Genomic DNA, 57,671 nt, shown 5'->3' on the forward strand with positions numbered 1-57,671 from the left:
GCATGCGGACAATTGGCCCTCAATCTCCGAGGAGTTCACCGAGGCGACTCTGCAGGAACCGGGGAACCTGTGGTTCGAATGGTCGCGCAGCGTCAAGGACCCCAACACGTACGTTCTGATCGAAGCGTTCACCGACGAGGGAGCCTCCCCTCATGTCGAGTCCGAACACTTCAAGGCAATGCAGGAGGAGTTCCCCGCCTATCTGGCGTCGACTCCGCAGATCGTATCGGTCCAGGTGGAGTCCGACGGCTGGGGCCCCATGGGCGAGATCAGCGTCGAGTGACCGGCGGGTCGTGAGGGTCTGATCGATCGGTCGACCGGGCCCTCACGCCAGCGTCGTCGGTCCTACCCTGGAGTCCTCTGTTGTTGCGGCTCCCCCATGCAGTTGTGAGGTGGTTCAGTGTGATGCCCGTGAGCGCAACCGTCATCGGCCTGATGTCCGGCACGTCCCATGACGCGATCGACGCCGCCGCAGCCCAGATCCATCTCGAGGACGGTGCAGCCGGACCCACCCTCGTGCTCCGCCCCCTCGGCCTCGTCTCCGCACCCTACGAACCCGGCCTGCGCCGCGCCATCACCGCCGCCCTCCCGCCGAATCCCACCAGCATGGGCGCGGTGTGCGAACTCGACACCCGCATCGGCCAGGCGTTCGCCGACCTCGCCGCCCGCGCCGACACCGAGCTCTGCGACGGCCGCGCCGACCTCGCCGTCTCCCATGGCCAGACCCTCTTCCACTGGGTCGAGGACGGTCGGGTCCGCGGCACCCTGCAGCTCGGGCAGGCGGCATGGATCGCGGAGCGCACCGGCCTGACCACCGTCAGCGACCTGCGCTCGCGGGACGTCGCCGCCGGCGGCCAGGGCGCCCCACTCGTCTCGATCATCGACGTGCTCTGGCTGCACGGCCTGCAGGCCGGCGAGGCCGACGGGACCGCACCGGCCGGCAGCGCAGCCGCCGTGAACCTCGGCGGCATCGCCAACGCCACCGTGCTGCGCCCCGGCGCCGACCCCATCGCCTTCGACACCGGCCCCGCGAACGCCCTCCTCGACGCCGCCGTCCACGACCGCACCGGCGGCCGTCAGAGCGCCGACGTCGACGGTCTGCTCGCGCTCGCCGGCAGCACCCACCCGCGCCTGCTCGAAGCGCTGCTGGCCGACGGGTTCTACGAGCGGCCCGCCCCGAAGACCACAGGGAAGGAACTGTTCCACCCGGGCTACATCGCTGAGCGCGCCCGCGCCGCCGACCCGCCGGTCGACCTGGATGAGCTCAGCCTCGAGGACCTCGCCGCAACCCTGACGGAGCTGACCGGGCGCACCCTCGCCGGCGCGCTGACCAGCGCGAACACCACCGGTGCGCCGGGCCTGGTGGTGCTGTCCGGCGGCGGCACCCGGAACCCGGCGATCGTCGCCGCGATCCGCCGGCACCTTCCCGCATCGAACGTCCGCATCAGCGACGAGCTCGGGTTCGACTCCGCCGCGAAGGAAGCGCTCGCGTTCGCCGCGCTCGGCTTCTTCACCGTCCACGGCCTGCCCGGCGCCCTGCCGTCCTGCACCGGCGCCGGCCGCGCCGCCGTGCTCGGGTCCATCACCCCCGGTACGCGCGGCGCCCCGCCGCTGAGCGGGAGCCCATTCGGCGCCGCGAACCCGTCGGCCCGCATTCCCGCCCCCATCGCCCTCCGAATCGAGCAGCCATGACCCACCACAGCACAGTGCCCGGCGCGATCCGCGACGCCGTCGGCGACCCGAAGCGCCTCACCACCCGCCTCATCGACCGCGCCGCCCGCGCCGGCGACGCCTCCCACTACCTCCTCACCCCCAGCGCCGTCATCACCGCCGCCGACGCCCCCGAAGTGGGCCGGATCCTCGCGGCCGCCACCGCCAGCCGCACCCCGGTCACGATCCGCTCCGGCGGCACCAGCCTCTCCGGCCAGGCCTCCACCGACGGCATCCTCATCGACGTCCGTCAGCGCTTCCGCACCATCGACGTCCTCGACGGCGGCGAGCGGGTCCGCGCCGGCTCCGGCATGACGATCGCCCAGGTCAACAACCACCTGCGCCGCTACCACCGCCGCCTCGGCCCCGACCCGGCCAGCGAAGCCGCCGCCACCATCGGCGGTGTCATCGCCAACAACTCCAGCGGCATGGCCTGCGGCACCGAACAGAACACATACCGCACCCTCGAATCGATGCGGCTCGTGCTGCCCACCGGCACCCTGATCGACACCGCTGACCCGCACGCCGACCGCCGCCTGCGCGACCTGGAGCCCGACATCCATGACGGCCTGCTCCGCCTGCGCGAGCGGATCCGCTCGAACCCGGCGTCCGTCGCAGCGATCCGGGAGCGCTTCGCGCTGAAGAACACGATGGGCTACGGCATCAACGCCTTCCTCGACGCCGAGCACCCCATCGACATCCTCCGCCTGCTCATCATCGGCTCCGAAGGCACCCTCGGCTTCGTCGCCGACGCCACCTTCCGCACCGTCGGCGTGCCCCCGTTCGTCACCACCGGCCTCGGCGTGTTCCCCAGCCTCGACGCCGCCGCCCGCGCCCTGCCGGCGCTCGTCGACTCCGGCGCCGCCACCCTCGAACTGATGGACTCGACCTCGATCACCGTCGGCCAGGAGCTCGCGGATGCGCCGCCGGAGATCACCGGGTTCCGGCCCGACGGCGAAGCCGCCCTGCTCATCGAATACCGCGCCGAGACCGCCGCGGCCCTCGCCGAGCAGCAGTCCGTCGCGAGCCGCATCCTCGCCGGCGAGGAGCTGCGGGATCAGGTCCGGTTCAGTGAGGACCCCGTCGGCCGCGCGTCCGCGTGGGCGCTGAGGAAGGGGCTGTACGCCTCCGTCGCCGGTGCGCGCCCCACCGGCACCACCGCCCTCCTGGAGGACATCGTGGTGCCGCCCGCCTCCCTCGCGGACACCTGCGCTGACCTGCAGGACCTGTTCGCCGAGCACCGCTACGGCAGCAGCGTCATCTTCGGCCACGCGAAGGACGGCAACATCCACTTCATGCTCACCGACCGCTTCGAGGGCGATGACGCGCTCGGCCGCTACGACCGGTTCACCGAGTCCATGGTGGACCTCGTGCTGTCCCACGGCGGCAACCTCAAGGCCGAGCACGGCACCGGTCGCGCGATGGCGCCGTTCGTGCGCCGCCAGTACGGTGACGAGCTCTACGACGTCATGGTGCAGCTCAAGCGCCTCATCGACCCCGCCGGCATCATGAACCCCGGCGTCATCATCAGCGACGACGCCGACGCGCACATGGCGAACATCAAACTGAACCCGCCGGTGGAGGACGAAGTGGACCGCTGCGTGGAGTGCGGCTACTGCGAACCCGTCTGCCCCAGCCGGGACCTCACCCTCACACCGCGGCAGCGGATCGTGGTGCGCCGCGCCGCCGAAGCAGCGCTTGCCCGCGGTGACCTCGACACGGTGGCGGAGCTCAGCGCCGACTACGACTACGAGGGTGTGCAGACCTGCGCGGTGGACGGAATGTGCGCCGTCGCCTGCCCCCTCGGCATCGACACCGGGGCGCTCGTGAAGCGCCTGCGCCGCGAGAAGGCGAACCCGATCCACGCCGCCGCGTGGGCGGGGGCGGCCCGCGCCTGGGCGCCCGTCAGCCGCGGCGCCGCCCGTGCGCTGGACGCCGCCGGGGCACTGCCGCCGTCGGTCCCCGGGGGTCTCTCACGCGCCGGCCGCGCTGTCCTCGGGGCCGACCTGGTGCCCCGCTACACCCCGGACCTGCCCGGAGGCGGCGCCGCCCGCCACCTGCTCGGCCGCACCCTCGGCGCGAGCAACGGGGACCTCGTGGGCATCTACCTGCCGGCGTGCGTGTCCTCCATGTTCGGGCCGGCCGACGGATGCTGCAGCGACAGCAGCAGCTGCGGCGGCGGCTGCGGCGGCGGTGGCTGCAGTGACGGCGGCTGCAGTGGCGGCGAGCGGGACCGGCACGGCGTGGCCGGCGCCCTCGGCACGGTCCTGGAGCGGGCGGGGCTGCGAGTCGTCATCCCGGACGGCATCGACACGCTGTGCTGCTCCACCCCGTGGACGTCGAAGGGGTACGCGGCGGGCGTCGGTGCGATGCAGCGCCGGGTCAGCGGCGCCGTGCGGCGCGTGGTGCGCGAGCTCAGCGCTGCCGGCGCCCCTGCCGATCTGCCGATCATTTCCGACGCCTCCAGCTGCACCGAGGGCTACGCCTCCATGCTCGCCGACCAGGGATTCCGTGTGGAGGATGCGGTGGAGCTGGTGGCCCGCGAAGCACTGCCGCGCCTGCTGGGCAGCGGGGCCGACGGGACCGCCCCCACCGGTGCGGCGCTTCAGCCGCAGGTGGATGACATCGTCCTGCACCCCACCTGCTCCTCCACGCAGATGGGGCTGAACCCTGCGCTCATCAAGGTCGCCGAAGCCGTTGCGGACACGGTGACGGTGCCCGCGATGTGGTCGTGCTGCGGCTTCGCGGGCGACCGCGGCATGCTTCACCCGGAGCTCACGGACGCCGCCACCGCTGACGAGGCCGCCGAGGTGCGCCGAGGCGTCGACACCGCTGATGACCGCGACGCCGCAGAACCGCGGGGGAGCGGCACTGCACGCGGCAGCCGCGCGTTCGCGTCCTGCAACCGCACCTGCGAGATCGGCATGTCCCGCGCCACCGGCGAGGACTACCGCCACATCATCGAGCTGCTCGCCGACGCGGTCCGCGCCGGCTGATAGGCGGAACCCGTCGGCCCCTCAGGCCAGCGGTGACGCGGGCCCGCTGCAGGGGGAGATGGCGCTGCCGTGGTGGGCGGCCTGGTGGCAGAGGATGCCGGCGAATTCGCTGATCGCGGGGATCTTCATCGCGCCCGGGCGGTTCACGATGCCGATCGTGCGGGGCGGCACGCCGTCCACGGTCCGCACCACCACGTCGTGGTTCGGGGCGGACTCCAGTGAGACGTCGGACATCAGCGCGATGCCGGTGCCGTGCGCGATCAGACGCTGCACCACGGTGGAGTCGTCGGTGGAGTAGCGCACGCGAGGCGTGAAACCGGCGGCATCCGCAGCACACATCAGGTTCGCGCTGCAGCGCTCACAGCCGGCGATCCACTCGTCCTCCGCGAAGTCGGACAGCGACAGGTGCTCCTTCTGGGCCAGAGGGTGGTCCTTCGGCAGCACGAGCCGGACCTGGTCCTCCAGAATCGGGGTCCACTCCAGGCGGCCCTCGTCGTCGAGCTTCGTGTCGGGGTAGCGGAAGATCATCGCCACATCGATCGTGTTCGCCGCGATCCCCGCGATCGCCTCCGGCGGCTCCATCTCGTTGAAGCTGAGGGCGATGCCGGGGTGGCGCTCCGTCATCTCCGCCAGCGTGGGCGGCAGCAGCACCGCCGCGGCCGACGGGAACGTGGTGAAGCGGACCCGGCCCTTCTTCAGCGCCACGATGTCCTCCATCTCCGTGGTCGCCGCCTTCATCGTCTTCGCGATCTGGGCCGCGTGCACCGCCAGGCGCGTGCCCGCCTCGGTGGGGGTGACGCCGCCGGAGGAGCGCAGCAGCAGCTGCATGCCCGTCTCCTTCTCCAGCGCTGACAGGTGCTGGGAGACGGCGGGCTGGGTCCAGCCGAGTTCGCGCGCGGCGGCGCCGATGGAGTGGTTCTTCACAACGGTGTCGAAGATGAGCAGCCTGCGGGGATCCATGCCCGAAGCCTACTACCGGGCCCGTCGGCCGCTGAGGCCCCGCCGGGGCGCCGACGGATGCGGCTTTCCGCACACCTCGCCTTGCAAAAACCCCATTTACGCAACACCCAGGTTGCACAAACGTGTGACCTGTGGGCAGACTGATCCCGCGAACTGAGGTTCGCCTAACCAAACCACCACGACCGTGCTTTCCCAGCCGGCCCACAATCCCGGAGACCTCATGACCGACTTCCGCATCCGCGCCACCGCCTTCTCCCGCCGCTCCGTCCTGCGCACGGGCCTCGCCGGCGCAGCCGCCGCCGCTGTCACCGCCACCCTCGCCGCCTGCGGCAGCTCCTCCGCCGATTCCGGGAAATCCGACTCCGGGAAGTCCGGATCCGCCTCCGGCGGGACCGTCGAGGTCACCACCGCCCGCGGGAAGGCCACCGCCCCGAAGAACCCCGGCAAGGTCGCCGTGCTCGACATCAGCCTCGTGGACACCATGGTGGAGCTCGGCCTCACCGACAGCATCGTCGCCGTGCCGAAGAAGAACCTCCCGGAGCGCCTGAAGTCCCAGTTCTCCAGCGACAAGATCGTCGACACCGGCGCCCTGAAGGAACCGGACTTCGACTCCATCGCCCAGGCCGGCCCCGACCTCATCATGATCGCCGGCCGTTCCGCCGGCCTCTACGACCAGCTCACCCCCATTTCGAAGAACGTCCTCGACTTCACGGTCGACCCCAAGGACTTCCTGAAGAGCTTCACCACCATGACCGAACAGATCGGCGCGGTCTTCGGCAAGGAGAAGGAAGCGAAGAAGAAGATCGAGGAGATCGACGCTCGCGTCGAGGACATCAGGAAGAAGGCCGAGAAGCTCGACGGCACTACCGCCATCCTCATGGTCTCCGGCGGCAAGGTCAGCACCTACGCCCCCGGCTCCCGCTTCGGCGGCATCATCTACGACGCCCTCGGCTTCAAGCCGATGGTGGAGTCCACCAAGGACGCAGCCCACGGCGACACCATCTCCTTCGAGTTCATCGCCGAGAAGAACCCGGCCCGCGCATTCGTGGTGGACCGCGACGCCGCCATCGGCGACGAAGGCAAGGGAGCCAAGGCCGTCCTCGACAATGACGTGGTCAAGCGCGCCGACGCGTTCAAGAACGACTCCGTCGTGTACGTCGACTCCCACGCCTGGTACATCTCCAGCACCGGCATCGCCTCCCTCAACTCCATCCTGGATGACGCCGAGAAGGGCCTCGCAGCAGCCAAGTGACCGCCCGCGCCCTTCCCGTCGTCCCCCGGCGGGAGAGAACAGCGAACGCCGCCGCACTGATCGCCTGTGCGGCGGCTGTCGCCGTCCTCGCCGCCTGCTCCCTCGCCGTCGGCGTAGGACGCCTGTCCCTCTCCGACCCGGCCGCCTCCTGGGACCTGATCAGCCAGTCCCGCCTGCCGCGCACCGTCGCCCTCATCCTCGCCGGCGCCGCCATGGCGATCTGCGGCGTGGTCATGCAGATGCTGACCCGCAACCGCTTCGTGGAGCCCTCTACGGCCGGCACTACTGAATCCGCCGCATTCGGCCTGCTCATCGCCACCCTCGTGGCGCCCGGTCTGCCGATCTGGGCGAAGATGCTGTTCGGCACCGCCGCGGCGGTCGCGGGAACCGCCCTGTTCATCTCCATCCTGCGGGCGGTGCCGATGCGCAACGTCCTCATCGTCCCGCTGATCGGCCTCATGCTCGGCGGCATCATCTCCTCCGTCACCACCTTCATCGCCTACCAGGGCAACCTGTCCCAGGGCCTCGGCGCATGGATGAGCGCGGACCTCTCCGGGGTGGTCAAGGGCCGCTACGAGATGCTGTGGCTACTGGCGCTCGTGGTCATCGCCGTGTGGATCATGGCGGACCGCTTCACCGTCGCCGGCCTCGGCGAGGACTTCACCACGAACCTCGGCCTCAACCATCGCCGCGTCATGACGATCGGCCTCAGCCTGGTGGCCCTGGCCACCTCCGTTGTGGTGATCACCGTGGGCGCGATCCCGTTCCTCGGCCTGATCGTGCCGAACATCGTGGCCCTGTTCATCGGCGACAACATCCGCCGCGCCATCCCCTGGGTCGCGTTCCTCGGCTCCGGCATCGTGCTGGCCTGCGACATCGTCGGCCGCCTCGTCCGCTACCCCTACGAAGTGCCGCTCGGCGTGGTGATGGGCATCGCCGGGTCGCTGATCTTCCTCATCCTCCTGCTGAAGAGGAGCACCCCCGTTGACTGACTCCCGCTACGAGACCCGCTCCGCGGAGGTGGAGGGGCCGACGGATGCCGGCCTCGGATCCAGCCGCGCTCTGCGGCTCCCGTCGGCCCTGCGCAGCCTGCAGGCCCTCGGCCCGTGGGCCCGCATCGGCATCGCCGCCGCCCTAGCCGTCGTCCTGATCGGCGTGTTCCTGACCATCGACCTCGGCGGTGCGTGGCAGTACATCCTGCGCCGTCGGTCCATGACGGTGCTGACGATGGTGCTGGTGGGATCCGCGATCGGGATGGCGACCGTCGGCTTCCAGACCATCACCCACAACCGCATCCTCACCCCCTCCGTGATGGGCTTCGACGCCCTGTTCATGATGGTGGTGACGGTGACGATCGTGATGTTCGGCGCTGCCCGCATCCAGCAGGCGGAGGACTGGACAGTGTTCGCGATCCAAGCGGCCGTCATGATGATCGTCTCCACCGCTCTCTACGGGTGGCTGCTGATCGGGGCGAGGCGCGCCCTGCATGTGCTGCTGCTGGTCGGGATCATCCTCGGGGTGCTGCTGCGCTCCCTCATCAGCTTCATTCAGCGCCTGCTGGACCCCAACGAGTTCCAGGTGCTGGAGGACATGAGCTTCGCCAGCTTCAACCTCACCACCGTGCCCGCGCTCGCCACCGCCGCGGTGCTGCTCGGCATCGGGATCGCGGTGCTGCTGCGTCTGCACCGGGTGCTCGATGTGATGGCGCTGGGCCGCGACCTCGCCGTGGGCCTCGGCATCCCGTACCAGCGGATCCAGATGCTGGTGCTGATCGCGGTGACCCTGCTGGTGTCCGCGGCGACGGCGCTCGCGGGTCCCACCACGTTCTTCGGCCTGCTGGTCGCGCACATGGCGTACGCGACGGTCGCCTCCGAGAAGCACCGGCACACCCTGCCGATGGCGGCGGTGATGAGCGTGATCGCGCTCGTGGGCGGCCAGCTCATCCTCGAGCGCGTCCTCGGCTTCGCCACCGCCCTCAGCGTGGTGGTGGACTTCGCCGGCGGCCTGCTGTTCATCCTGCTGCTCATCCGCAAGAAAGGGCTGTGAGCCATGATCATCTGCGACGGCGTCACCAAGAGGTACGGCACCACCACCGTGGTGGACGATGTCCGCCTGCTGATCCAGACCGGCGGCCTCACCTCCATCATCGGCCCCAACGGCGCCGGCAAGTCCACCCTGCTGTCGATGATGGCGCGCCTGCTGACGATGGACGGCGGGCGCGTCAGCGTGGACGGCCTGGATGTTGCCGCGACGGATTCGGCGGTGCTGGCGCGGCGGCTCGCGATCCTGCGGCAGGACAACCACCTGGACATCCGCCTCACGGTGCGGGACCTGGTGGCGTTCGGCCGCTACCCCCACTCCAAGGGCCGCCCCACCATCGAGGACCGCGTGCACGTGGACCGCGCCCTGGACTACATGGACATGGGCCACCTGGCGGGCCGGTTCCTTGACGAGCTGTCCGGCGGTCAGCGGCAGCGGGCGTTCGTGGCGATGACGCTCGCCCAGGACACCGAGTACATCCTGCTCGACGAGCCGCTGAACAACCTCGACATGCCGCACGGCGTCGCGATGATGAGCGTGCTGCAGCGGGCGGCGAAGGAGCTCGGGAAGACCGTGGTGGTGGTCATCCACGACATCAACTTCGCCTCCGCCTATTCGGACCGCATCATCGCGATGCGGGAGGGCCGCGTGATCGAACAGGGGACGCCTGCCGAGATCGTGACGCCGCCGGTGATGCAGGAGGTGTACGGCCTCACCGTGGATGTGGTGGAGCACGGCGGTCACCCGTTCGCGCTGTACTTCCATGCGAGTGCCGTGCGCCCCACGGACGAGGCAGAAGCGGCGCCGAGCGGCCAAGAGACGGGTCGCGTGCGGTAAAGAAGGGGCCAATTCCTGGTCAGCTGTCGAGGCGGCCGACGGGACCGGAGCGGCCGGACCAGCTGAGACCGGCTCGGAGACCGTGCTGTGACCTTTGCGGTGTCCGAATTGGTCGACCAAGCGGTAGATGCGTCGTAGTGTTGGATGGTCTGCACTTGTGCAGTCGCTATTCTGACGGAGACGATCACATCTCGGAAACGACGGTACGCCAGTGACTATTGAAGACTTCTTCCGGCTTCTCCTGCGCAACGCACTGCTGATCAGTCTGCTCACGCTGCTCGGCCTCGCGGGTGGCTATGCCTTCTCGTACACCAAGCCCACGGTCTACGAGGCGACGGCGCTCGGCTACGTGACCGCCCGCGTAGAGAAGGACGCGAACGGGCAGGAGATCCCCATGGGGGGCAGCGTCCCCGCTGCCGGTGGGGACGCGGAGAAGTACGGAACCGCGCAGACCTATCTGCCGCTGTTCAACACCCCGACTGTCGGCCAGGCCGTCATCGACGATCTGGGCCTGCAGGGCACCAGCGCCCACGCGATCGCCTCGAACCTGACGGCATCGATCGACCCGAACGTTCCGATCATCACCGTGAAGGCGCGCGCATCGTCTCCGCAGCGCGCCCAGGAGATCGCGAATTCGTCCATCACCGCCGTGAACCGCGAGGGCGCGTTCCTGCTCACCGGTGACCGCGACTCCAAGGACGCGCCGATGACCCTCATCTCGTATGAGGCGGCGGACGTCCCGAGCGCCCCCGTTGCGCCGAACCGGATGAAGCACGCCGCGGCCGGTGCCGCCGCCGGCCTGGTGCTGGCGCTCGCGCTGTCCTGGCTGCGCAACCGCAACGACTCCCGCGTGCGCACCGTGGACGACATCAAGTCGAAGACCCCCGTCACGGCGCTCGGCGTGCTGCCGGACTCCCGCGACCTCACTCGTTCGAAGTCCGGGGAGCTGCCGGAGCCGAAGGAGTTCCACTCGAAGGAGGCGCTGCGCAAGCTGCGCACGAACCTCCGCTTCGCCAACGTGGACAACCCGCCGCGCTCCATCGTGGTGTCGTCGTCCGCGCCCGGTGAGGGCAAGTCGACCGTGGCGGCGAACCTGGCGCGCGTCATCGCCCGCTCCGGTGAGAAGGTCATCCTGATCGACGCCGACCTGCGCCGCCCCACGGTCGCGAAGGCGTTCCAGGTGGACGGCGCGGTTGGCCTGTCGCAGCTGATCGCCGGTTCCGCGGACCTCGAGGACGCGCTGCAGCCGTCGAGAGTGCGCGGCCTGTCCATCCTGCCGGCGGGCCAGATTCCGCCGAACCCGTCGGAGCTGCTGGGCTCCAACCGCATGGCGGACATCGTGTCGCGCCTGTCCGCGGACCACTTCGTGGTGATCGACGCCCCGCCGATCCTCGCCGTCACCGACGCTGTTCTGCTCAGCCGCCACACGGACGGCGCCCTGATCGTCGCGGTCCCGGGCCGCACCCGCGTGGAGGGGCTGAGCCGCTCCATCGAGTCGGTGCGCGCCGTCGGCGGCACCGTGCTCGGCGCGGTCATGAACCGTGCCTCCGGCAACCTCATCACCCGTCTCGCCTACGGTGACGCGGAGTACGGCTACTCGGCGTACGGCTACGCGGCGACCACGTACACGTACACGGAGGACCGCAAGGGCAACAAGGTGCGCCGCCGCAAGCGCAAGCTCGAGGAGGACCTCGAGGCGCCGGAGCACGGCATCGGTGAGGATGCGGAGATCCGCCCCGCCGGTGTGCCCGCGTCGGCCGCGATCGCTGCGGCGCCGGCAGCTGCCGCCAAGCCGGCTCCCGCGGCTGCGAGCCCCGCCCCTGCAGCCGAGCGCCCTGCGCCCGCAGCCGAGCGCCCTGCGCCCGCAGCCGAGCGCCCTGCGCCGTCGGCGCCCGCCGCAACCGCTGTTCGGCCGACGGATGCTGACGAACCGGCGACCGGACCCGTGCGCCGCTCCCGCCTCGGCCGTCGCGCCCGCTCCCTCGGAACGGACGAGCAGAACTGATGGGCTCCTCGCGGCGCAGCGTCGGCGTCATCATCCCCAGCTACGGACCGCTCGATGACGCGGCCCGCGTGCTGGCTGACCTCGCCGACACCGCCCCGGCAGCCCGGACCGCTCCAGCCGCCCCGCAGCGCATCCTCGTGATCGACGACGCCTTCCCCGGCGGCATCGACGCGAGCGTCCTGCCGGGCCGAGCCGAACTGATCCGCCGCGAGGAGAACGGCGGTTTCGGCGCCGCCGTCAACACGGGACTGCGCATCCTCGACGAGGACGGCATCGACCTCGCCCTCGTCCTCAACTCCGACCTGCAGCTCCCGCCGAACTTCCTCCCGGACCTGCTCGAGCACGCCGAACCGTGGCAGCCCGCCGTCATCGGCTGCCGGAACGAAACCGAGGACGGGCACAGCGGGTACGCCGCCCGGCACTTCCCGACCGTCGGCCACCAGGTGGTGGAATGGCTGCACCCCCTTGCCTCCCAGCGGCACCGACGGATCCTGCACACCGCCGTGGGCCACGACATGAACGCCGAAGCCGGCACCGGCATGATCCCCGTGGACTGGGTGAGCGGCGCCGTCATGCTGCTGCCCGTTGCCGAGGTGATGGCGGCCGGCGGCCTCGACGAGGACTTCTTCATGTACACCGAAGAAGTGGACCTGCAGAAGCGCCTCGCGGAGCGCGGCATCGCCCGTCTCCTGGACGCCGACCTCACCGTGGTGCACGCCGGCGGCGGCAGTTCGGGCGGGGAGGAGCGCCGACGGGGCTGGCTGACCAGCGCCCGCGACCTGTACGCCGCGCGCCACCTCAGCACCCGTCGGCTCCGCGCCGGCCTCACCGCCGCCAGCGTCATCAACCTCGGCTGGAACAGTGCCCGCCGCGCCGCCGGCCGGGACGTGCGACCGCTGGAGAACTTCCGCTTCGAAATGGGCCTGCTGCGCACCGCGCGGGCCTTCACCGCTGAGCGCACCCGCACCGGAAGGACCCGCTGACATGATCCGCAAGCGCCGAGCAGAGACGACCCCGCGCCGCGCTCGCCACACGGGGCTCGCACACCCCGAGTCCCTCAGCGACTGGCAGCAGTGGCAGGACTCCCAGCGCCGCCTCCAGATCGCGAAGGCCGCCGTCACCGGCCGGATCAGGAACCGCGGCCGCGCCCCCGAAGCGCCCGCTGCCCCGGCGCTCACCCTCACCGAACGCGCCGGCACCACGCCCGGCCGGGTCCTCATCGCCGTCGACTCCTCCTCGCCGACCGCGCGCGCCGCCTGCCTGTCCGTCCTTCCCTACCTCTCCACCGGCGTGACCGTCCTGCATCCAGACGGCCTCGACCTGCCCGAACTCACCGGCGCCGACTGGACGCGCCGCGAGCTGGACGCCCCCACCGACCCGGATGCGATCGCCGCGCAGCTCGCCGGCGAGGGCGTCACCGCGGTGCTGTCCATCGGGCACTACCTCGGCGCTGGTGCGATCGTCCACGAGGTCGCGCAGCGGGCCGGGGTGCCCGAGCACATCGTGCAGCACGGCGCCCTCACCCCGTTCGCGCCGCCGCTGCCGCGCGAAGCGCACCTGCACGCCTGGACCGACGCCGACGCTGACTTCTGGACCTCCTCCCGCAGCGACCTCACCGCCACCACGGTGGGCAGTCAGCATCTGTGGGAAGCCGCCCAGAACCCCCTCGCCGGTGATATCGACGAACGCCCCGTGTTCCTCGGTCAGCTGCACGGCGCCGAACTGCCGCGCACCGTGTCCGGCGGCGCCGCCGTCCGCTTCTGCCGCTCCACCGGCGCCCTCTACCGCCCGCACCCGCGGGAGGAGGATGCCCTGTCCCGCGCCCAGCACTGGACGATGAAGAAGGCCGGCATCGAGTTCGCGGACACCAGCGTGCCCCTGTCGCAGGTGCCGAACCAGGTCGTCGCCGTGTTCTCCACCGGCGTCCTCGAAGCGTCCGTGCGCGGCATCCCCGGCTGGGTGTACGCCGAGCGGCCGCCCATGTGGGTGGTGGAGTTCTGGCGCCGCTACGGCATGGCCACGTGGGGGTCCTCGGAGCCGACGGCGCCCCCCGCGCTCATCGACGCCGAACCCGCGACCCTGATCGCCCCTGCCCTCGGCGGTGCCGCGTGAGCATCCTCGCCGTCATCCCCGCCCGCGGCGGATCCAAGGGGATCCCCCGCAAGAACCTCCTCGAAGTGGGCGGCCAGCCCCTCATCGCGTGGACCATCGCTCAGGCCATCGGCGCCGGTGAGGACGTCCACGTGGTCGTCTCCACGGAGGACGCCGAGATCGCGGAGGTCGCCGCCTCCTACGGCGCTCACATCATCGACCGTCCCGCGGAGCTCGCCGTGGACACCGCCCCCACCGAACCGGTGATCCTGCACGCCATGGACCAGGTGGAGAAGGACGGCATGGAGCTGGAGGGCGTGATGCTGCTTCAGGCCACCAGCCCCGTGCGGCACCCGGACACGATCCGCCGCGCCATCGACCAGTTCCGCACCACCGGCGCGGACAGCCTCGTGGGCGTGACGCCCCAGTCGCCGTTCTTCTGGCACCCGCCGACGGGGCAGGACCCGTCGGCCCGCGCCGACTACGACTGGCGCAACCGGCCCCGCCGACAGGACCTCCAGCCGCAGGAGATGTTCTACTTCGAGAACGGCAGCCTGTACCTGACCGCGCCCCATATCTACCGTGACACCGGCAACCGCATCGGCGGCACGATCTCCCTCTTCATCCTCGACGAGGTCGAAGGCGTGGACATCGACACCATTGCCGACGTCGCAGCTGCCGAGCAGATGCTCGCCCGGATCGGATGGACACTCACATGATTCTCGACCGCTCAATCGCCCCCTACCTCGTAACCGACCAGGACTCGATCCTGGAGGCACTGGCCCGCATCTCGGAGAACCGCAGCCGGGTCGTGTTCGTCGCCGATGAGCACGGCGCGGTGCAGGGGTCCCTGACCGACGGGGACGTGCGCCGCTGGCTCGTCACCCAGACCACTCCGGACCTGCAGCAGCCGGCTCTGTCCATCGCCAACCGCGACTTCGTGCACGCCCGCTACGGCACCCCCGTCCCGCAGATCGAGGCGCTGCTGCGCCCGGGGGTGGACCGCATCCCCGTGCTGGACGCCGCCGGCCGCCTCGTGTCCGTCGGCTCCGCCGGCGACGACACCCTCACCATCGGATCGCGCACCATCGGCCCGGGCCGCCCCGCCCTGATCATCGGCGAGATCGGCAACAACCATCAGGGCGATGTGGAGCTCGCCAAGCGCCTCGTGGACGAATGCGTCCGCGCCGGTGTGGACACGGTGAAGTTCCAGCTGCGGGACATGGCTTCGCTGTACCGCTCCGGCGGCGGCCACTCCCACGGGGAGGACCTCGGCCCGCAGTACACGATGAACCTGCTGGCGAAGTACTCCCTCAGCGCGGATGACATGTTCCGCGTGTTCGACCACTGCGCGGACCGCGGCGTGGACGCCATCTGCACTCCGTGGGACATCGTCTCCGCCGACGCTCTCGAACGCTACGGCCTGCCCGGTTACAAGATCGCCTCCGCGGACCTCACCAACGATGAGCTGCTCGGCCACGTGGCCGACTTCCACCGGCCGATGATCGTCTCCACCGGCATGTCCACGGAGCAGGAGATCACCGGTGCCGTCGACATCCTCCGCGGCCACGGCGCCCCCTACGCCCTGCTGCAGACCCAGTCCACGTACCCGGCGCCGTTCAAGGACGTGAACCTGAAGTACATGGACCGCCTCGCTGAGCTGGGGGACTGCCTCGTCGGCTACTCCGGGCATGAGCGCGGCTGGCACGTGCCCGTGGCGGCGGTGGCGCGCGGCGCCGCCATCATCGAGAAGCACGTCACGATCGACAAGTCCCTCGAGGGCAACGACCACAAGGTGTCGCTGCTGCCCGATGAACTGGAGCGCATGGTCCGCGAGATCCGCGACGTGGAGGAGGCGCTCGGCTCCGCGCAGCCGCGGGAGCTGTCCACCGGTGAGCTGATGAACCGCGTGAACCTCGCGAAGTCCCTGGTCGCGGCCCGTGACCTGCGCGCCGGTGACACCGTCACCGCCGCCGACGTCGACGTGAAGTCACCCGGGCGGGGCCTGCAGCCGAACCGTCGCGACGCCCTCATCGGCACCACCCTGCACCGTGACGTGCCCGCCGGGGACTTCTTCTACCCGGGTGATCTCGCCGGGCAGGCGCAGGAGCACCGCACGTACGCGTTCCGCCGCCCGTGGGGTCTGCCGGTGCGGTTCCACGACTTCCGGGACCTGCTGAAGGTGTCGGAGCCGGACTTCCTGGAGTTCCACCACTCCTCGAAGGACATGGACCTGGACCCGTTGGACTTCTTCGCCGCGGACGAGACGCTGCCGGGCTTCTTCACCGCCCACGCCCCCGACCTGTACGCCGGGGACTTCCTCATCAACCTCGCCTCCGATGACGAGGAGATCTTCGAGCGCTCCATCCGGGAGGTGCAGAAGGTCATCGACATGACCCGCGACATGCGCCGCTTCTTCCAGGTGAAGGACGACCCCATCGTCATCGTCACCATGGGCGGGTTCCTCCCGGACCGGCATGTGCGCCCCGAGGAGCGCATGCCGATGTATGAACGGATCCAGCAGGGCCTCGAGCGCGTGGACGAGGAGGGCGTGCGCCTGACCGCGCAGACCCTGCCGCCGTTCCCGTGGCTGATGGGCGGGCAGCAGTTCCACAACCTGTTCATGGACCCCGAGGACACCGTCTGGTTCTACGAGAAGTACGGCCGCCGCCTCACGTTCGATGTGTCCCATTCGAAGCTCGCCGCGAACTTCGCGCACCGCCCGTTCAGTGAGTACGTGGACGCGATGGTGCCGATCTCCGACCACCTGCACGTGGTGGACTCCGTCGGCGTGGACGGCGAGGGCGTCCAGGTCGGCGAGGGCGAGGTGGACTGGCGCGACTTCGCGGAGCGGATCGACCGCCTGAACCCGTCGGCCCCGTTCATCCCGGAGATCTGGATGGGCCACGTCAACAACGGCGAAGGCTTCTTCACGGCCCTGGACCGCCTGCAGCAGTGGATGTGAGGGGCACACCCGCGCCCGCCGCGCGTCCGCTCGTGCTGTGGGCGGCGCCGGTGGCGGAGGTCGGCGGGGCGGCGCGCCACCTGCTGGACGTCGCCCGCGCCGGCATTCCCGGCCACCGGCTCGTGTTCGCGGTGCCGGAGGGGCCGCTCGCCGGGCAGCTGCGCGCGGCGGGGGCCGCTGTGGTGACGGGCCCGATCGGGGCGGCCGACGGGGCACGCACCGCCGTCCCGGCGCTGCGCCGCATCGTGTCCGCGCTTCGCCCGCAGATCGTGCACACCCATCTGGCGTTCGCGGACCTCGCCGTCAGCGCCGCCACCGCCGGCATCGACGTGCGGCGCGTCTCGACGGAGCACGGCATCGCCGCCGATTCCCGCCTCTACCAGCGCTCCGCCGCCGCGGCCCGCGTGAAGGCGCGCCTGCACTCGGCGCGGCTGAGGCGAACGGACCACGTCATCGCGGTCAGCGAGTCGACCCGGAAGCAGATCCAGCGGCAATGGGGGAGCGGCGCCCCCATCACGGTGATCCGCAACGGCATTGACCGGCCGGGCTCGCCAGTCGCCCCGGCGGCGGGTCTGCGGATCCTGTCCCTGTCCCGCCTCGCCCCGGAGAAGCGCCTCGACTGTGTGCTGCGCGGCTTCGCCGAACTGCACCGCACCCACCCGGAGGCGCGGCTCACCCTCGCCGGGGACGGCCCCGAACGCGGCGCCTGCGCGGACCTCATCGCAAGCCTCGGACTCGATGACGCCGTCACTATGCCCGGCGTTGTCGACTCTGATTCAGCGCTCGCCGTCCATGACGTGGTGGTGCAGCTGTCCGCGTGGGAGAACCTGTCGTACACGCTGCTGGATGCCGCAGCCCGCGGGCTCGGCATCGTCGCCACCGATGTGGGCGGCAACGCGGAGATCACCGGCGGCGCCGGGCTGATCCACGACCCGTCGGACGCCCCCGCGGTGGCGCACGTCCTCCAGCAGCAGGGCCTGCAGCCGGCGGAGCGGCCCGCGCTCGCGGAGACGATTCCCTCCGTGCAGGGGATGGTGGAGCAGATCTCCGCCGTGTACCGTCGGATGCTGACCGACCGACCGATCAGGGAGGTGAGCCGCCGGTGACCCACGACCAGCATCCCGTGCTTCCCGGACGCCGCGACCGCGCCGCCGAGACCGCCACCGCGGTGCGCGACCGCCTCGGCGAGTACGCCCGTGAGACCGGCAGCATCCGCATCGCCGAATTCGTGCTGTTCTTCCTGCTGATCTCCGGTCTCGGCCCGCTGGGCGGCGGGGTCTATTCGTACACCCTGATCGTGCCGGTGCTGTGCGTGCTTGCGTTCATGCGGCGGCCGCGCGTGGAGCTGAAGAACCAGGAGCTGCTGATCGCGGCGCTGATCCTGGCGATGCTGTACCTGTTCCTCGTGTCCATGTGGGGCGTGCAGGACGCTGCCATCGCGGCGGACTGGCAGGGCCGCCTGATCAAGTTCAGCGCCTTCACAGCGGCCCTGTTCTTCCTCGCCTCCGGGCGCATCGACCTGCGCTCCGGCATCGCCGGGATGACCACCGCGCTGGTGCTCAATGTTCCCCTGTTCTTCATGGGGCTGGTGTCCGCGAACTACGGCAAGTACCTGACGGGCTGGCTGGGCGACAAGAACGTGGCGGGGCTGACGTACTGCATCGTCGGGCTGATGGCGTTGCACTATGTGAAGCGGCCGGGACCGCGCGCCATCACCTTCCTGTTCTTCACCGGTGCGCTGTGGCTGACGGGTTCGCGCACCTCGCTCGCTGCCTACGCGGCGGCGCTCGGATGGGTGCTGATCGCCCCGAAGTTGCCGGTGGTGGGCCGCTGGCTGTTCGCTGTCATCATCGCGTTCGTCGTCAACCTGATCTCCGAGGACTATTCGCAGATCGGCGTGTTCTCCGATCGTGAGGGCTCGGACCTGCTGCGCGCCCGCATCGACGAAGCGTCCCAGATCAAGGCGGAGAGTGCGCGGTTCGTCGGCAACGGGCTCGGGGACGCGGTCGTGTCCATGGACGGCGGCACCTGGTTCTTCCACTCCTCGTATCTGACGGCGCTGGTGGAGGGCGGCTGGCCCTGGCTGATCTTCGTGGTGGCGGTCAGCGTCATCGTGATGGTGCAGCCGTTCCGGCAGAGCCCGAGCGCCGACGAGTTCTACGCCCAGGCCGTGGGCATCGCGATCCTCATCTGCGCGTGGCGGCTCGGCGAAGTGTTCTACACGCCGATGTGGATGATTGGGATGGGATTCGCAATCCAGATGCAGCGGCTGGTGCGCACTGAGGAGCGAGGACCCGAAATCCCCACGGTGTCAGGTGGGAATGCCCGAAGGGAACGTTATGGTCACCAATGATCGTCCAATTCGAATCTCAGTTGTCATCCCGGCCTTCAACGAGGCCGACAGCATTGGAACCCAACTCAACGCTCTCGCGTCGCAGATCAGCCCAGGGGTCGACTGGGGGGTCATCGTTGCGGACAACGGGTCACAGGACAAGACCGTCGAGGTGCTGCGCGCCCATAAGGAAACCTTCCCGGTCCCGCTGCGAATCGTTGATGCGTCAGCCGTCCAAGGCGCCGCCTATGCGTTCAACGTCGGGGTCACAGCAGCTCGAGGTGAGTCTGTTGCGTTCTGCGGTGCCGATGACCGCGTTGATCGAGGCTGGATTGCAGCTATGGTCGAGCCTCTCACCCAAACTGAAGTGGTGGGTGGGCCGATCCGTCGGCTAGAGAGCCCGTTTCGCACGGGGACTGACGTGCTCTGGAATTCGGTTGCACCATCCCGCCGAACCGGACAGCTGATGGCAGTCGGAAGTGGGAACATCGCGATGCACCATGATGTGTACATGGCCTTCGGGGGCTTCGACCATTCCCATACGCGCTACGGAAGCGACCTTGACTTCGGCGTCCGCCTCCAAGAGTCCGGTGCGAGTGTTGGATTCGTTGAGGAAATGGTGTATTTCTTCCGGCCGACGACTTCGTCGATGACTCTTCTGCGCAAGGTTCTCCGATCGGGCCAGGGCGAGGCCGTTGTGTGGAAGAGGCATGAGGGCTTGTTCAGGAAGGAGAACTCCCGGTCTTGGTGGCTGAGCATCGGACCAGAGCTCATCCGCGCAGCAGCTTCGATGCGCTCGCGGTCCGATGCCGCCGGTGTCCTTCGGCTCGGCGTTTCTCGGCTGGGACAGATCAACGGCAAGTGGAATCTGCGGCGGCGGAGTCTTCCGGAGCAACAGCTCGTGGACCGGGTGGGGGACGTGCACGAGCTGTGAACGAAGCGGCAGCCCTTCCGCCAGGTCCCACAATCGCCGTCGCCGCGAACAACGGCGACATCGGCGGCGGCGAAGTCATGCTTCTCGCCATCGCTGAAGCACTCCGGGAGATCGGGCACCGCCCGCTGGTCCTCGGGCCGACGGAGCCCTCTGAGATCATCGACGCCGCTGCTGACCGCGGATTCGCGACCCACGCCATCCCCGCGTCCTCTCGCCCCGCCTACATGCTCGGTCTGGCGCGCTGGCGCCTGCGGAATCGCCGTTCGGGTGGGCGTCCGCTCCCGCTGTGGTGCAACGGGCTCGTGCCGTCGCTCGCCACCGTCGGCCAGGGGCCCCGCCTCCTGGAGTTCCACATCATCCCCGTCGGCATCAACAGACTGGCGGCGTTTGTTGCCCGGGCGGATGGGGCTCCCGTGATCGTGCCGTCCCGGTTCATGGCATCCACAGTGCACGGGTCGCGCGCACTGTGGAACTGGGTGGAAGACCCCGGGTTCTCACCTGCGCAGCGGCCCACGGCGGACGCCCCCATTCGCATCGGCTTCCTCGGCCGCCTCACCCGCGACAAGGGCGTCGACGTCCTCCTGCACGCCTTCCGGATCGTCCAGCGGCAGAGCCCCCGCCCAGTCGAGCTCGTGCTCGGCGGGGAGAACCGTTTCGGCTCCGACGAAGATGACCGCATCATCCAGGGCCTCATCGACACCACCGAGGACGTGCGCGTCCTCGGCTGGGTGCCGCGCGAGGAGCTGTTCGCCCAGGTGGACCTGTGCGTGTTCCCTTCCGTTTGGCGTGAACCCTTCGGCCTCGTCGTCGCGGAGGCGATGGCGGCGGGGATGCCGTTCATCATCAGTGACGCGGGTGCTCTTCCCGAAGTGGCCGGGCCCGAGCACCCCTTCAGGACACGAAACGGTAACGATTCTGACCTGGCGCGGGTTATCCTGAAGGCGATCGACGAGCTCGGCGATGACCATGCATCGCTTCTGCGCAGGGCCCGCCGGAGGTACGAGGAGGACTTCTCACCAGAGGCGGGCACCCGCCGGCTTCGAGAGCTCCTGACCGACCTGACATGGGCGAGGAGCGGCTGAGCGCCGATGACCCCCACACCGACCATCGCCATAGCGAGCAATGCCGGCACCATCAGCGGTGCGGAGACGATGCTGCTCGCCATCGCCGACGGCATGCGAGTCCTCGGCCACCGCCCCCTGGTGATCGGCCCCGCCTCCCCTTCCGGGCTCGTGGACCGCGCCGCCGCACACGGCTTCGACACCCACCCCGTGCCCGCCGCCACAACGCGCGCCTACCAGCGCGGGCTCGCCGCCTGGCGCCTGCGCAACCTCCGCATCCCCCTCTGGTGCAACGGCCCCGTGCCGGCCGCCGCCACCATCGGGATGGGGCGCCGCATCATTGAGATGCAGGACCTGCCGGTCACGATGTCCGGGGCCCAGGCGCGCATCGTCACCGTCGGAGCAGACCGCGTCATCGTCCCCTCCGCCTTCATGGCGGCCCGCATCCCCGGCGGCCACGTGATGATGAACTGGACGGAGGACCTGCCGTTCATGCCGCGGGAGCTGCCGGCCGACGGCCCCCTCACCCTCGGCTTCATGGGCCGCCTCACGCCCGAGAAGGGTCTCGATGTCCTCCTGGACGCCGTCCACATCCTGAACGACCGCCTCGGCGGCGACTACCGGCTCGTCATCGCCGGTGACGACATCGGCGACGACGCCGACTTCCGCTCCCTGCAGCGACAGCTGAGCGCCCTCGGTGACCGGGTGGAACTCGCCGGGCGCCTCAGCCGGGAGGAGTTCCGCACGCGCGTGGACCTCGCTGTGATCCCCTCAGTCGCACCCGAATCGTTCGGCCTGGTCGCGGCCGAAGCCCTCGCCATGGGTCTGCCGGTCGTCGTCTCCGACGCCGGCGCCCTGCCCGAGGTGATGGGGGAGATGCACCCGTGGATCGCCCGATCCGGTGACGCCTCCGCCCTCGCCGACGCCATCCGCGGCGCCGTCAGCGCCACCCCCGTCCAGCACACGGCGATGGTGCAGGAGGGCCGCGACCGCTGGGAGGAGATGTTCTCCCCGCGCGCCGGCCACCGCCGCCTCCGCCGCCTCCTCCTCAACCCCGGAATAGCGCATGTCTGATCCCACCGCACGAGCCGACCGCCGCGACCGCACCGACGCGCCCGTCGCCTCCGTCATCGTCCCCTCCTACCGAGGCGCGGACCGCGTGCCCGCCCTCCTCGACTCCCTCGCGGCCCAGCAGGACGGCACGCCGCCGTTCGAGGTGATCGTCGTGGTCGACGGCGTGGACGACGGCACCCCCGCGATCGTCAATGCCGAGACCCGCATCGACGCCCGTGCCATCGTGTTCCCCGAGAACCGCGGACGGGTCGCCGCCCTGAACGCCGGCTTCGATGCAGCCCGCGGCGATGTCCTCATCCGCTGCGATGACGATCTCATCGTCCCGCCCGGCTACATCAGTGCTCATGTCCGCGCCCACGCCGGGGACGGGGAGTGCGCCGCGGTGGGCCTGACCCGCGACATCCACAACGACTCCGCCTACGCCCGCGCCTACGGCCGAGCCGCCGCCGTGGCCTCCGCTCGCCGCGCCGGCGCCCTTCCCGCGGACCAGCGCTGGACCCTGTGGGCCGCCAGCTGTTCCGTGCCCCGCGCCGTCCACGACCGTCTCGGCGGCTACTCCAGCGCGTACACCTCCTACGGATGGGAAGACATCGACTACGGGTGGCGCTTGCACGACGCCGGCATCCCCATCGTCATCGCCGGTGGAGCCGACGCCGAGCATCACGGGCCCGCCCGCTCCGCAGCGGCGCGGTCCGCGAAGGCGTTCGACTCCGGCAGCGCCCGCGCTCTGTTCCACCGGCGGCATCCGTCGGCCCCGCTGCCCACTCCGACCACCCCGCCGGGCCTGTGGGGAAGGGCTGTGGACCTCGCGGCCCGCACGATGCGCCGCGGCCCCGGCGCCCTGCCCGCAATGGCCGACCGCGCAGCCCGCGTTCTGCCCGCGCCGGTCGCGCGCAAAATCATCGCCGTCAGTGTGGAGGGCGCCGCCCTCGCCGGCCATCGGCATGCTGAGCGCACCGCCCTGGCAACCACCGATCACGCCAGGGCCCGCCGCCCCCGCATCGCCATCGCCCACGACTACCTCACCCAGCGCGGCGGCGCCGAACGCCTCGTGCTGTCGATCGTGCGCGCCTTCCCCGACGCCGAGGTCCACACCCTCTTCTACGAACCGGACCAGACCTACCCCGAATACCGGGACGTCGGGATCCGCACCTCCCCGCTGAACCGCATCGGACTGTTCCGCCGCGATCCGCGCCTGGCCCTGCCGCTGCTCGCACCGGCCGCCTCCGCCCTGCGGATCGACGCCGACCTCGTCATCGCCTCCTCCTCCGGCTGGGCGCACGCGTTCGGCCGCACCGGCGCCATGGCCGTGTACTGCCACAGCCCCGCCCGCTGGCTGTACGTGGCCGATGACTACCTCGGCTCCGCCGGCCGCCTCTCCCCGCAGCGCCTCGCCCTCGCCGTCCTCACCGCCCCGCTGAAGGCGTGGGACCAGCGCGCCGCCCGCGCCGCGGACACCTACCGCGGCAACTCCACCGTGGTGCGCGAGCGCATCCGCCGCGTCTACGGCATCGACGCCCCCACCCTGTTCCCGCCGTTCTCCCCGTCCGTCGCCGACGGTGAGCAGACTATGCCTGCCGCCGTCACCGGCTGGGGTGAGGACGGCGGCCACTACCTCGTGGTGTCCCGCCTGCAGCCCTACAAGCACGTGGACCGCGTCATCGCGGCGTTCCGCGACACTCCGGAGCGCCGCCTCATCGTGATCGGCCGCGGCCCCCTCCGCGACCAGCTGCGCTCCGACGCGCCCGCGAACGTACGCCTCCTCGAAGACCTCACCGACGCCGAGATGCGCTGGGCGTACGCCCACGCCCGCGCCCTCATCGCCGCCAGTCACGAGGACTTCGGCCTCACCCCCCTCGAAGCGGGAGCGCACGGCATCCCCACCATCGCGCTGCGCGCCGGCGGCTATCTCGACACGATCCGCGAAGGCACCAACGGCCTGTTCTTCGACGCCCCCGTCCCCGCCGATATCCGCGACGCCGTGGACCGGTTCGAGCAGCACCCGCCGTTCGGGGCCGACGGGATCCGCGCCCACGCCGAGACCTTCTCCGAAGAGCGGTTCATCCGCGAACTCCACAGACTCGCCGACCAGCTCGCGCCCCCACCCCCGCAGTCCTGATCCACTCGCCCACTACCCACGCCCACCACAAGGAGCCGATGACCGTCATGGCGACAACCCCGCGCGGCACCCGCCTCGCCATCATCACCCCGGCGTTCCACGGCTACCACGAAGCGTTCCGGGCAGCGTTCGAGGCCGTCGGTGCCGACGTCACCGTCATCTGCTACGACGCGTTCACCACCATCACCGAGAAGATCCGCAACAAAGCAGAGCTCGAACTGCCCGAACGTCTCGGCATCGACCGCTCCGCCGAACGCGCCCGCCGCCTCAGTGCCCCCGTCATAGCGGCCCTGCGCGAGATCCGCCCCGACCGCGTCCTGGTCATCAAGGGTGATGCGCTGTCCGACGGGTTCTGGGAGGAGCTCGAGGCGATGCGGATCCCCACCATCGTCTGGTTCTACGACGAGATGCGCCGCATGCAGTTCAGCGACGACCGCATCGCCGCCTTCGACAAGATCGCCACTTACTCCGTGCACGACGCCGCCGAACTCGACCGCCGCGGCCTCACAGTGCGCCACATCGCCAACGGCTTCGACACCTTCACCCCGTACCGGGAGATCGGCCACCGCAGTGAAACCACCTTCATCGGCGCCGCCTACCCCAACCGCATCGAGGCGATGCAGTACCTCCACGACTCCGACGTCCCGGTGCGCGCCTACGGCCGCACCTGGAGCCACGACTGGCGGGACCGTGCCCGCACCTGGGGAAGCGACCGTCCCGCCATCCCCGCCGGGCGCGATGTGTCCCGTTCTGTCGCCTACGGCATCATGCGCGGATCCCTCGCATCCGTGAACTCCCACTTCAACCAGGACGGGTTCACGATGCGCACCTTCGAAACCCCCGGCGTGGGCGGGGTCCACCTGATCGACCGGGAGGACATCGCCGAGCTGTACGAACCGGACCGCGAGGTGCTCGTGTACCGCGACCTCGACGACCTGGTGGACCAGGTGCACCGCCTGCGCCGGGACCGCGGCCTGGCCGATCGGCTGCGGGAGGCGGGGAAGCGCCGCACCCTCGCAGAGCACACGATGGTGCACAGGGCCCGTGAGATGGAGCGGTTCTTCGCCGCGTAGGTCCGTTGAGGTGACTTTCAGCGACGCTTTCATCGCTTTCGTCAACCACGCGGTAAGGTAACAGGTGTGAAACGACGTGATGATGCCGAGGAGGAGGTGCAGATGAGCACGGTCGAATCGACCACCGGCACGCCCGCCTCGCCTGCCGCAAACCCCCTCGCGCCGGAACCTGTCGGCCCCTTCCGCCGCCTCCGCCACCGCCACATCTACCGCATCGTCCAGGTCCTCGCCGACCTGCTCGGCCTCGGCCTCGCCCTCCTCATCGCCTATCTCATCCGCCAGACCGTCCCCGGTGTGGAGCACGCCAACGACCTCTCCAGCCATCTCGGGGACGGTGTGTGGGCGCTCGCCCTCGGCTGGCTCATCGCCATCGCGCTGATGGGCGGCTACAACCCCCGCTTCGCCACCACCGGCACCGAGATCTACTCCGCGATCCTGCGCGCCACCGTGGTGGCCGCCGGCTTCTCCGGCATCGCCCTGTTCCTCACCGGGCAGCCGCTGAGCCGCGTGTTCTTCACGATCTTCTTCATGATCGGGCCGGTGTTCCTCCTGGCCAGCCGGTTCGTGATCCGCCGCGTCATCAACGGGATGCGCGCCCGTGGACACCTGCAGTCCCGCGTGGTGCTGGTCGGATCCATGCCGCACGTGGATGCGATCGCCCGCACCATCACCCGCGAGACCTGGCTCGGGTATGACATCGTCGGCGTCATCACTCCACCGCACGACCCGCGCCGCCGCTCCCGCCTCGGCATCGACGCCCTCGGCACCACCGACCACCTCGCCGACATCGTCCGCGAGCACCGCCCCTCCGTGCTGCTGTTCACCGCCGGCTCCATGATGACCAGCGACGAGTTCCGTCGCATCGCCTGGGACCTCGAAGCGTTCGACCTCGACGTCATCGTGGTGCCGGGCATGAGTGAGATCGCAGCGGACCGCGTCATGATGCGCCCCGTTGCGGGCCTGCCGCTCGTGCACCTGGAGCCGCCGCGCGCCCGCGCCTCCCTCAGCTGGTCCAAGCGCGCCTTCGACATCGTCTCCACCGCCGCCGGCCTGATCCTCATCTCCCCGCTGCTGCTCGCCATCGCGCTCGCGGTGAAGCTCGGCGACGGCGGTCCCGTCCTCTTCACCCAGCAGCGCGTGGGCCGCGACGGGCAGCTGTTCAGCTTCCTGAAGTTCCGCTCCATGGTGCCGGACGCGGAGAAGGTGCGCGCCCAGATGCTGGAGAACGCCGACCGCGACCGCGGCAACGCCGTCATGTTCAAGATGGCCGAAGATCCGCGCATCACCCGCGTGGGCCGTGTTCTGCGCCGCTACTCCCTCGATGAGCTGCCGCAGCTGTGGAACGTGCTGCGCGGCGACATGTCCCTCATCGGGCCGCGCCCCGCACTGCCCAGCGAGGTCGAGTCGTACCACGACGATGCGCACCGGCGCCTGTCGGTGCGGCCCGGCATCACCGGCCTGTGGCAGGTCAGCGGCCGCTCCGACCTCTCCTGGGACGAGACGGTCCGCCTCGACCTGTTCTACGTGGACAACTGGTCGTTCGCACAGGACATGTCGATCCTGGTCCGCACGGTCCGCGCTGTCATCGCCTCCGAAGGGGCGTACTGATGAGCACCCGGCCCGCCTCCCTGAGCGCCCGCCTGCGCATTCTCGGCGCGCTCATTCTGCTCGCGACCGTCGTCGCCGTCGGCTCGCTCCTCACCACGGCGGACGGCTGGGGCGTGAACCGGCTGAACGTCGCCGTCTGGCAGGCACTGCTGGGGCCCGTCGGCCTCACTCGGTTCATCACCCCGGAGGCCTTCGCCGCTCTCATGAACATCGTGCTGTTCATCCCGATCGGCTTCGCCCTCCATCTGCTGATCCGCACCCGCTGGTGGATCCTCGCCCTCGCGATGGCGTCCATCGCGGTCGAGACGTATCAGTTCTCCATGGGCACCCGCATCGCCAGCATCGGCGACGTCGTCACCAACACCCTCGGCGGCGCCATCGGCGTCCTCACCGGCCGGGCGGTGGTGCAGCGCGCGCTCAGGACCGGCGCCGCACCATCTGCAGCAGGCGCCGCCCACCGCGCCGCAGACGATCCAGCCATTCCTGCCGCACCTCACGGTCGCTCGGCTGATGCCCCAGGCGCAGAGCGAGATGGTCACGATTGATATGAGCCGCGCTCCACGCCACCGCCAGCTTTCCGCGCACACCGCGCGCGTCCTGAAGCCGCGCCGACCACACCTCCGTGGGGTTCGCGCCGGAGATCACCGCATCCCACAGGTGGAAGTCCTGCATGCTGCGGGCGCGCTCGCGCCGCACCCCGTCGCCCTCATCGGTGAGGACCAGCAGCGCCGCCAGGCCCTGCAGCTCACCGGCGCGCGCCTCCAGCGCCGCCCGCTCCTGCGCGGTCGCGGAGGTCCACGTGCGGTCGAAGTCGTGCTCGGCCTTCGGGCCGTCGGAGCGCGCCGCATGCATCAGCAGCAGCAGGGCCTGGTCGCTGCGGCTCGGCACCTGCACGGTGCGGCCGCCCAGGTCCATGCCGTCGCGCTGGGCCCACAGGGCCGTGAACACGTCGGCCGCCTCGGCGGCGAGACCGGGGTAGGAGCGGTGCAGATCGGTGGTGCCCCACACCGGGTGGTACAGCGTTGCCGCGTGAGCGAACACGGAGCCCTGCTCGAAGCTGGTGCGCATCTCCCACCCGGTCGCCTTCATGGCGGCGAGGTACGCCGCCACATGCGCGGGCCGAACCAGGACGTCGCAGTCCGAGGAGACGCCGCGGCCCTCCGCCAGCTCCGGGTGGATGGCGCTGCCCTTGATGTGCAGGACGTCCGCGCCGCAGCCGTCGGCGAGGTCCTGCAGCAGCGCGTGCGTGATGCGCAGGCGCGGCTCCACCGGTGCGTTGGTCGACAGCTCCTCCATGCCGCCCATGCTACTGCCCGCCCGACCACCGAGGATGGTGACCGATGCTGAGGATCGACGGCTTCGTCCAGCATTACGCCTGGGGATCCACCGATGTTCTGCCCCAGTTCCTGTCCCGCCCCGCCGACGGGCAGCCGTGGGCGGAGATCTGGTTCGGCGCGCACCCGCTCGCCCCCTCCACCATCGCCGACGGCGCCCGCGGCCTGGACGCGGTCATCGCCGCCGCCCCGCGCCGCATGCTCGGCGACTCCGTGATGCGCGCCTTCGGGCCCGCTCTGCCGTTCCTGCTGAAGCTCATCGCCCCTGCGCAGCCGCTGTCCCTGCAGGTGCACCCGTCGAAGGAGCACGCGCAGGAGTCGTTCGCGGCGGAGAACGCCGCCGGCATCCCCCTCGACTCCCACGGCCGCAACTACCGCGATGCCAACCACAAGCCGGAAATGCTGATGGCGCTCACCCCGTTCGAGGCCCTCTGCGGATTCCGCACCCCCCGCAAAGCCCTCTCCATCGTGCGGGGGCTGGACACGCCCCTGTCGGAGCAGCTGACGCAGCTGATCACGGAGCACCCGTCGGCCCACGGGATGCGCGCCGCCTTCCGCCGCCTGGTCACGCCGGCGCTGTCCCCGTCGGCCGAGGAGGTGGGGGCGCTCGCGGAGGCCTGCCGACGGAGGCTGGACAGCGGAGAGTCGCCGTCCCCGCGCATCGACGCGACTGTGGCGACCCTGCAGTCCGTGCACCCGGGGGACCCGGGGGTGGCGGCGGCGCTGCTGATGAACCCGGTGTCGCTGCAGCCGGGGGAGGCGATGTTCGTGCCCGACGGCATCATCCACTCCTACCAGTCCGGTCTCGGCATCGAGATCATGGCCTCCAGCGACAATGTTCTGCGCGCCGGCCTCACCTCGAAGAAGGTGGATGCGAACGAACTGCTGCAGTGCGCGTCGGTGGCGGCGGCGCCGCCGATCCGCATCGGCCCGGAGAAGCTGACGGAGAACACCGCTGCGTACTTCTCCCCGATCGACGACTTCGAACTGTCCATCACCACGCTGCCGGACGGCGCCAGCTTCTACCCGTCGATCCGGGTGCCGGGGCAGGGGCCGCGGATCCTGCTGTGCATCGACGGGGACGTGCTGCTGCAGTCCGCCTCGGGCCGTGCGCGGGTCCGCCCCGGCGATGCCGTGTTCGTCAGCGCTGATGACGGCGCGGTTGCTGTCGGCGGCCATGGTCGGATCGTGCAGGCGAGCGTGCCGTGATGAACGACCGTGCAGTGATGGGCGATCCCGCCGGAACGGGCGGGGGAGCGGACCGGGGAGTCCGCTACCGTGCCCGGCCGTTCGGCTTCGACATCGACCCCGGTGGGGAGGACGCCTGGGTGGGGATCTTCCCCTCCGGCCCCTACATCCATGTCAACGCGACGGCTCTGCTGATGCTGCTGACGTTGGAGGAGGCGGGGGAGGCCCTCACGGCCGACGAGGTCGCTGACCGGATGCGCCGCGACATGCCCGATATGCCGGCCCATGCCGCCGAGCAGCTGCGCACTGTGCTGGAGGAGTTCGCCGCCGACGGGCTGGTGGACACCGCATGAGCACGACCCCCGCGCCGCTGCACCTGGAGGTCGCGGACCTTCCGGTGGTGCTGCGCTTCGCGCCCGCCGCCGAGCCCGACCGCGGCACCGCCGCGATCGCCGCGCAGCTCGCCGAGCTGTGGGACCCGCTGGTCACACGCTCGCCGCGAGATCCCGCACCCGCCGGCATCACCCTGCGGGTCGGCATCACCGGCGAAACCGGCGACGACGCCGACGGCGCGGACACGATCCAGCTGCCGCCGGAGCACGCCGACTCGTCCTACATCGTCTCCGGGCGCGTCACCCAGGCCCTCATCGAACACTTCATCGGCGAGCGGCTGCTCCTGCACGCCGGCGCGGTCGACCTGCCGGGCGTGGGCATCGTGATGGTCACCGGCGCCTCCGGCGCGGGTAAGTCCACCGCCACCACGGTCCTCGCCGCCAGCGGCGGCTACATCACCGACGAGCTCACCATCCTTGACCCGCGCTCCCTGCAGATCGACGCCTACCCGAAGCCCCTCTCTCACGTGTACACGATCGACGGGGCCAGAATCGGCAAGCGCGACTTCACCATGGCGGAGGTCGGCATCGACCGGGTGCTGACCGGCCGCGTCGGCGCGCCGTCCGTGTTCCTCCTGGTGAACCGCGATCAGGACGCCGACGGTGTAACCGTCGAGACGATGCGCCTGGTGGAGGCGGTTGCGGAGATCAGCGGTCAGTCCTCCTCGATCTGGTTGATCCCGAACCCGCTCGGCACCCTGGTGCGCCTGCTGCAGCAGACCGGCGGCCTGCTGCGCGCCACCTACGCGGAGTCCGCGGACCTGCCGGCCGCGCTGGCGGAGCATCTGCGCGCCGCCGATGACGCGCCGGCAGGCGCCCCGACCGGAGCGTCATTCGACTGCGACATCGTGGACCCGCCAGCGCATCTGCGGCCGGCCGAGGCACCGGACCCGTCGGTCCTTGGGAGCGACTGCGCTACGGGAACCGCCGGGGCTCCGCTGCGCCTGCTGCCCTTCCACCAAGCCGTGTGGACGGCCGACGGCTGCGTGGTCCTCACCGGCGGCGACGCCCCCACGGCCGTGGTGCTGGAGGGCCTCAGCGCGCTCCTGTGGAGCCTGCTGCTGGAGGCCGACGAGGACGCCGACGCCCCCGCTGATCTCACCGAAGCGGACCTGCTGGCGCTGCTGCGCGCCGAGATCGGCGACCACCCGGACTCCGAGACGGTCCTCACCGAGGTGCTCGCGCTGCTGCGCAGCCACGCGCTGCTGGTGTGAGCGGAACTACTCGGCGCTTGCCGGATCTGCCGCGGAGGCGGCCGTGGCCTGCTCCTCCTCCAGTTGCGCGCGGATGTCCTGCACGAACTCGATGACGGTGTCCGACCCGGCGACAGGCCCGCCGGCGAGGTAGTCGTCCGCGCCGAGCAGCACCGCGGAGGGGCGGCCCATGAGGTCCATCATCTGGCCGATCTCGTTGTCCGGGTCGTACGCGTCGAGTCCGTCGAGGTGCTGCGCGGTCCCCTCATCCATCCCGCCGGGATCCGTCGGCAGCACCGCCAGCACCCGAACCAGCGGATGCAGCTGCTCGGACCACTCCCGGATCATCGGCATCAGCCGCACGCACGGCCCGCAACCCGGGTTGAGGAAGATCAGCAGCAGCGCCTGCGTCTGCGTCAGGGTCCGCAGCGGAGGCCGCGTCCCGTCCGGCATCGTCAGCGCCACATACGGCGTCGGCAGGCGCACATAGTCGCCGAGCTCGGCATCCGGGTCGTCACCGCTGTGCGCGCCAGGCGCAGCAGCCCCCGTCGGCCCGCCGTTCGCGCTCGGCCCCGTCGGCGCCTCACCGGCGAGGCGGTTGCTCGACCCGGCGATCAGCACCGCCATCGCGGCCGACGCGCCCACGACCGCGGCCAGCACGATCGCTGCCGACGGCGCCACCGACGCCAGCAGACCCGGCGCGGCACCCAGCCATGCCGCACCACCGGCCACCACGGCGATCGCCGACAGCAGCACATTGCGCACCAGCGTCCCGCTCGTCACCTCCGGGGAACCGAGCGTGCCGAAGCAGGAGCAGGAGACGGCATCGCCGCGCCGCAGCGCCCCCGCGATCACCGCGGTGAACGCCGCCATCAGCACCAGCGCGAGGCCCGCACCCGCGACGGCGACCCACCGCACCGGCACCCACAGCGCCGCCGCGGCCACCAGCTCCAGCACCGGCACCGCCACCGCGATCACCGGGTGCAGGGGCCGCGCCGGGATCCGCAGGGAGATCAGCGCCGAACGCGTCCCCGGCAGGTCCAGCAGCTTCGCCGCGCCGGACAGGGCGAACACGAAGCTCAGCAGCATGCCGAACCCGGCGGCGCTCGCCATCGCGGCGCTCGCGACGGCAGTGCCCGTCATCGCGGCGCTCGTCATGCGCGGCGGCCCGCGCGGATCAGCGCGTCAGCGAGCGCGGTGGCGGCGGCGTCGATCTCGTCGGCCACGCGGGAGAACACCCCCGGATCCTTCCGGTACGGGTCCTCCACCTCCATGACCTCGGCGTTGCCGCGCCGCGCCACGGTCTGCACCGCGCTTGCCGGGTCGGGCCCGTCGAGCTCGTCCGCGATCGAGGGCGCCGCGCCCATCAGCACGGTCTTCTTCGCGGCCCGCGGCCACTCTTCGGTGATGAAGCGGCGCTGGCGGCGCGACATCACCAGAATCAGGTCCGCGTCCTGCACATCGAACGCGTCGATCTGGTGGGCGCGGAACCCGTCGGCCCGCATCCCCCTCTTCTCGAGTTCGACCACCATCGCCGGCTCCACCGGGTGCCCCTCCAGAGCGCCGATGCCGGCGGAGGACACGTCGATGCCGGTGCCGGCGAGGCGTTCGCGCAGAACGATCTCGCCGAACGGTGATCGGCAGATGTTTCCAGTGCATACAATCAGGATTCGGCGGACTCCCGTAGCCTGGATCACAGGAGCGCCGGCTGAGGATTCGGCCATGCGCCCAGCCTATTGCACCCGCACCGCGCGCACTCCCACCGCACGCGCTCTGCGACAGCTCACGAGGAAGTGAGGAACACGTGACCTCCCACGCCGACATCGACCGCGGCCTCGCCGCCCTCCGCGACGGCTTCGCCAGCGGCATCACCCGGCCCGTTGACGCCCGCCTCGAGCAGCTCGCCCGCCTCCAGCGCGGCATCGAACGCGACGGCGATCTCCTCGCCGACGCCCTCGCAGCCGACCTCGGCAAACCCCGCGCCGAATCCCTCATCACCGAACTCGGCACGCTCACCCAGGAGCTCTCCCACATCCGCCATAACCTGGCGTCCTGGCTGCAGCCCTCCGCGTTCGGCCTCGGCACGCTCCTCATGCCCGCCTCCGGCCACATCCACCGCGAACCCCTCGGCACCGTCCTCGTCATCGCACCGTGGAACTACCCGATGCAGCTCAGCCTCATGCCCGTGATCGGTGCGATCGCCGCCGGCAACACGGTGATGCTGAAGCCGTCGGAGATCACCCCGCACTGCTCCGCCGCCCTCGCCCGCCTCGTCGCCGAGCACATGGACGAGCGCTGGGTGCAGGTGATCGAAGGCGGCATCGACGAGACCACCCACATCCTCCGCCAGCGATTCGACCACATCGTCTTCACCGGCAACGGCACCGTGGGCCGCGTGGTGGCGCGCGCCGCCGCCGAGCACCTCACCCCCACCACCCTCGAACTCGGCGGCAAGTCACCCGTCTACGTGGACCGCGGCATGGACCTGAAGGCGGTCGCGGCCCGCCTGACCTGGGCGAAGTTCACCAACGCCGGCCAGACCTGCGTGGCCCCCGACTACGTGATGGGCGAAAGCGCCGTCCTCACCGACCTCGCCGACGAGATCCGGCAGCAGATCGCGCACATGTACGGCGAGGACCCGCAGACCAGCGGGCAGTACGGCCGCATCGTCAGTGACAAGCAGTTCGACCGCCTCACCGGCCTCCTCGACGCCTCCCGCGACCGTGTCGTCCACGGCGGCGGCACCGACCGCGCCGACCGCTTCATCGAACCGACTCTGCTGCGGCTCCCGTCGGCCTCCGAGGGCGCCCTCGAGACCCCCATCATGGGCGAGGAGATCTTCGGGCCGCTGCTGCCGCTGATCCCCGTCACCGGCGTCAGCGAAGCGATCCGCATCGTCACCGGCGGCGACAAACCGCTCACCGCGATGGTGTTCACCGACGACCCGGAAGTGGAGCGAGCCTTCACCGAGCAGACCTCCAGCGGCTCCCTCGCCGTCAACTTTGCGCTCGCCCACGCGGGCAGTTCGCTGATGCCGTTCGGCGGCGTCGGCGAATCCGGGATGGGCAGGTACCACGGCCGCGCCAGCATCGAGGCGCTCACGCACCCGAAACCGGTGGTGAAGAAGCCGCTGAAGCCGGAGACGCTCAGCATGATCTTCCCGCCGTACGGGCGCCGCACCGGCCTGCTCGGCCGGCTGATGGGGGTGCGGCTGCGCCGCCGCTAGTGCGCGGCCTGCTCCTCGGAGGCCGACGGGGCCGTGCCCTGCCCGTTCTCCCCACCGGCCGACGGGTTCGCCGTCAGCATCGACGCCGGGATCAGCGCCAGCAGCGCCGCGCAGCCCGCGATCAGCAGCGCGAAGCCCACACCCGCGGTCAGCGCCGCAGCGGGCTCGGCGCCGGAGTTCGCCGCGGCCTCGGACCGCAGTGCCATCAGCATCACCATCAGCGCCGTGCCGGCACCGGCCGCCACCTGCTGCAGCGTGCCCACGGCAGCCGATCCGTGCGAGTACAGGTGCGGCGGCAGCGTCCCCAGCGCGGTGGTGAACAGCGGCGTGAACAGCAGCGCCAGCCCCAGGCTCATCACGATGTGCGCGGTGAGCACGTACAGGGTGCCGGTGTCCGTGCTGATCCGCGACAGCGCCAGCAGCGACGCGGCCAGCAGGATCGCGCCGGGGATCACGAGGGGGCGCGGCCCCACCGCGTCGTAGGCGCGGCCCACGGAGCGGGACAGCAGACCCATCAGCAGGCCGCCCGGCAGCAGCATCAGCCCGACCTGCAGGGTCTCGTAGCCGAGGGCGCGCTGCAGGAAGATCGGCAGCAGGATGATCACGCCGAACATGGCGCCCATCGCGAGGATCATGACGATCAGAGCGAGCCGGAACCGCGAATAGGTGAAGGTGCGCAGGTCCAGCAGCGCCGAGTCGGTGCGCTGGAGCTGCAGCTGGCGCCGGATGAACACGGCCAGGGCGAGCACGCCGATCACGAGCGCGATGACCGGGGCGACGGGCAGGGATCCGTCGGCCCGCGGGGCGGCGATGGTGCCGAGCCCGTAGATCAGCCCGCCGAAGCCGAACGCCGAGAGGATCACCGATACGAGGTCGATGCGGGTGCGGCTGGTTTCGGACACGTTCTCCACCCAGCGGGCGCCGGCGGCGAGCATGAGCGCCGCGATCGGCAGGACCACGAGGAACAGGAACCGCCACGGCGCCACCTGCAGCACGAGGCCCGAGATGGTGGGGCCGATCGCGGGTGCCACGGAGATGACGATGGAGATGTTGCCCATGACAGCGCCGCGGCGGTGCGGGGGCACGAGGTTCAGCACGGTGGTCATCAGCAGCGGCATCATGATCGCGGTGCCGGAGGCCTGCACGATGCGGCCCAGCAGCAGCGGGGTGAAGCCGGGGGAGAGGGCGCTGATGGCGGTGCCGGCGGTGAACAGGCCCATGGCCAGCAGGAACACGGTGCGCGTGGTGAGCCGCTGCAGCAGGAAGCCGGTGGTGGGGATGACGATCGCCATCGTCAGCATGAACGCGGTCTGCAGCCACTGCGCGGTGGTCTCCACGATCTGCAGGTCGCCCATGATGTTCGGCAGGGCGACGGACAGGATCGTCTCGTTGAGGATCACCGTGAACGCGGCGACGATCAGCAGACCGATGACGCGCCGGTTGCGGGCGGTGTCGTCGGCTGCGGTGTCGCCGGGCTGCGCGGGGGCGGCGGCGTCGGCGGCGCGGGTGTCGGCTGCGGCAGTCTCGGTTTCGGAGGAGGGGGATTCGTGCACGGGGGAACTCTACGGGCCGACGGGGCCGACGGGTAAGTGCGCGGCGACTGCGGGGTGATGAACGTCCCCGCTGGGCGCGCTCTGCGCTCCTGGTCCACGCGCCCTCCCTGCGCCTGTCAGCGGCACGCTTGTGGACAACTGTCCGCACCGAAGATATGGAAACACATGTTCTAAGAGGACTTGATCGCGAACGGTTGCCGGGGTAAAATCGAACATAGGTTCGAAGAAGTGGCCTGATCGACGATGATCCGGCCCGGTACTGCTGATGACCGAGGGGGTGAGCGCAGTGTCGCTGCTGGCTATGCCCGACCCGTCCGACGATGACTCCGAGCACTCGGAAGACCGGACCGTGCACCCGCACCCGCACCCGCCGCGGCCGGGCCGGTCAGCGCCCGACAGCACGCCCGAGCCCACGGAGAAGTCAGAACCCAGGTCGGGCAAGCCGCCGACGCCGATCACTCCCCGCCTGCCCATCCGCAGGGACACTCTTGACTCCCGCCTCGAGCAGGCGCGCGGCGGCGAGTTCACGCCCACTCTCGGCCGCCGCTACCGGGAGCTGTGGGATATCCAGGCCGAACGCGCCGCCCTCCAGGTGCGTGAATACCGCGCACTCGCCGGCCTGTGGATGGTGGACCCTGACGCGCGAGGCGCTGCCGTGGGTGATGGTGCCGAACTCGAAGCGGCCCGAGCCGGTGTCGCCATGCGCGACACTGTGCACCGCGCTGAGCGCCGCATCGAGAACGGCCACCGCGCGGTCGTCGGCTTCCCGCAGCTGCTCGACCAATTGGAAATCGGCGCGCTCACCGTGGAGATGTTCGAGTACGTGCTGCGCGTCAGCGACCGGCTCACGATCGAGTCCCTGAACTCTGCGGATGAACTGATGCAGGAGTGGGACTTCGGCATGTCTCCGGAGTCGTTCCGCCGTGAGGTCCGCCTGCTCGTGCGCTACCTCCTATCCCTCGAAGAAGAGGCGGCGGAAGAAGCTGAGGCGCCGGCGTACAGCGTGCGCGTGGAGGGGCCGGACCCGCAGGCGCCCGGGTCGATGTCGATCGTCATGACCGGTGAGATCCCCGAAATGCTCGGATTCTCCAAACGGCTCGACGAGGCCGCCCGCGCCGTCAAGAAAGCCCAGGTCCGGGCGCTGAAGGAGAACCGCGACATCCCCTTCGATCCGGACGGTGAGGTCGCCCGGACCGGTGAGCCGATGACCATGGACGAGATCCGCGGCCGCCTCGCCGCCACCGCCGAGTTCAACACCGACGGTGTCGACATCAACCGCGACCGCTTCCGCCTGAACATCCTCGTGCCCATGATGACCCTCGCCGGCAGGAGCCAGCTGCCCGCCACGATCGACGGCATCACTCCGATCCCCGCGGACTACGCGCGCGAACTCGCCGCCGGCCACAACACCTGGTACCGGCTGCTCACCGACCCGGTGACCGGCACCATTGCTCCCGTCGCCCCCACCCGCTACACCCCGAGCACCGCCATGCTCGAGCACCTGCGCACCCGCAACCCGATCTGCGCCTTCCCCGGCTGCAGCAAACGCACCCACAAGGTCTCCGAAGCCGACCACATCATCGAGTTCGACCACGACGACCCGCACCGCGGCGGCCGCACCGAGCTCGACAACCTGCACCTGCTCTGCCGCAGGCACCACCAGCTGAAGACAGCGAAGCACTGCCGCCCGAGCCGGCGCGCAGAAAGTCGCCGGCATCCGTCGGCCGGCAGCGGCATCACCGACTGGGACCTCGGGGGAGGGGTCCGCGTCAGCGTGCCCCAGGACCGGGATCTGCTCACCGCCGCACTGACCACCACGATCTGGAAGGCGTGGGAAGCGGAGCAGTACCGCACCGGCAAGAAGATCGGGCCCGCGCCGCCGCCCCCGCAACCGCCCGAATCCAGGACGCCCGAACAGCCCGAACGGCACGCACCGGCCGAGGAGAACAGCGAAGCGGAGCCGACCGAGGAGGCGAAGAAGAACAAACCAGCGAAGCCGAAGGACCCCACGAAGCCGACTGAGGAAGCGACGCCGACGAAACGTGCCCGGCGCACCCCCGTGCCGCCGGAAGAACTCGGCCCGCCGCCGTTCTGACCAGCGCAGCCCCGCGTCTCAGCCCTGCGCGCCCGCGCCCTCCGGCGCGTCGTCCAGGTGCATCCAGTCGTCCGTGCGGGTGCGCCACCACAGCGTCACCGCGCGGGCGCCCAGGAACACCACCGTGAACGCCGCCCACAGCAGCGGCAGCCCCACTGGCGCGCCCGACACCTCAGCGAACACCCACGAACCCCCGCCGCCGCCGACGGACGCCGCCCACCAGATCGCCGCAGCGAACGGCAGATACGCGCACATCGTGATCACACCGGCCTTCGCCAGGTACTTCGCGTCGCCCGCGCCCATGAACACACCGTCCAGCACGAACACGTACCCCGCCAGCGGCTGCGCCAGAAGGAGCACCACCATCGTCCAGAACAGCACCACCTGCACCTCCGGATCCGGCGTGAACACGCCCGGCACCACGAACACCGCCGCCGCCAGCAGCAGCGACACCACCGCACCGCCCAGCACCGACCAGTGGATCAGCGTCCGCATCACCGTCGTGACCGACGCCCGATCCCGCGCCCCCAAATACTTGCCCGTCAGCGCCTGCGCAGCAATCGCCAGCGAATCCAGAGCCAACGACGTCAGCATGAACACCGTGTTCATCAGCTGGTGCGCCGCCAGTTGCACATCACCGAGCTTCAGCGCAGCCGCCGTGGTCGCGAGCACCACGATGCGCAGCGTCAGCGTCCGGATGAACAGCCACCGGGCCGACGACCACACCGACCGCACCCCACCAAGATGCGGCCGCAGCGGCGCGGCATGGCGCCGGGCACCGCGCACCACGATCACGATGTACGCCGCCGCCATCAGCCACTGGCATACCACCGTCCCGATCGCCGACCCCGCGATTCCGAGGTCCAGGGCGAAGATCAGCACCCAGTTCAGCGGAATGTTCGCCACCGCGCCCGCCACCGCAATGATCAGCGTGATCGTCGTGTTCTGCAGGCCGCGCACCAGCCCGCTCGCCGCCTGGATCATCAGCATCGCCGGCAGCCCGAACGCCGAGATCCGCAGATACGTGGTCGCCTCCCGCATGACTGCGTCCGACGGCCCAAACAGTCCCAGCAGCGCCGGGCCGCCCACCACCAGGCCGATGAGGCACACCGCGCCGATCAGCAGCGCCAGCCACGAAGCGTCCACGCCCTTCGCGATGGCGCGGCGCATGTCCCCGGCGCCGACCGCGCGCGCCACATCAGCGGTCGTCGCGTACGCGAGGAAGATCGCGAGGCCCACCATCGTGGTGAGGACAGTGGACGCGAGACCGAGGCCGGCAAGGGACGGCGTGGACACGTACGCCACGAACGCGGAGTCCACGAGCACGAACAGGGGCTCGGCGACGAGGGCGCCGAGAGCGGGCACGGCGAGGCCGAGGATCATGCGGCTGGACGGCGGCGCGGCGACAGGCGCGGGTGAGGCGGGGGAGGCGGGCATGCCGCTCATGGTAACGGCCGACGGGAACCGGGCAGCGAGCCGTTCTGCGCGTGTGGAATTGCGCTCACCGACTTCTGTTCATGGGCCCGGAAGGGCGCCGTGTGCGAGGGTAAGAGCAGAGATCGAGCATTCGGGGAGAACACGTGCATCTTCTGTCCCACATCAGCCTGCGCAACCGTCCGTTCACCGCGCTGGTCAGCGTGGTCGTCACCATTCTCGGCATCCTCGCGATGCTCACGATGCGGCAGGAGCTGATCCCGTCGGTGGAGCTGCCGCAGGTGCAGGTCATCGCGACGGAGCCGGGCGCCACCTCCCAGCAGATGCGGGAGCGCGGAGCGCAGCCGATCGAGCAGTCGGTGCAGGCGCTGGAGAACGTGGAGGGCACGTCGTCCACGTCGCAGTCGTCGCTGACCCGCATCACGATCGACCTCGAGTACGGCACGGACGTGGCGCGGTCCGCGAACCAGGTGGAGGCGAACCTCAACCGCATCAAGGACCAGCTGCCGGAGGGCATGGACACGCAGGTGGTGGCCGGCGGTTCCGGTGACATCCCCGCGGGAATCCTCGCCGTGTCCTCTGAGCTGGACCCGGCGGAGCTGAATGCGCGCCTGTCCTCGCAGGTGATCCCGGAGCTGGAGCGGATCGACGGCGTCGCCTCCGTCGTGGTGGTCGGCGGGCCTGAGCGGATCGTCCGCATCACCCCCGACCAGGCGAAGCTCGACGAGCACGGCCTCACCACAGGTGACATCCAGAAGGCCATCGACGACAACGGCCTCTCCATCCCCGGCGGGCAGGTGGCCGACGGGTCCCGCACCCTTGACGTGACGGTCGGCGAGAGCATCGATTCGGTCGACAAGCTCAAGGAGATCCCCGTGACCCCGTCGGCCGGTGGCGGCGCGGCGGGCCCCGACGGCCAGCAGGGCCAGCCCGGCCAGGACGGCCAGATGGGTCAGGACGGCCAGCAGGGTCAGGCGGGTCAGGACCCGCAGGCACCCGCTGAGCCGGTCGCGCTGTCCGAGATCGCGAAGGTCGAGGAGACCACGAAGACCGCCGAGAACATCTCGCGCACCAACGGCCGCGACTCCCTCGTCATGATGGTGATGCCGACCTCCGATGCGAACCTCGTGCAGGTGTCCACCGACGTCAACGCGACGATGGACCGCCTGCGCGGCGACATCGGCGGCGACGCTGAGATCTCCACCGTGTTCGACCAGGCGCCGTTCATCCAGCAGTCCATTGCGTCGCTCGCCGAAGAGGGCCTGCTCGGCCTCGTGTTCGCGATCGCGGTGATCCTGCTGTTCCTGCTGGCGATCCGGCCCACGATCGTCACCGCCATCTCGATCCCGCTGTCGCTGCTGATGGCGTTCGTCGGGATGATGGTCTCCGGCTACACCCTCAACATGCTGACGATGGCGGCGCTGACCATCTCCATCGGCCGCGTGGTCGACGACTCCATCGTGGTCATCGAGAACATCACCCGCCACCTCGACGAGGGCCCGCAGAAGCCGACCCCGGCGCAGCGGATGCGCGCCATCGGCGTGGCGGTGCGCGAGGTCGGCGGTGCCATCACCGCATCCACCCTCGCCACCGTGCTGGTGTTCCTCCCCGTCGCCGTGGTCAGCGGCATGGCGGGCGAGCTGTTCCGCCCGTTCGCGCTCACCGTCGGCATCGCGATGCTCGCCTCCCTGTTCGTGTCGCTGACGATCGTGCCGGTGCTGGCGTACTGGTTCCTGCGCCCCTCGCGCCGCGGGCGGAAGAAGGCGGAACGGGCCGCGCAGAGCGCGCAGGCTGCGGAGAAGCCGGAGGGGGCGCCGGCCGACGGCACCCGCCGCGACCCGCTGCTGTCCCGCATCTACCGCGCCGTCCTCGTGTGGACGCAGCGGCACACCATCATCACCGTGGTGCTCGCGCTCGCGGTGCTGGTCGGCACCGGCTTCCTGATGCCGCTGATGAAGATCAACCTGCTGTCCGACTCCGGCCAGAACATGGCCGCCTACTCGCAGACCCTGCCGAACGGCACCAGCCTGGAGGCGACCGGCAAGAAGGCCAGCGAGGTGGAGAAGAAGGTGATGGCTGTTGACGGTGTGGAGACCGTGCAGACCACCATCGGCGCCTCCGACTTCGGTATGGGCGGCGCCGCGAACGAAGTGTCCTACTCCATCACCACCGATGTGGACGCCGACCAGGAGGCTCTGCGCAAGGACATTCTGAAGGCGATGCAGTCCGTGCCGGACGCCGGGGAGATCGAAGAGACCGCCATGGGCGGCCCCACCGGCTCCAACGACGTCACCATCGAGATCTCCGCCGCCACCGCGAAGGAGCGTCAGCGGGCGAACGACATCCTCATGAAGGAGCTGACGAAGGGGAAGATGCCGGCCGGCATCGACCGCGTCACCAGTGACCTCGAAGCCGACCAGCCGACCGCCGTGGTCGCGGTGGACCGGAAGAAGGCCGCTGAGGCGGGCCTGAGCGACTCCGCGATCGTCGGGATGGTGGCGCAGCAGCTGGTGCCGCAGGGCATCGGCACCCTCTCCACGGCCGACGCGGACCTGGAGATCCAGCTTGCCGACCAGAAGAAGGCGGAGACGCTGGAGGATCTGAAGAAGATCGAGATCGCCGGTAAGCTGATCACCGACTTCGCTGAGATCCGTGAGGAGAACATTCCGCCCACGATCTCCTCGAAGGACAATCAGGACACGGTGACGATCTCCGTGACCCCGTCGGGCGATGACACCCGCGACGCGGTGGCCCGCGCCCAGGCTGCGATCGACGCCACCAAGGACGACCTGCCGGAGACGGCCCGCGCCCAGATCGGCGGCGCCTCCGCCGAGATCGACGACACCTTCACCCAGCTCGGCATCGCGATCCTCGCCGCGATCCTGCTGGTGTACGTGCTGCTGGTGTGGATCTTCAAGTCGCTGATCCAGCCGCTGATCCTGCTGATCTCCATCCCGTTCGCCGCCGTCGGCGCGTTCGGGCTGCTGATCCTCACGCAGGTGCCGTTGGGTCTGCCGTCCATGATCGGCCTGCTGATGCTCGTGGGCATCGTGGTCACCAACGCGATCGTGCTGATCGACCTCGTCAACCAGCGCCGACGCGACGGCATGGGCCTCGAGGAGGCGATCCTTGACGGTGCGCAGAAGCGTCTGCGGCCGATCCTTATGACCGCCGCCGCGACGATCTTCGCGCTCGTGCCGATGGCGTTCGGCATCACTGGCGAAGGCGGCTTCATCTCGCAGCCGCTCGCGGTGGTCGTCATCGGTGGCCTGGTCTCCTCCACGGTCCTCACCCTGGTGATTGTGCCGGTGCTGTACCGCATCACCGAGGGCTTCGGGGAGCGCCGCCGGCTTCGGGAGGCCGACGGGGACGCCACCGCCAGCGGGGCGGACGAGAGCGCACCGGCCGACGGGGCCGCGCACGGCAAGCGGGCGCGGCGCCTCGACGAACAGGACTGACATGGCGTCCTCCCTTGCGCGCTCCAGCGCGCGCGGCGGACTGCACATGCTGACCGGCCAGGGAGCCCGCCTCATCGTGCAGATGGTGGGCCTGGTCCTCCTGGCACGACTGCTCGGCCCGCAGGAGTACGGACTCTTCGCCATGGCGTGGACCGTGATGGCGTTCGCCGCCGTGTTCCAGGACGCCGGTCTCTCCACCGCGGTCATCCGCGCCCGCACCGTCAGCCGCGATCAGCACACCAACCTGTGGTGGGTGAACGCCGCGGTCGGTGCGGCTCTGACGGTGATCGTCGCAGCGGCCTCCCCACTGGTCGGCATGTTCTTCGGCTCACCGGACGTGGCGCCGGTCGTGGCCTGTCTCGGTCTGACGTTCCTGGTGTCCGGAACCACCGCGCAGCACAACGCGATCGCTACTCGGGACATGCGGTTCGCGCTCCTCGCCTCGACCGGCGTCATCGGCGCCGCCGTCGGCCTGGCCGTCAGCATCTGGCTGGCGGTCGCCGGCGCGGGGGTCTGGTCCCTCGTGGCGCAGATGCTGGTGGGCGCACTGGTCAGCGGTCTGCTGCTCGTGGTGCGGATCGGCTGGCTGCCGGGACTGCCGCAGCGCGGAGTGCCGCTCAAGGAGTTCTTCGACTTCGGCATTCCCCTGCTCGCCAGTCGAGCAGTGCAGTACTTCTCGCAGAACTTCGACCTCGCCCTCATCGGTCGCTTCTTCGGCGCGGTCCCCCTCGGGTACTACAGTCGCTCCATCCAGCTGGTCAGAATGCCGCTGAACCAGGTGCGGGGGCCGATCTCCAATGTGGCGCTGTCGTCCCTGGCGAAGAACCAGGACGACGACTCCCGCCTGGTCCAGTTCGCCGTCCGCGGGCAGATGCTGCTGTGCTACCCGATCGTGCTGCTCGGCTTCGGGATCGCGGCAGCGGCCGAACCGATCGTTCTCATTATGATGGGGGCCGATTGGGCGCCCGCCACCGACTACATCCGTCTGGCGGCAGTGGGCGAAGCGCTCAACACCATGGCGATGACAGCCGGGTGGATCTACACCGCGAAGGGGGCGTCCACGTCCCTGCTGAAGTACACGGTGGTGTCCGTGGCGGTGCGGGTCGTCCTCTACAGCATCGGCGCCTTTGCGCTCGGCCCCATTGGCGTTGCGGGCGGATTCGCACTCGCCCCGATCCTCCTCTGGCCACTGTCATTGGTGTGGGCGGGGAAGGTGACGGGGGTCCCCACCGCGGAGCTGCTGACGAACTCCTACCGGATCTTCGCGGTCTGCTCTGTCGTCACGGTCCTCACGGCCCTGGTGGGCGCTCTGATCCACGCGCACATGGTGCTGGAGCTGCTCGCGATGGTGACGGTGCAGCTTCTCGGTGCCGGCGCCGCCGCCCTGGTCCCCGCGGTCCGCCGGGACTATCGGCTCAGCTGGGATGCCCTGTCCCGGGCGTGGCGCTGACCGACGCAACCGCACGCAGAACCTCCACCACCCGTTCAGTGCGGGACTCAGCGATGCTCAAGGAATGCTGCACCCCCGGCTGAAGGTCCGCACGCGCATGCTCAAGGATCAGCTGAGCCGGATCCGCTTCCGTCCGCAGGTCCACCGTGCGGGGCCAGTCGAGCCCCTCGAAGAGCGGGGCGAACTTCCGCGAATAGGCCATGGGGATCGTGGGGGTTCCGGTGGACAGCGAATTGAGGCACGCGTGCATGCGGGCCCCGATCACCAGCTGCGCGCCGGCGACCGTCTCACGGACTTCGGTCACAGTGCTCGGGCTGAGCACACGGAACCGATCCCCGTACTCCCGGTTCAGCTCCCGGCAGGCAACCGCGTCGTTGTCGAAATCGGTGCCGTTGTCCACGGAGTGCTCCAGCAGTGCGACCTTGCGACCGTCCGCTTCCAGGCCGTCGATGACGGCGCGGACCGTCCGCCGATACAGTACGGAGTCCACGTGCGGATTGTCAGCCCAGAGCAGTCCCGACACATTGAGGAGAACATCGTGCTCAGGGCGCCGCTCAGGCCGGGGAAGGCTGAAGACGACATCGGTGGCCAGCGCGTCTGGCTCGACGCCGAGCTCCTCGGCGGCGCGCACACTGCCGACATCGCGCACCATAACCGCCGACGCGGAGCGCATTACGACACGCGCAATGCCGCGGGCGGTCACGGACTCGAACGGGCCGATCGTCTGCGGCATCAGCACAATGGGAACCCGGAGGATCCGCGCCATCAAGGGCAGGATCGACATGGTCACCAGGCGCTTCATCCCGTAGATGCTCGCGAAGCTGTCCCCGGCGCGCGTATCGAGGATCAGATCGAATGACCGCAGCCAGGTGCGGAACCCACGCCGGTTCAGCAGGAAACCGGCGAACAGGCTCTTCGGAACCGTGATGATGATTGGTCCGTCGTTGCCCGGCAGGTCGGTTCCGCCGGTGCTGTGGAACGAGATCTCGGCATCGGGGAACGCGCGAAGGGCCAGAGTGCGCGCGCCGGCACCCAGGGCGCTGACGCCGAGGTTGGGCTGAGCTTCGTTCGCCCAGAGAACAAGGATGCGCATATGCCTGCCAATCAGTGGAAATGTGCCGGAGCTGTCGGCCGAACGCCGGCGAGGGACTCTTCCCTACCGGCCTATATAGTACGAGACATGCTCCGACTCCCCTGGCCGTCGACGCACGGCACCGTGGCAGACAGCGCACGACGCGTTGTGGAGACCGAACGCTGCACAGGATGCGGGGCGTGTCCCCTGCTCGACTCCGACCTGAAGATGCGGCTCGAGAACGGGTACATGCGCCCGGTGAGGACCGGCCCCGGCGCCTCCACGGACGTCGCCGCCTTCCGGCGCATCTGCCCCGGAGTCACGGTCGCCTCACCGTTCGCCGACCGCGGCTCCCACCCCATCCTCGGCCCCTACCGGGGCCTGTGGCGCGCCCACGCCATGGACGGCCCGACCCGCCACCGAGGAAGCTCCGGCGGTGTTCTGACCGCACTGACCGCCTGGAACCTGGAGCATAACCCGGGGGCCCGCGCCACCGGTGCGACCGCCGACCCCCGCGACCAGCGGCGCACCGTGCCCGTCACGATCCGGACGAAGGAGGAGGCGCTCGCCGCGGCCGGCAGCCGCTACGCGCCCACGTCCGCGTGCTCCTCTGCCAGCGGACTCGGCGCCGCCGACACCGCGACCGGCAAGCCGTGCGAAGCGGCCGCACTCCGCCAGATGTACGGCACCGGAGAAGGGGCGCCGCTGATCATGTCGTTCTTCTGCGCGGGGACGCCGTCGCAGGACGCCACCAACGAACTCATCACCCGCCTCGGGGGCGACCCCGACGATGTGGACGAACTCTGGTACCGCGGACGCGGCTGGCCCGGCCGATTCACGGCGGTGTCCAGCACCGGGGCGAAGGTCAGCACCGACTACGACGACTCCTGGGGGAAGAGCCTCGGCCCCACGGTGCAGTGGCGCTGCCGCCTGTGCGCCGACGGCATGGGGGAGTCCGCGGACCTCGTGGCGGGAGACCTGTGGGACGCCGACGAGCGCGGCTACCCCGTGTTCGAGGATCAGGACGGGCAGAGCGTCCTGATCGCCCGCACGGAGCGAGGGCTGAGAGCGGTCCAGCGGGCCGTCGCCGACGGGGTCATCGCCGTCGAGGAGGTCACCCCCGACCAGGTGCTCGCGGTCCAGCCCGCCCAGGTGGAGCGCCGACGGATGATCACCGCTCGACTGGTCGCCACCGCCGCGATGGGCCTGCCGGTCACCCGCTACAAGGGGTTCAAGACCTTCCGCCACGTTCTACCCGCCGTGAAGGAGCAGGTCCAGCACGGCCTGGGGACAGCGGGTCGGTTGCGCAGCCGCGGCTATGACTGGGTGGGCGGCCGCATCCGCCCGGCCTTGGACCGAGTGCGGGGCCTCCTGCGCCGCTGACGGTCAGCCTCCGCAACTGACGATCACCCCTCCAGCTGCGCGGTGGTCACACATGTCGGCGAATCCGGCATCGTCGAGATCGGCAGCTCCGCGGACTTCCCGGACGCCCCATGCTCGATCCGCAGAGTCGCCTTCTGCATCCCGGCGGGCAGCCACAGGCCGAAGAACCCGTTGTCATGCGTGGTGACCTTCTCACCGCTCGGCAGCTCACCGGACGGCGCGGCCCCGTCGGCCGCCTCCACCGTCACCGTCAGCTCCTCGCTCGCCATCTCGCCCCGGCAGGTGGTCAGCGAATGCAGGAAGCAGTCGTGCGTCTGGGCCGCGTACGGCGCCACCGACACGTAGAACATCCCCTCCGGCAGCGACAGCGCGAGCGCCTCCTCCGTTGCGACATCCGTCAGCAGCAGCTGATCGTGCTGGACCTGCGCCAGGAAGTCCCGGGAGCGGTCCGACACGGGCGTCGACTCCAGCTCGTCGATGACCTCGCGCGCATCGCGGCCGTGGAACGGGGCGAGCACGGACCCGTCGGCCTCCCCGTCCGCCGGCGCCGACGGATCCGTCGCCATCGGGGTGGCGCTCCGGGAGCATGCGGCGAGCAGGCCGACGGCCGCGACCAGCGGCACGGCCCCCAGAACAGCGCGGCGGGACTCATTCATAGCGTCACCCTAGCAAACCCCGCGCATACCCCATGGGGGCATCGGTCCCGGAACGCGCAGCCGGTCTCACCAGCGTGTTCTACGCTGAAACCATGAGCACCACAGCACCCACGGTCTGGCAGAAGATCGACCGGACGGACGCCCTCCGAGTCGGATTCGTGGTGCTGTGCGCGGTCCTCGTGTTCGCCGGCCTGCGCTGGCCCGCCCCCGTCCCCGCCGTCGCCGTCATCGGCCTCGGCGTAGGGCTGTGGCCGATCCTCACCGAAGCGTGGCAGGACATCCGCGGGCGCCGCATGAGCATGGAGCTGTCCATGCTGATCGCCATCGTCGCCGCCGCAGCGATCGGCGAATGGACCACCGCCCTCGTCATCACCGCGTTTGTGCTCGCCGCCGAGATCCTCGAAGACCTCGCCCTCGAGCGCGGCCGCGGCGCCCTCACCTCTCTGATGGAGTTCCTGCCGGACGACGTCCAGGTGCGCCGCGACGGCCACATCCGCACCATCCCCCTGGACCAGCTGGCCGAAGGCGACACCGTCATCGTCACCCCCGGTGAGCGCATCGCCGTGGACGGCGTCGTCACCGCCGGCGAATCTACCGCCGACCAAGCGTCCATCACCGGCGAATCCGTCCCCGTGGACCTCGTACCCGGCAGCGAAGTGTTCGCCGGCTCCATCAACCAAGTCGGTGCCCTCGAAGTGCGCGCCGAGAAGGTCGGCGCCGACTCCTCGTACGGCCGGATCGTCACCGCCGTGCAGGACGCACAGGAGCAGGCGCCGCCCGTGCAGCGCCTCGCCGACCGGCTCGCCTCGTACCTCGTGTACCTCGCGCTCGGCGGCGCAGTCATCACCTTCCTCATCACGCAGGACCCGCGCTCCACCATCGCCGTGATCATCGTGGCCGGGGCGTGCGGCGTCGCCGCCGGCACCCCGCTCGCCGTTCTCGCCGCAATCGCCCGCATCGCCCGCACCGGCGCGTTCGTCAAGGGCGGCGCCCACCTCGAGGCCCTGTCCGAGGTGGACGTGGTCGCGTTCGACAAGACCGGCACCCTCACCACCGGCACCCCGCGCGTGGTGGGCCTCCGCCCGGCCGACGGGGTCAGCGAGAAGCATCTGCTGCTGACCGCCGCCAGCGCCGAACAGTTCTCCGAGCATCCCCTCGCCGCACCGATCCTCGACCTGGCGCGCAAGCTCGGCATCGCCCTCATGCCCGCCGACGACTTCGAGTACCGCGTCGGCTCCGGCATCGCCGCCCGCATCAATGGTCACGAGGTCACCGTCGGCTCCCGCCGCCTCATCCCCGACGCCCCGCGGGTGGTCCGCGACCAGGGGGAGGCGACCGCGGTGCACGTGGCGGTCGACGGGCGCTGCATCGGCACGGTGCTGCTCGCTGACACGATCCGCGACTCCGCGAAGACGATGATCAGCGACCTCACCCGCCGCGGCATCCGCACGCTCATCATCACCGGCGACACCGAACCCACGGCCCGCGCCGTGGCCCGCGAACTCGGCATCACCGATGTACGCGCCGAACTGCTGCCGCACGAGAAGCTCGAGGTGATCCGTCAGGAGCGGGAAGCGGGGCACCGCCTCGCCATGATCGGCGACGGCGTCAACGACGCGCCCGCGCTCGCCCACGCGCACGTCGGCGTGGCGATGGGGTCCGGCACCGGGGTGGCGCAGGAGAGCGCCGACGTCATCCTCATCAGCTCGGACCTGCACGATCTGGCCCGCACTGTCGCGATCGCGAAGCGGGCACGCGCGATCGTCATGGCCAACTTAATCGGCACGATCGCGGTGGACGTCATCGGCATCGTCCTCGCCGGTTTCGGCCTTCTGTCGCCGGTCGCTGCGGCGGTCATCCACGTGGGCTCCGAGACGGTGTTCATCCTGAACTCGGCGCGGCTGATCCCGGGGCGCGCCTCGAAGCATGAGCTGAAGGAGTCGCCCAAGGAGGAGGGGCCGGGCAGCGGCCCCAATGGCGGCGCCGGCGCAGATGCTGATGACGCTGCGCGCGGCGGTTCGGGTTCCGGGAAGGCGTTCGGCCTGCTGCCGAAGCGCCCGAAGCGCACCCCTGGCATCACTGTCTGAGGATCGAGCACGGGCTCCACGGCCGTTACCCGCAGCTGACCGCGGGCCGCTGGCGCGCCCAGCCGCCGCGCTTCGCCGTCGAGCGCTGGCGACTGTTCTACGCGTCGGAATCCGCGGCGCGGTGGGACCCGTCGGTCCCCTCGCCGCGCGGTTCGCCGTCCTCCCCGCGCGGCTCGCGGCGCTCCTCGTCTTCCAGCAGCTTGCCGTCCTCGTCGACCGGGTTGCCGTGCTCGTCGAGGTAGGCACCGATCTCGTAGTCGTAGGCGACGGGGTTGCCGTCCTCATCGGTGCGGGCGTACCAGTCGGTGAGCTCCTCCGCGTGCGAGTCGTAGCCCGCGCCGGCGGCGTACTCGCCCTCCTCCGGGATCACCCGCAGGGAGAAGTTGTCGCCGTGCTCCTCGATGCCGTACCGCACCGCGTTCGCCACCGCCGACTTCTCGTAGTCGCTGCGGATCACCAGCGGGTCGGTGCGCATCTCCTTGAACAGCGCCACCGCCATCAGCACCAGCACCACCGCGAACGGCAGCGCCGTGATCGTGATCAGGTTCTGCAGGCCCTGCAGCGCATCCTTGCCCGCCATCAGCAGGATCACCACCGCGATCCCGGCCATCAGGATCGCCCAGAACGCCGTCACCCACCGGTTCGGGTTCGGGTTGCCCTTCTGCGACAGCTGCGAGTTCACCAGCGACGCCGAATCCGACGTGGTGATGAAGAAGACCGCGAGCATCACAATCACGATCGGCGCCACGAACTGCGCACCGGGCAGCTGATCCAGCACCGCGAAGAAGATGTCCTCCGGCTTCGGCAGCGCGTCGATGTCATTGCCCGGCGCGATCCTCTCGCCGTTGTGCCGCTGCAGGTAGATGGAGGTGCCGCCGAGGATCGTGAACGCCAGCACGATGATCGTGGACGGAATCGTCAGCACACCGATCACGAACTGGCGCACCGTGCGGCCCTTCGAGATCTTCGCGGTGAACACGCCGACGAACGGCGCCCACGACACCCACCACGCCCAGTAGAACGTGGTCCACGTGGACAGGAACTCATTCATCTCCTCGGAGTCCGCGGTCGTGGCGGACAGCATCTCCGGCAGCTGCGAGAAGTACTGCGTGATCACACCCGGAATGATGTTCACCAGGAACACCGTCGGCCCCGCCACGAAGAAGAACAGCGCCAGCACCATCGCCAGCATCAGGTTCACGTTCGACAGGCGCTTGATGCCCTTCGCCACGCCCGACACCGCCGAGATGATCGTGCCGATCGTCAGCAGCACGATGATCACCAGCGCGAGAGTGTTCGCCCCCGGCGACCAGCCCGTCACGAGCGTGAAGCCGGAGCCGATTTGCAGGGCGCCGATGCCGAGCGAGGCGGCCGTCCCGAACAGTGTGGCGATGATGGCGAGTCCGTCGATGATGCGCGCCGGCACACTGTCCGTGCCGCCGCCCCACAGCGGGGTGAGGATCGAACTCATCAGCGGCACGCGGCCGCGACGGAACGACACGTAGGCGACCGCGAGGCCGACGATCGCGTAGATTGCCCACGCGTTCACGCCCCAGTGCAGCGCCGCCTGCACCATCGCACCCTTCACCGCCTCCATCGACGCCGGCTCGTACGCGCCGGGTCGCGGAGACAGGTAGTAGGTCATCGGCTCGTACGGGCCGAAGAAGATGATGCCGATGCCGATGCCCGCGCCGAACAGCATCGCCGCCCACGACACGGTCGAATACTCCGGCTTGTCGCCCTCGAGCCCCAGCGGGATCCGGCCGTACTTCGAGAACGCAAGGAACAGCAGGAACAGCACCATGCCGATGGCGAGGCTGTTGAACACCCAGCCGAGGTTCGTCATGATCCAGCCGAGAGCGGCGGTGGTCGCGGCGAGCACCACGTCCGGCTGGATGACGCCCCACAGCACGAACCCGGTGACGGCGGCGCCCACGATGATCAGCATCGGCTTGTCGATGCCGTAGCGGATGCGCTGATCGTCCACATCCACACCGGGAACGAGCGCCGGGTGGATGTTGTGCGGGTAGCGGTCCATCTCCTTGAAGAAGCGCCCCGCGGCCTGTTTCGCCCGGGCGGGGGCGCCGACGGGTGCCGCCGCGGCACCGGCGGAGGGGGTGCCCGGGGCTGCAGGATGCGCAGCGGCGCGGCGGGCGGCTGATGTGGACTGCTCTGACGGGTCGGACGGGTGCGGGGGAGTCATCGGTTCACCGTGCTTCGCAACTGGGGGCGGCTCGCGGGTCGAGCCGGCGATCTGCTGTTCAACCGTACAGCGAACCGAGCGACAGCGCAGGGCACGGGCCCGGGGAGGGAGCCCGTCGGCCTCCTTCTCAGCGGCCGACGGGGCGCCGCATGTAGAACGGCTCCAGGTACTCCTCGAGACCCCGAGCCGAGCCCTCGCGCCCCAGGCCGGACTGCTTCACACCGCCGAACGGCGCCGCCGCATCCGAGGCGACGCCCACGTTGATCGCCAGCATGCCCGACTCGATGCTCTGCACCACGGCGTCGACCTCGGCGGGGTCCTCGCCGATCACGTAGCTCATCAGGCCGAACTCAGTGTCGTTCGCGGCCGCGATCATCTCCTCAACATCGTCCATCACGATGATCGGGGCGACCGGCCCGAAGATCTCCTCCCTGTTGACCCGCGCGGAGCGGGGCACATCGCCGAGCACCGTCGGCTGGAAGAAGTGACCGGGCCCATCCACACGGGCCCCGCCGGTGAGAACAGAAGCGCCGCAGTCGACTGCGTCCTGCACGAGCTCTTCGATCTTGTCGACCGCCTTCGCCTCCACCATCGGGCCCATCGTGGTGCCGTCCTCCACGCCGGGGCCCACCACCAGGTGTTTCGTCTCCTCCACGAGGCGGCGCGTGAACTCCTCCGCCACGCTCGCGTGCACATAGAACCGGTTCGCGGCCGTGCACGCCTCACCGTTGTTGCGGAACTTCGCCGGCATCGCCGCCTCGACCGCCGTGTCGATGTCCGCACTGGGCAGCACGAGGAACGGCGCATTGCCGCCCAGCTCCATCGACGACTTCAGGACCCCGTCGGCCGCCAGCTTCAGCAGCTCCTTGCCCACAGCCGTGGAGCCGGTGAACGACACCTTCCGCAGGCGGGGGTCCGCCATCAGCGTGGAGGACAGCGCACCGGAATCCTTCGTGACCACGCAGTTGACGACCCCGTCGGGCACGCCCGCGTCCTTCAGCGTCTGCATCAGCAGCAGCATCGACAGAGGAGTGAGCCCAGCCGGCTTCACCACCACGGTGCAGCCCGCGGCCAGCGCCGGCCCCACCTTCCGCGTCCCCATCGACAGCGGGAAGTTCCACGGCGTGATCGCGAGGACCGGCCCCACGGGGCGCATTCCCACCGTGATGGTGTGATCGGCCGACGGGGCCCGCCCGTACGCCCCGGGCAGGCGCACTGCCTCCTCGCTGTACCAGCGGAAGAACTCCGCGCCGTAGGTGACCTCGCCGTACGCCTCCTCGAGGGGCTTGCCCATCTCGAGCGTCATGAGGAGGGCGAAGTCATCAGCGCGCTCCAGGAGGAGGTCGTAGGCGCGGCGGAGGATTTCGGAGCGGGTGCGGGGAGCGGTGGCCGCCCAGTCCCGCTGGGCGGCGACGGCGGCATCGAGTGCGGCGGTGCCGACCTCGGCGGCGTCGGCGTCGCCCACCTCCACGAGGGTCTCCTCCGTGGCGGGGTTCTCCACCGGGAACGTGCGGCCGGCCTCGATGAACTCGCCGCCCACGAACGAGGTGGTGGGGATGCGGCCGAGCAGATCGGCGATCCGCTCCTCGGTGACGGCGGGACGCTTCGAATCGGCGGACATATCGCTCTCCTCACTGAGTGGCGTCGCGTTGGCGGATCTGCCGACGCTGTGCGGGATGGCGCGGCGCAGGCGGCGCAGCGGATCTCCTCGGATCGTATATGAAGCCTGGGTCACATTCCAGGGGATTGCATCGACCCGACCCGCGACCTCAGATCTGGGCGCGCACGCACTGAAGCGGGCCGCGGTTCCGTGGGCCGGCATATACGATCCGCGAATTCCTGCCCGCACCGCCGCGGACGCCGGTAGAGTGCCGCGCATGTGAGCGCCACCACATCGCGCTGGGTGCGGTGCGGTGGATGGGCGGCACCCGTCGGCCCCTCGGCTCGCACCCCCGACCCCGCGTCCCGGACCGCAAGGAGGCCCGCTTGTCCGCCGCAGCCGCCACCACCAGCCCCGACCACTTCGAGGTGTCCCCCACGGAGCGCCGACGCGTCATCGGCGCCACCATCGTGGGCACCACCATCGAGTGGTACGACTTCTTCATCTACGCCTTCGCCGCCAACCTCGTGTTCGGCACCCTCTTCTTCGAACCCGCCGGCGAAGGACTCAAACACGTCCTCGCGCTGCTCACCATCGGCCTGTCGTTCCTGTTCCGACCCTTCGGCGCGTTCCTCACCGGCCACTTCGGCGACAAGATCGGGCGACGCCCCATGCTCGTCATCACCCTCCTGCTGATGGGCGTCGCCACCACCTGCGTGGGCCTGCTGCCCACCCACGCCACCATCGGCATCGCCGCGCCGATCATGCTGATGTTCCTGCGTGTCCTGCAGGGCATGGCCGCCGGCGGCGAATGGGGAGGCGCCGCACTCATGTCGGTGGAGCACGCCGGCCCCGGCCAGCGCGGCCGCTTCGGCATGTACCCGCAGCTCGGGGTGCCCGCCGGCATGCTCCTCGCCTCCGGCGCCCTCGCCCTCATGACCACCATCGCCCCGGGCGACGCCTTCCTCTCCTGGGGCTGGCGCGTGCCGTTCCTCGCGTCGTTCCTGCTGATCGCCGTCGGCATGTACATCCGCTCCCAGGTGTCCGAATCACCGGTGTTCGAGCACATGCGTGAGACCGCGCAGCGCGAGACCCAGCCGATCGCCGTGCTGATGAAGAGCCACTGGAAGCTCGTCCTCACCGCCGCGCTCGTGTTCGTCGGCAACAACGCCGTCGGCTACATGGTGACCGGCGGCTTCGTGCAGGGCCTCGCGTCCCGCCCGCCGTCCGACGGAGGCCTCGGATACAACCCGACCCACGTCCAGCTGGCGGTGCTCGTGGCCGCCGTGGTGTGGATGGTCTTCACCTTCATCGCCGGCATCCTCTCCGACCGCATCGGCCGACGCCCCACCTACCTGATCGGCTACGCCCTGCTCGCCGCCGCCGTCATCCCCCTGTTCCTGTTCGTGGACATGGGCGTGATCGGTGTCCTCATCGGCTGCTGCCTGCTGTCGGTGGGCCTCGGCTTCACCTACGGGCCGCAGTCCGCGTGGTACGCCGAGACGTTCCCCGCGTCGGTCCGCTTCTCCGGCGTGTCGATCTCGTACGCGATCGGTGCGGTCCTCGGTGGTGCGTTCGCGCCGTCGATCGCGCAGACCCTTCTGCAGCAGACCGGCACCACGTGGGCGATCGTCGGGTACCTGCTGGTCACGATCGCGGTGGCGACCACCGGCGCGCTGCTGCTGCGCGACCGGCCCGGCATCCCGCTGGACGCCGAGTTCGAAGAGTCCGGCGAGTGGGAGACCTGGAAGCCGGCGCCTCGCCCCGCCACGGCCTGAGCCGGGGGTCGGGCGACGGTCACGGCCCGCCGCCCGGCCCAGGCCCCCGCGCCGCGCGGGTCAGATGTCTGCGATGACCTGATCGTCCTCGGCCACGGTGCGGATCTCCGCCCGCGCGGCACCGTCCTCGCCGTCCGAGGCGGACCCGCCGAGAGTCGAAATGACCCCCGCCTCCGCATGCGCACCGCCGCCGAAACCGCCCGGCTTCCCGGCGGGCTGACCGGACGCACTGCGCTCGCGCAGCAGGTCGCGGCCCTCTGCCAGCACCCGGCGCGCCTCAACCGCAGCCGGCGCGTCCGCATCCAGCAGGAACGGTGCGAAGAACTCACCCACCAGCTCCGGGCGATCCAGCGGCAGCACCGCCGACACGTACATGTCCGGCCGCACGATGATCACCGCACCGTCACGCGACACACCGCGGCGGTCGAAGATGTCATCGCCCTCCTCCGCGGCGTACACCAGCTCCTGGTCCCGCACCTGGAACGGGCCGAACCGGGGACGGAACACATCCGGCACGTCCTGAGGCTCGAATGCGTTGTGGTCGTCCTGGTAGATGACCTTGACGTCGAACAGGGCACCGGCATCATCGGCACGCGTCCAATCGGCGTCGCGGGCACCGCGGTTCGGCGACTGCGTGCGCACATACGGTGAGGACGGATCCTCCGCGAACCAGCGCGCCCACGCCCGCACCGCCGACTCCTCCGACGCCGCCGGCGCAGAATCCGCGAACACGTAGATCCGCCAGCGCCCGTCGGCCCGCATATGGTGACCGAGCTCCACCGGCACCGCGTCGCAGTGACGGCGCACCGGTGCGGAGCGGAAGCGCTTGCCGAGCGGGAACCCGTCGGCCAGCGACTGGTCCGACAGGTCCGACGTCAGCAGCTGGCCGCGCACATACGTCACCCCGAACCCGGACGCCTGCTCCTCGCTCTTCACATAGTGCGCGGTGACCTCCTCGGGGTCCACACCGCCGAGCTCCGGATGCTCCGGGTCGAACGTGCGGGCGCCCATCAGCGTGGACCATTCGCGGTCGAACTCGATGAGTTTGCGGGCCACGTCCTGACGCTCCTGCGAATACGTGTCCAGCAGGCCGGGGACAGCACGCCCCGTGAGGACATGGCCGAGCTTCCAGCCGAGGTTGAACGCGTCCTGCATCGACACGTTCATGCCCTGCCCCGCCTTCGCCGAATGCGTATGGCATGCATCCCCGGCGGTGAACACGCGCGGATGCTTCGAGCCGCGCTCATCGGGGCGGACGTCATCGAACGAGTCGGTGACGCGCTGCCCCACCTCGTACACCGACCACCACGCCACATGCCGCACATCCAGGGTGTACGGGCGCATGATCGCCTGCGCGGTCTCCACGATCGTGGACAGGGGCGTAGCACGCACCTTCTCCTTGCCGCCGTCCGGGATCTCCCCGAGGTCCACGTAGATCCGCACCAGGGAGTTGCCCTCGCGCGGGATGTAGAGGATGGAGCCGGAGGTGGACTGGATCGCGCATTTCGTGCGGTAGTCGGGGAAGTCGGAGTCGGCGAGGACGTCCATGACGCCCCACGCGTGGTTGCGGGAATCGCCGTGCATCTTGCCGCCGATGTCGCGCCGCACCTGCGAATGCGCACCGTCGCAGCCCACGGCGTACTTCGCCCGCACCGTCCGCTTCTCACCCTCGTCCTCGCCGGCGGAGCGGACCAGGTGCGCTTTCACGGGATGGGTGGCCGACGGGTCCGCGGAGACCTCCAGGTGCTCCAGCGCCCAGCCGTAGTCGGGCCGCAGCCGGGCCGGGGAGTTCGCGGCGAACTCCGCGAAGTAGTCCTGGACGCGGGCCTGGTTGCAGATGACGTGCGGGAACTCCGAAAGCACGCCGTCGCGGTCATGCGCGGAGTCCTTCGTGACCTCGGCGCGGTAGATGTGGTCGCGGTTCTCCTTCGAGGGGCGCCAGAAGGACATCTCGGTGATCTCGTACGCCTCCTGCAGGAGGCGGTCGGCGAACCCGAACGCCTGGAACGTCTCGATGGAGCGGGCCTGGAGCCCGTCGGCCTGCCCGATCTCGAGGCGGCGGTCGCGCTTCTCGATGATGCGGCAGGTGACCTCTGGGAACTGCGACATCTGCGCCGCCAGCAGCATGCCGGCTGGGCCGGTGCCGACGATCAGCACATCCATCTCGTCCGGCAGGTCGTCCGGGCGGTCCACGCCGCGCCCGGCGGCGGGTTCGATGCGGGGGTCGCTGATGACGTACCCGTGGTGGTGGAACTGCATTGGTCGTCCTCTCGGGTGAACAGGGGCGGCCGGTGGCCGGGTGACGGCGGGCGGCCGGTGGGCAGCAGGGGTCTCAGTAGGCGGCTGGGGTGTCAGGCGAGCCGGGGGCGTGCTCCAGCGGCTCACCGGGGTGGCCCTTGGACCAGCGGCGGTGACGGTCCACTGCGGCGATCGCGCCCTGCACCATCAGGGTGACGTCTGCGGACACCACCACGAAGTCGACATCGTGGTCCCGCCAGCGGTCCGCCACCGC

At 70.2% G+C, this 57,671-nt stretch carries 42 protein-coding genes and 1 pseudogene (2 of these 43 cut by a window edge); 31 read left to right on the forward strand and 12 right to left on the reverse strand.

The genetic code is table 11. The features are described from left to right. The 3 genes from R3I40_RS10940 to R3I40_RS10950 form a co-directional block, all read left to right on the forward strand. On the forward strand, positions 1 to 283 hold the 3' portion of the coding sequence (locus R3I40_RS10940; protein ID WP_259922391.1) for a putative quinol monooxygenase. The gene continues 38 nt to the left of window position 1, outside the view; 283 of the gene's 321 nt are visible here — the last part of the coding sequence; its start codon lies beyond the left edge, outside the window; it ends in the stop codon at positions 281 to 283. A gap of 128 nt (positions 284 to 411) precedes the next feature. Then, positions 412 to 1,692 (forward strand): anhydro-N-acetylmuramic acid kinase, encoded by a 1,281-nt coding sequence (locus R3I40_RS10945; RefSeq protein ID WP_285261993.1) that lies wholly within the window; start codon positions 412 to 414, stop codon positions 1,690 to 1,692. Beyond that, entirely contained in the window at positions 1,689 to 4,706 is a 3,018-nt protein-coding gene (locus R3I40_RS10950; protein ID WP_285261992.1) for an FAD-binding and (Fe-S)-binding domain-containing protein, read from the forward strand. Before R3I40_RS10945 ends, R3I40_RS10950 begins: the two co-directional genes overlap by 4 nt. A 21-nt stretch (positions 4,707 to 4,727) precedes the next feature. On the opposite strand, the gene R3I40_RS10955 is transcribed toward R3I40_RS10950, so the two are convergent. Continuing rightward, the gene (locus R3I40_RS10955) at positions 4,728 to 5,666 is read right to left on the reverse strand and encodes a LysR family transcriptional regulator (protein ID WP_239375636.1); all 939 of its coding nucleotides are present in this window, start codon (positions 5,664 to 5,666) and stop codon (positions 4,728 to 4,730) included. A gap of 220 nt (positions 5,667 to 5,886) precedes the next feature. Here R3I40_RS10955 and R3I40_RS10960 point away from each other — a divergent pair, with 220 nt between their 5' ends. From R3I40_RS10960 to R3I40_RS11045, 18 genes and pseudogenes are all read left to right on the forward strand, one after another. Then, on the forward strand, positions 5,887 to 6,918 hold the full coding sequence (locus tag R3I40_RS10960; RefSeq protein WP_285261991.1) for a siderophore ABC transporter substrate-binding protein: 1,032 nt from the start codon (positions 5,887 to 5,889) through the stop codon (positions 6,916 to 6,918). Beyond that, positions 6,915 to 7,910, forward strand: a complete 996-nt coding sequence (locus R3I40_RS10965) for an ABC transporter permease (RefSeq protein ID WP_239375634.1) — start codon at positions 6,915 to 6,917, stop codon at positions 7,908 to 7,910. Before R3I40_RS10960 ends, R3I40_RS10965 begins: the two co-directional genes overlap by 4 nt. Next, positions 7,903 to 8,964, forward strand: a complete 1,062-nt coding sequence (locus tag R3I40_RS10970; protein ID WP_239375632.1) for an iron chelate uptake ABC transporter family permease subunit — start codon at positions 7,903 to 7,905, stop codon at positions 8,962 to 8,964. The genes R3I40_RS10965 and R3I40_RS10970 overlap by 8 nt, the downstream gene beginning before the upstream one ends. Before the next feature lie 3 nt (positions 8,965 to 8,967). Further along, positions 8,968 to 9,795 carry an iron ABC transporter ATP-binding protein gene (locus tag R3I40_RS10975; protein ID WP_239375630.1) on the forward strand — a complete coding sequence of 276 codons (828 nt, stop codon included), beginning with the start codon at positions 8,968 to 8,970 and terminating at the stop codon, positions 9,793 to 9,795. 211 nt (positions 9,796 to 10,006) lie between these two features. Further along, the gene (locus tag R3I40_RS10980) at positions 10,007 to 11,800 is read left to right on the forward strand and encodes a tyrosine-protein kinase domain-containing protein (protein ID WP_285261990.1); all 1,794 of its coding nucleotides are present in this window, start codon (positions 10,007 to 10,009) and stop codon (positions 11,798 to 11,800) included. Further along, entirely contained in the window at positions 11,800 to 12,783 is a 984-nt protein-coding gene (locus R3I40_RS10985; protein ID WP_285261989.1) for a glycosyltransferase, read from the forward strand. The genes R3I40_RS10980 and R3I40_RS10985 overlap by 1 nt, the downstream gene beginning before the upstream one ends. 1 nt (position 12,784) lies before the next feature. Further along, entirely contained in the window at positions 12,785 to 13,912 is a 1,128-nt protein-coding gene (locus tag R3I40_RS10990; protein WP_259922402.1) for a hypothetical protein, read from the forward strand. Further along, positions 13,909 to 14,610: an acylneuraminate cytidylyltransferase family protein gene (locus R3I40_RS10995; RefSeq protein ID WP_285261988.1), complete on the forward strand. Its 702-nt coding sequence runs from the start codon at positions 13,909 to 13,911 to the stop codon at positions 14,608 to 14,610. Before R3I40_RS10990 ends, R3I40_RS10995 begins: the two co-directional genes overlap by 4 nt. Further along, entirely contained in the window at positions 14,607 to 16,856 is a 2,250-nt protein-coding gene (locus R3I40_RS11000) for an N-acetylneuraminate synthase family protein (protein ID WP_285261987.1), read from the forward strand. The genes R3I40_RS10995 and R3I40_RS11000 overlap by 4 nt, the downstream gene beginning before the upstream one ends. Then, on the forward strand, positions 16,853 to 17,962 hold the full coding sequence (locus R3I40_RS11005; RefSeq protein WP_285261986.1) for a glycosyltransferase: 1,110 nt from the start codon (positions 16,853 to 16,855) through the stop codon (positions 17,960 to 17,962). Before R3I40_RS11000 ends, R3I40_RS11005 begins: the two co-directional genes overlap by 4 nt. Then, positions 17,959 to 19,209, forward strand: a complete 1,251-nt coding sequence (locus R3I40_RS11010) for an ABC transporter permease (protein ID WP_285261985.1) — start codon at positions 17,959 to 17,961, stop codon at positions 19,207 to 19,209. The genes R3I40_RS11005 and R3I40_RS11010 overlap by 4 nt, the downstream gene beginning before the upstream one ends. Further along, complete coding sequence (locus R3I40_RS11015; protein WP_285261984.1) at positions 19,196 to 20,122, forward strand: glycosyltransferase family 2 protein; 927 nt, start codon at positions 19,196 to 19,198, stop codon at positions 20,120 to 20,122. The genes R3I40_RS11010 and R3I40_RS11015 overlap by 14 nt, the downstream gene beginning before the upstream one ends. Further along, entirely contained in the window at positions 20,119 to 21,204 is a 1,086-nt protein-coding gene (locus R3I40_RS11020; RefSeq protein WP_285261983.1) for a glycosyltransferase family 4 protein, read from the forward strand. The genes R3I40_RS11015 and R3I40_RS11020 overlap by 4 nt, the downstream gene beginning before the upstream one ends. A gap of 6 nt (positions 21,205 to 21,210) precedes the next feature. Next, the gene (locus R3I40_RS11025) at positions 21,211 to 22,257 is read left to right on the forward strand and encodes a glycosyltransferase family 4 protein (protein WP_285261982.1); all 1,047 of its coding nucleotides are present in this window, start codon (positions 21,211 to 21,213) and stop codon (positions 22,255 to 22,257) included. Then, positions 22,250 to 24,376 (forward strand): glycosyltransferase, encoded by a 2,127-nt coding sequence (locus tag R3I40_RS11030; protein WP_285261981.1) that lies wholly within the window; start codon positions 22,250 to 22,252, stop codon positions 24,374 to 24,376. Before R3I40_RS11025 ends, R3I40_RS11030 begins: the two co-directional genes overlap by 8 nt. Before the next feature lie 47 nt (positions 24,377 to 24,423). Then, positions 24,424 to 25,449 (forward strand): CgeB family protein, encoded by a 1,026-nt coding sequence (locus R3I40_RS11035; RefSeq protein WP_285261980.1) that lies wholly within the window; start codon positions 24,424 to 24,426, stop codon positions 25,447 to 25,449. Positions 25,450 to 25,515: 66 nt separating this feature from the next. Next, entirely contained in the window at positions 25,516 to 27,057 is a 1,542-nt protein-coding gene (locus R3I40_RS11040) for a sugar transferase (RefSeq protein WP_285261979.1), read from the forward strand. 203 nt (positions 27,058 to 27,260) lie between these two features. Next, positions 27,261 to 27,389 (forward strand): annotated as a pseudogene (locus R3I40_RS11045) (VanZ family protein); the annotation flags it as partial. A gap of 85 nt (positions 27,390 to 27,474) precedes the next feature. Here the strand turns inward: R3I40_RS11045 and R3I40_RS11050 are convergent. Beyond that, entirely contained in the window at positions 27,475 to 28,353 is an 879-nt protein-coding gene (locus tag R3I40_RS11050; protein WP_183376752.1) for a nucleotidyltransferase family protein, read from the reverse strand. A 44-nt stretch (positions 28,354 to 28,397) separates the two neighbouring features. Here R3I40_RS11050 and manA point away from each other — a divergent pair, with 44 nt between their 5' ends. Genes manA through R3I40_RS11065 form a run of 3 tightly spaced genes read left to right on the forward strand, consistent with a single transcriptional unit; the run spans position 28,398 to position 31,185 of the window. Then, positions 28,398 to 29,600, forward strand: coding sequence for a mannose-6-phosphate isomerase, class I (manA, locus tag R3I40_RS11055; RefSeq protein WP_239375612.1), 1,203 nt, complete (start codon positions 28,398 to 28,400; stop codon positions 29,598 to 29,600). Next, positions 29,600 to 29,932 (forward strand): hypothetical protein, encoded by a 333-nt coding sequence (locus tag R3I40_RS11060; RefSeq protein ID WP_239375611.1) that lies wholly within the window; start codon positions 29,600 to 29,602, stop codon positions 29,930 to 29,932. The genes manA and R3I40_RS11060 overlap by 1 nt, the downstream gene beginning before the upstream one ends. After that, complete coding sequence (locus R3I40_RS11065) at positions 29,929 to 31,185, forward strand: hypothetical protein (RefSeq protein ID WP_285261978.1); 1,257 nt, start codon at positions 29,929 to 29,931, stop codon at positions 31,183 to 31,185. Before R3I40_RS11060 ends, R3I40_RS11065 begins: the two co-directional genes overlap by 4 nt. A gap of 6 nt (positions 31,186 to 31,191) precedes the next feature. Here R3I40_RS11065 and R3I40_RS11070 read toward each other — a convergent pair whose 3' ends face one another. Together R3I40_RS11070 and R3I40_RS11075 are read right to left on the reverse strand one after the other, a co-directional pair. Then, entirely contained in the window at positions 31,192 to 32,307 is a 1,116-nt protein-coding gene (locus R3I40_RS11070; protein ID WP_285261977.1) for a TlpA family protein disulfide reductase, read from the reverse strand. A gap of 11 nt (positions 32,308 to 32,318) precedes the next feature. Further along, complete coding sequence (locus tag R3I40_RS11075) at positions 32,319 to 32,888, reverse strand: arsenate reductase/protein-tyrosine-phosphatase family protein (protein ID WP_183376762.1); 570 nt, start codon at positions 32,886 to 32,888, stop codon at positions 32,319 to 32,321. Between the two features lie 80 nt (positions 32,889 to 32,968). On the opposite strand from R3I40_RS11075, the gene R3I40_RS11080 reads away from it, so the two are divergent. After that, positions 32,969 to 34,390, forward strand: coding sequence for an aldehyde dehydrogenase family protein (locus tag R3I40_RS11080; RefSeq protein WP_285261976.1), 1,422 nt, complete (start codon positions 32,969 to 32,971; stop codon positions 34,388 to 34,390). Here R3I40_RS11080 and R3I40_RS11085 read toward each other — a convergent pair. After that, positions 34,387 to 35,943, reverse strand: coding sequence for a DHA2 family efflux MFS transporter permease subunit (locus R3I40_RS11085; protein WP_285261975.1), 1,557 nt, complete (start codon positions 35,941 to 35,943; stop codon positions 34,387 to 34,389). The genes R3I40_RS11080 and R3I40_RS11085 overlap by 4 nt on opposite strands. Positions 35,944 to 36,208: 265 nt before the next feature. On the opposite strand from R3I40_RS11085, the gene R3I40_RS11090 reads away from it, so the two are divergent. Continuing rightward, on the forward strand, positions 36,209 to 38,038 hold the full coding sequence (locus R3I40_RS11090) for an HNH endonuclease signature motif containing protein (protein ID WP_317700007.1): 1,830 nt from the start codon (positions 36,209 to 36,211) through the stop codon (positions 38,036 to 38,038). A gap of 18 nt (positions 38,039 to 38,056) precedes the next feature. Here R3I40_RS11090 and R3I40_RS11095 read toward each other — a convergent pair whose 3' ends face one another. Continuing rightward, positions 38,057 to 39,475 carry an MATE family efflux transporter gene (locus R3I40_RS11095; protein ID WP_285261973.1) on the reverse strand — a complete coding sequence of 473 codons (1,419 nt, stop codon included), beginning with the start codon at positions 39,473 to 39,475 and terminating at the stop codon, positions 38,057 to 38,059. A 143-nt stretch (positions 39,476 to 39,618) separates the two neighbouring features. On the opposite strand from R3I40_RS11095, the gene R3I40_RS11100 reads away from it, so the two are divergent. Next, positions 39,619 to 42,930, forward strand: a complete 3,312-nt coding sequence (locus R3I40_RS11100) for an efflux RND transporter permease subunit (protein WP_285261972.1) — start codon at positions 39,619 to 39,621, stop codon at positions 42,928 to 42,930. Between the two features lies 1 nt (position 42,931). Then, the gene (locus tag R3I40_RS11105; RefSeq protein WP_285261971.1) at positions 42,932 to 44,380 is read left to right on the forward strand and encodes a lipopolysaccharide biosynthesis protein; all 1,449 of its coding nucleotides are present in this window, start codon (positions 42,932 to 42,934) and stop codon (positions 44,378 to 44,380) included. Here the strand turns inward: R3I40_RS11105 and R3I40_RS11110 are convergent. Continuing rightward, complete coding sequence (locus R3I40_RS11110) at positions 44,346 to 45,473, reverse strand: polysaccharide pyruvyl transferase family protein (RefSeq protein WP_285261970.1); 1,128 nt, start codon at positions 45,471 to 45,473, stop codon at positions 44,346 to 44,348. The genes R3I40_RS11105 and R3I40_RS11110 overlap by 35 nt on opposite strands. Before the next feature lie 87 nt (positions 45,474 to 45,560). On the opposite strand from R3I40_RS11110, the gene R3I40_RS11115 reads away from it, so the two are divergent. After that, positions 45,561 to 46,835 carry a Coenzyme F420 hydrogenase/dehydrogenase, beta subunit C-terminal domain gene (locus R3I40_RS11115; protein WP_285261969.1) on the forward strand — a complete coding sequence of 425 codons (1,275 nt, stop codon included), beginning with the start codon at positions 45,561 to 45,563 and terminating at the stop codon, positions 46,833 to 46,835. A 23-nt stretch (positions 46,836 to 46,858) separates the two neighbouring features. Here R3I40_RS11115 and R3I40_RS11120 read toward each other — a convergent pair whose 3' ends face one another. Continuing rightward, a complete protein-coding gene (locus tag R3I40_RS11120; protein WP_285261968.1) occupies positions 46,859 to 47,491 on the reverse strand; it encodes a CueP family metal-binding protein in 633 nt (210 codons plus the stop codon). Positions 47,492 to 47,583: 92 nt separating this feature from the next. Here R3I40_RS11120 and R3I40_RS11125 point away from each other — a divergent pair, with 92 nt between their 5' ends. After that, a complete protein-coding gene (locus R3I40_RS11125; RefSeq protein ID WP_285261967.1) occupies positions 47,584 to 49,578 on the forward strand; it encodes a heavy metal translocating P-type ATPase in 1,995 nt (664 codons plus the stop codon). A 97-nt stretch (positions 49,579 to 49,675) separates the two neighbouring features. Here the strand turns inward: R3I40_RS11125 and R3I40_RS11130 are convergent, their stop codons facing one another. Next, entirely contained in the window at positions 49,676 to 51,781 is a 2,106-nt protein-coding gene (locus tag R3I40_RS11130) for a BCCT family transporter (protein ID WP_396349474.1), read from the reverse strand. A gap of 127 nt (positions 51,782 to 51,908) precedes the next feature. Then, a complete protein-coding gene (locus tag R3I40_RS11135) occupies positions 51,909 to 53,402 on the reverse strand; it encodes an NAD-dependent succinate-semialdehyde dehydrogenase (protein ID WP_285261966.1) in 1,494 nt (497 codons plus the stop codon). Between the two features lie 365 nt (positions 53,403 to 53,767). On the opposite strand from R3I40_RS11135, the gene R3I40_RS11140 reads away from it, so the two are divergent. Then, positions 53,768 to 55,159, forward strand: a complete 1,392-nt coding sequence (locus R3I40_RS11140; RefSeq protein ID WP_239375588.1) for an MFS transporter — start codon at positions 53,768 to 53,770, stop codon at positions 55,157 to 55,159. 60 nt (positions 55,160 to 55,219) lie between these two features. Here R3I40_RS11140 and R3I40_RS11145 read toward each other — a convergent pair whose 3' ends face one another. Both R3I40_RS11145 and R3I40_RS11150 read right to left on the reverse strand, forming a co-directional pair. Continuing rightward, on the reverse strand, positions 55,220 to 57,418 hold the full coding sequence (locus R3I40_RS11145; protein WP_239375586.1) for an FAD-dependent monooxygenase: 2,199 nt from the start codon (positions 57,416 to 57,418) through the stop codon (positions 55,220 to 55,222). A 73-nt stretch (positions 57,419 to 57,491) separates the two neighbouring features. Next, on the reverse strand, positions 57,492 to 57,671 hold the 3' end of the coding sequence (locus R3I40_RS11150) for an HpcH/HpaI aldolase family protein (protein WP_285261965.1). It continues 750 nt past the right edge of the window; only the last 180 of its 930 coding nucleotides appear in the window; its start codon lies beyond the right edge, outside the window; its stop codon occupies positions 57,492 to 57,494.

The sequence above is a fragment of the Helcobacillus massiliensis genome (genome assembly GCF_033106145.1).
GTDB lineage: Bacteria > Actinomycetota > Actinomycetes > Actinomycetales > Dermabacteraceae > Helcobacillus > Helcobacillus massiliensis.

Bases quoted from the DNA above. Each gene is read 5' to 3' on its own strand.
- R3I40_RS10990 (WP_259922402.1), top strand. From the start codon at position 12,785: ATGATCCGCAAGCGCCGAGCAGAGACGACCCCGCGCCGCGCTCGCCAC.
- R3I40_RS11050 (WP_183376752.1), bottom strand. From the start codon at position 28,353: ATGGAGGAGCTGTCGACCAACGCACCGGTGGAGCCGCGCCTGCGCATC.
- R3I40_RS10955 (WP_239375636.1), bottom strand. From the start codon at position 5,666: ATGGATCCCCGCAGGCTGCTCATCTTCGACACCGTTGTGAAGAACCAC.
- R3I40_RS10950 (WP_285261992.1), top strand. From the start codon at position 1,689: ATGACCCACCACAGCACAGTGCCCGGCGCGATCCGCGACGCCGTCGGC.
- R3I40_RS11000 (WP_285261987.1), top strand. From the start codon at position 14,607: ATGATTCTCGACCGCTCAATCGCCCCCTACCTCGTAACCGACCAGGAC.
- R3I40_RS11130 (WP_396349474.1), bottom strand. From the start codon at position 51,781: ATGACTCCCCCGCACCCGTCCGACCCGTCAGAGCAGTCCACATCAGCC.
- R3I40_RS11035 (WP_285261980.1), top strand. From the start codon at position 24,424: ATGGCGACAACCCCGCGCGGCACCCGCCTCGCCATCATCACCCCGGCG.
- R3I40_RS11115 (WP_285261969.1), top strand. From the start codon at position 45,561: ATGCTCCGACTCCCCTGGCCGTCGACGCACGGCACCGTGGCAGACAGC.
- R3I40_RS11125 (WP_285261967.1), top strand. From the start codon at position 47,584: ATGAGCACCACAGCACCCACGGTCTGGCAGAAGATCGACCGGACGGAC.
- R3I40_RS11015 (WP_285261984.1), top strand. From the start codon at position 19,196: ATGGTCACCAATGATCGTCCAATTCGAATCTCAGTTGTCATCCCGGCC.
- R3I40_RS11060 (WP_239375611.1), top strand. From the start codon at position 29,600: ATGAACGACCGTGCAGTGATGGGCGATCCCGCCGGAACGGGCGGGGGA.
- R3I40_RS11145 (WP_239375586.1), bottom strand. From the start codon at position 57,418: ATGCAGTTCCACCACCACGGGTACGTCATCAGCGACCCCCGCATCGAA.
- R3I40_RS11120 (WP_285261968.1), bottom strand. From the start codon at position 47,491: ATGAATGAGTCCCGCCGCGCTGTTCTGGGGGCCGTGCCGCTGGTCGCG.
- R3I40_RS11030 (WP_285261981.1), top strand. From the start codon at position 22,250: ATGTCTGATCCCACCGCACGAGCCGACCGCCGCGACCGCACCGACGCG.
- manA (WP_239375612.1), top strand. From the start codon at position 28,398: ATGCTGAGGATCGACGGCTTCGTCCAGCATTACGCCTGGGGATCCACC.
- R3I40_RS11065 (WP_285261978.1), top strand. From the start codon at position 29,929: ATGAGCACGACCCCCGCGCCGCTGCACCTGGAGGTCGCGGACCTTCCG.
- R3I40_RS11105 (WP_285261971.1), top strand. From the start codon at position 42,932: ATGGCGTCCTCCCTTGCGCGCTCCAGCGCGCGCGGCGGACTGCACATG.
- R3I40_RS10975 (WP_239375630.1), top strand. From the start codon at position 8,968: ATGATCATCTGCGACGGCGTCACCAAGAGGTACGGCACCACCACCGTG.
- R3I40_RS11090 (WP_317700007.1), top strand. From the start codon at position 36,209: ATGACCGAGGGGGTGAGCGCAGTGTCGCTGCTGGCTATGCCCGACCCG.
- R3I40_RS11025 (WP_285261982.1), top strand. From the start codon at position 21,211: ATGACCCCCACACCGACCATCGCCATAGCGAGCAATGCCGGCACCATC.
- R3I40_RS11110 (WP_285261970.1), bottom strand. From the start codon at position 45,473: ATGCGCATCCTTGTTCTCTGGGCGAACGAAGCTCAGCCCAACCTCGGC.
- R3I40_RS11070 (WP_285261977.1), bottom strand. From the start codon at position 32,307: ATGACGGGCACTGCCGTCGCGAGCGCCGCGATGGCGAGCGCCGCCGGG.
- R3I40_RS10985 (WP_285261989.1), top strand. From the start codon at position 11,800: ATGGGCTCCTCGCGGCGCAGCGTCGGCGTCATCATCCCCAGCTACGGA.
- R3I40_RS11075 (WP_183376762.1), bottom strand. From the start codon at position 32,888: ATGGCCGAATCCTCAGCCGGCGCTCCTGTGATCCAGGCTACGGGAGTC.
- R3I40_RS11135 (WP_285261966.1), bottom strand. From the start codon at position 53,402: ATGTCCGCCGATTCGAAGCGTCCCGCCGTCACCGAGGAGCGGATCGCC.
- R3I40_RS11095 (WP_285261973.1), bottom strand. From the start codon at position 39,475: ATGCCCGCCTCCCCCGCCTCACCCGCGCCTGTCGCCGCGCCGCCGTCC.
- R3I40_RS10960 (WP_285261991.1), top strand. From the start codon at position 5,887: ATGACCGACTTCCGCATCCGCGCCACCGCCTTCTCCCGCCGCTCCGTC.